54 protein-coding genes and 1 pseudogene (1 of these 55 cut by a window edge) are annotated in these 55,702 nt (G+C 68.3%); 28 read left to right on the forward strand and 27 right to left on the reverse strand.

Annotation, left to right across the window (positions count from 1 at the left end):
• From AC06FD_RS15070 to AC06FD_RS15085, 4 genes and pseudogenes are all read right to left on the reverse strand, one after another.
• Positions 1-779: pseudogene (locus tag AC06FD_RS15070) on the reverse strand (RHS repeat-associated core domain-containing protein); the annotation flags it as partial.
• Positions 780-919: 140 nt separating this feature from the next.
• Complete coding sequence (locus tag AC06FD_RS15075) at positions 920-1,453, reverse strand: hypothetical protein (protein WP_478078252.1); 534 nt, start codon at positions 1,451-1,453, stop codon at positions 920-922.
• A gap of 245 nt (positions 1,454-1,698) precedes the next feature.
• The gene (locus tag AC06FD_RS15080; protein ID WP_478078253.1) at positions 1,699-2,589 is read right to left on the reverse strand and encodes a DUF6531 domain-containing protein; all 891 of its coding nucleotides are present in this window, start codon (positions 2,587-2,589) and stop codon (positions 1,699-1,701) included.
• Positions 2,590-2,861: 272 nt separating this feature from the next.
• Entirely contained in the window at positions 2,862-5,171 is a 2,310-nt protein-coding gene (locus AC06FD_RS15085) for a DUF1631 domain-containing protein (protein WP_394164628.1), read from the reverse strand.
• A gap of 330 nt (positions 5,172-5,501) precedes the next feature.
• Here AC06FD_RS15085 and AC06FD_RS15090 point away from each other — a divergent pair, with 330 nt between their 5' ends.
• Genes AC06FD_RS15090 through AC06FD_RS15105 form a run of 4 tightly spaced genes read left to right on the forward strand, consistent with a single transcriptional unit; the run spans position 5,502 to position 8,382 of the window.
• Entirely contained in the window at positions 5,502-6,077 is a 576-nt protein-coding gene (locus AC06FD_RS15090) for a nitroreductase family protein (RefSeq protein WP_259209052.1), read from the forward strand.
• A gap of 1 nt (position 6,078) precedes the next feature.
• Entirely contained in the window at positions 6,079-7,032 is a 954-nt protein-coding gene (locus AC06FD_RS15095; RefSeq protein ID WP_259209054.1) for a 5'-3' exonuclease, read from the forward strand.
• On the forward strand, positions 7,029-7,580 hold the full coding sequence (locus AC06FD_RS15100; RefSeq protein WP_259209056.1) for an NUDIX hydrolase: 552 nt from the start codon (positions 7,029-7,031) through the stop codon (positions 7,578-7,580). The genes AC06FD_RS15095 and AC06FD_RS15100 overlap by 4 nt, the downstream gene beginning before the upstream one ends.
• Positions 7,573-8,382, forward strand: coding sequence for an N-formylglutamate amidohydrolase (locus AC06FD_RS15105; RefSeq protein WP_478078254.1), 810 nt, complete (start codon positions 7,573-7,575; stop codon positions 8,380-8,382). Before AC06FD_RS15100 ends, AC06FD_RS15105 begins: the two co-directional genes overlap by 8 nt.
• 53 nt (positions 8,383-8,435) lie before the next feature.
• Here the strand turns inward: AC06FD_RS15105 and AC06FD_RS15110 are convergent, their stop codons facing one another.
• Complete coding sequence (locus AC06FD_RS15110) at positions 8,436-9,098, reverse strand: DUF7716 domain-containing protein (protein WP_478078255.1); 663 nt, start codon at positions 9,096-9,098, stop codon at positions 8,436-8,438.
• A gap of 98 nt (positions 9,099-9,196) precedes the next feature.
• Positions 9,197-10,627 carry an MFS transporter gene (locus tag AC06FD_RS15115; RefSeq protein WP_394164623.1) on the reverse strand — a complete coding sequence of 477 codons (1,431 nt, stop codon included), beginning with the start codon at positions 10,625-10,627 and terminating at the stop codon, positions 9,197-9,199.
• 107 nt (positions 10,628-10,734) lie between these two features.
• Here AC06FD_RS15115 and AC06FD_RS15120 point away from each other — a divergent pair, with 107 nt between their 5' ends.
• A complete protein-coding gene (locus tag AC06FD_RS15120; protein WP_259209065.1) occupies positions 10,735-11,619 on the forward strand; it encodes a LysR family transcriptional regulator in 885 nt (294 codons plus the stop codon).
• A 28-nt stretch (positions 11,620-11,647) separates the two neighbouring features.
• On the opposite strand, the gene pip is transcribed toward AC06FD_RS15120, so the two are convergent.
• From pip to prmC, 3 genes are read right to left on the reverse strand one after another with little or no spacing between them, the layout of a single operon-like run.
• Positions 11,648-12,592, reverse strand: a complete 945-nt coding sequence (gene pip / locus AC06FD_RS15125; protein WP_394164622.1) for a prolyl aminopeptidase — start codon at positions 12,590-12,592, stop codon at positions 11,648-11,650.
• 41 nt (positions 12,593-12,633) lie between these two features.
• Positions 12,634-12,987 (reverse strand): DUF5713 family protein, encoded by a 354-nt coding sequence (locus AC06FD_RS15130; protein ID WP_449335362.1) that lies wholly within the window; start codon positions 12,985-12,987, stop codon positions 12,634-12,636.
• 54 nt (positions 12,988-13,041) lie between these two features.
• Positions 13,042-13,896: a peptide chain release factor N(5)-glutamine methyltransferase gene (gene prmC / locus AC06FD_RS15135; protein ID WP_478078256.1), complete on the reverse strand. Its 855-nt coding sequence runs from the start codon at positions 13,894-13,896 to the stop codon at positions 13,042-13,044.
• 428 nt (positions 13,897-14,324) lie between these two features.
• Here prmC and ahpC point away from each other — a divergent pair, with 428 nt between their 5' ends.
• The 5 genes from ahpC to AC06FD_RS15160 all read left to right on the forward strand — a co-directional run bounded on the left by ahpC (position 14,325) and on the right by AC06FD_RS15160 (position 19,238).
• Entirely contained in the window at positions 14,325-14,888 is a 564-nt protein-coding gene (gene ahpC, locus AC06FD_RS15140; RefSeq protein ID WP_038690387.1) for an alkyl hydroperoxide reductase subunit C, read from the forward strand.
• Positions 14,889-15,038: 150 nt separating this feature from the next.
• Entirely contained in the window at positions 15,039-16,631 is a 1,593-nt protein-coding gene (gene ahpF, locus AC06FD_RS15145) for an alkyl hydroperoxide reductase subunit F (RefSeq protein ID WP_394164619.1), read from the forward strand.
• 86 nt (positions 16,632-16,717) lie between these two features.
• A complete protein-coding gene (oxyR, locus tag AC06FD_RS15150; RefSeq protein ID WP_259209076.1) occupies positions 16,718-17,668 on the forward strand; it encodes a DNA-binding transcriptional regulator OxyR in 951 nt (316 codons plus the stop codon).
• A gap of 151 nt (positions 17,669-17,819) precedes the next feature.
• Positions 17,820-18,227 carry a nucleoside diphosphate kinase regulator gene (rnk, locus tag AC06FD_RS15155; protein ID WP_259209077.1) on the forward strand — a complete coding sequence of 136 codons (408 nt, stop codon included), beginning with the start codon at positions 17,820-17,822 and terminating at the stop codon, positions 18,225-18,227.
• 48 nt (positions 18,228-18,275) lie between these two features.
• Complete coding sequence (locus AC06FD_RS15160; RefSeq protein WP_259209079.1) at positions 18,276-19,238, forward strand: transaldolase; 963 nt, start codon at positions 18,276-18,278, stop codon at positions 19,236-19,238.
• A gap of 823 nt (positions 19,239-20,061) precedes the next feature.
• Here AC06FD_RS15160 and msrA read toward each other — a convergent pair.
• A complete protein-coding gene (gene msrA, locus AC06FD_RS15165) occupies positions 20,062-20,712 on the reverse strand; it encodes a peptide-methionine (S)-S-oxide reductase MsrA (RefSeq protein ID WP_259209307.1) in 651 nt (216 codons plus the stop codon).
• 30 nt (positions 20,713-20,742) lie between these two features.
• A complete protein-coding gene (locus AC06FD_RS15170) occupies positions 20,743-21,009 on the reverse strand; it encodes a putative signal transducing protein (protein WP_259209082.1) in 267 nt (88 codons plus the stop codon).
• A gap of 328 nt (positions 21,010-21,337) precedes the next feature.
• On the opposite strand from AC06FD_RS15170, the gene AC06FD_RS15175 reads away from it, so the two are divergent.
• From AC06FD_RS15175 to AC06FD_RS15190, 4 genes are all read left to right on the forward strand, one after another.
• On the forward strand, positions 21,338-23,086 hold the full coding sequence (locus AC06FD_RS15175; protein WP_259209084.1) for a glutamine--tRNA ligase/YqeY domain fusion protein: 1,749 nt from the start codon (positions 21,338-21,340) through the stop codon (positions 23,084-23,086).
• Positions 23,087-23,174: 88 nt separating this feature from the next.
• Positions 23,175-23,735, forward strand: coding sequence for a nucleoside deaminase (locus tag AC06FD_RS15180; RefSeq protein WP_478078257.1), 561 nt, complete (start codon positions 23,175-23,177; stop codon positions 23,733-23,735).
• Between the two features lie 24 nt (positions 23,736-23,759).
• Positions 23,760-24,806, forward strand: a complete 1,047-nt coding sequence (gene rlmM / locus AC06FD_RS15185) for a 23S rRNA (cytidine(2498)-2'-O)-methyltransferase RlmM (RefSeq protein WP_259209087.1) — start codon at positions 23,760-23,762, stop codon at positions 24,804-24,806.
• 67 nt (positions 24,807-24,873) lie between these two features.
• On the forward strand, positions 24,874-25,269 hold the full coding sequence (locus AC06FD_RS15190) for an EF-hand domain-containing protein (RefSeq protein ID WP_478078258.1): 396 nt from the start codon (positions 24,874-24,876) through the stop codon (positions 25,267-25,269).
• Between the two features lie 22 nt (positions 25,270-25,291).
• Here the strand turns inward: AC06FD_RS15190 and AC06FD_RS15195 are convergent, their stop codons facing one another.
• On the reverse strand, positions 25,292-26,467 hold the full coding sequence (locus tag AC06FD_RS15195; RefSeq protein WP_259209092.1) for a UbiH/UbiF family hydroxylase: 1,176 nt from the start codon (positions 26,465-26,467) through the stop codon (positions 25,292-25,294).
• Positions 26,464-27,669, reverse strand: a complete 1,206-nt coding sequence (ubiH, locus tag AC06FD_RS15200; RefSeq protein WP_478078259.1) for a 2-octaprenyl-6-methoxyphenyl hydroxylase — start codon at positions 27,667-27,669, stop codon at positions 26,464-26,466. Before ubiH ends, AC06FD_RS15195 begins: the two co-directional genes overlap by 4 nt.
• Before the next feature lie 95 nt (positions 27,670-27,764).
• Between ubiH and AC06FD_RS15205 the strand changes: the two genes are divergently transcribed.
• From AC06FD_RS15205 to AC06FD_RS15255, 11 genes are all read left to right on the forward strand, one after another.
• Entirely contained in the window at positions 27,765-28,349 is a 585-nt protein-coding gene (locus AC06FD_RS15205; RefSeq protein WP_478078333.1) for a hypothetical protein, read from the forward strand.
• 12 nt (positions 28,350-28,361) lie between these two features.
• Positions 28,362-28,916 (forward strand): cob(I)yrinic acid a,c-diamide adenosyltransferase, encoded by a 555-nt coding sequence (locus tag AC06FD_RS15210; protein WP_259209097.1) that lies wholly within the window; start codon positions 28,362-28,364, stop codon positions 28,914-28,916.
• A gap of 34 nt (positions 28,917-28,950) precedes the next feature.
• On the forward strand, positions 28,951-29,862 hold the full coding sequence (locus tag AC06FD_RS15215; RefSeq protein WP_394164610.1) for a histone deacetylase family protein: 912 nt from the start codon (positions 28,951-28,953) through the stop codon (positions 29,860-29,862).
• 120 nt (positions 29,863-29,982) lie between these two features.
• Positions 29,983-32,409, forward strand: a complete 2,427-nt coding sequence (gene lptD / locus AC06FD_RS15220; protein WP_259209101.1) for an LPS-assembly protein LptD — start codon at positions 29,983-29,985, stop codon at positions 32,407-32,409.
• Positions 32,406-33,761 carry a peptidylprolyl isomerase gene (locus tag AC06FD_RS15225; RefSeq protein WP_259209104.1) on the forward strand — a complete coding sequence of 452 codons (1,356 nt, stop codon included), beginning with the start codon at positions 32,406-32,408 and terminating at the stop codon, positions 33,759-33,761. Before lptD ends, AC06FD_RS15225 begins: the two co-directional genes overlap by 4 nt.
• Positions 33,762-33,771: 10 nt before the next feature.
• Complete coding sequence (gene pdxA / locus AC06FD_RS15230; protein ID WP_478078260.1) at positions 33,772-34,752, forward strand: 4-hydroxythreonine-4-phosphate dehydrogenase PdxA; 981 nt, start codon at positions 33,772-33,774, stop codon at positions 34,750-34,752.
• Positions 34,749-35,582, forward strand: coding sequence for a 16S rRNA (adenine(1518)-N(6)/adenine(1519)-N(6))-dimethyltransferase RsmA (rsmA, locus tag AC06FD_RS15235; RefSeq protein ID WP_259209108.1), 834 nt, complete (start codon positions 34,749-34,751; stop codon positions 35,580-35,582). Before pdxA ends, rsmA begins: the two co-directional genes overlap by 4 nt.
• A 122-nt stretch (positions 35,583-35,704) precedes the next feature.
• A complete protein-coding gene (apaG, locus tag AC06FD_RS15240) occupies positions 35,705-36,088 on the forward strand; it encodes a Co2+/Mg2+ efflux protein ApaG (protein WP_259209111.1) in 384 nt (127 codons plus the stop codon).
• A gap of 13 nt (positions 36,089-36,101) precedes the next feature.
• Positions 36,102-37,103, forward strand: coding sequence for a symmetrical bis(5'-nucleosyl)-tetraphosphatase (locus tag AC06FD_RS15245; protein ID WP_259209114.1), 1,002 nt, complete (start codon positions 36,102-36,104; stop codon positions 37,101-37,103).
• Positions 37,100-37,747, forward strand: a complete 648-nt coding sequence (locus tag AC06FD_RS15250; protein WP_478078262.1) for a DUF1287 domain-containing protein — start codon at positions 37,100-37,102, stop codon at positions 37,745-37,747. Before AC06FD_RS15245 ends, AC06FD_RS15250 begins: the two co-directional genes overlap by 4 nt.
• Before the next feature lie 14 nt (positions 37,748-37,761).
• Positions 37,762-38,346 carry a hypothetical protein gene (locus tag AC06FD_RS15255; RefSeq protein WP_478078263.1) on the forward strand — a complete coding sequence of 195 codons (585 nt, stop codon included), beginning with the start codon at positions 37,762-37,764 and terminating at the stop codon, positions 38,344-38,346.
• Between the two features lie 19 nt (positions 38,347-38,365).
• Here AC06FD_RS15255 and AC06FD_RS15260 read toward each other — a convergent pair whose 3' ends face one another.
• From AC06FD_RS15260 to AC06FD_RS15295, 8 genes are all read right to left on the reverse strand, one after another.
• Positions 38,366-38,857 (reverse strand): dihydrofolate reductase, encoded by a 492-nt coding sequence (locus AC06FD_RS15260; protein ID WP_259209309.1) that lies wholly within the window; start codon positions 38,855-38,857, stop codon positions 38,366-38,368.
• A 5-nt stretch (positions 38,858-38,862) separates the two neighbouring features.
• Positions 38,863-39,657, reverse strand: coding sequence for a thymidylate synthase (locus AC06FD_RS15265; RefSeq protein WP_259209122.1), 795 nt, complete (start codon positions 39,655-39,657; stop codon positions 38,863-38,865).
• Positions 39,654-40,544 (reverse strand): prolipoprotein diacylglyceryl transferase, encoded by an 891-nt coding sequence (gene lgt, locus AC06FD_RS15270; protein ID WP_259209123.1) that lies wholly within the window; start codon positions 40,542-40,544, stop codon positions 39,654-39,656. Before lgt ends, AC06FD_RS15265 begins: the two co-directional genes overlap by 4 nt.
• Before the next feature lie 41 nt (positions 40,545-40,585).
• Positions 40,586-41,074 carry a TPM domain-containing protein gene (locus AC06FD_RS15275; RefSeq protein WP_478078264.1) on the reverse strand — a complete coding sequence of 163 codons (489 nt, stop codon included), beginning with the start codon at positions 41,072-41,074 and terminating at the stop codon, positions 40,586-40,588.
• Complete coding sequence (locus AC06FD_RS15280; protein WP_394164603.1) at positions 41,074-41,961, reverse strand: TPM domain-containing protein; 888 nt, start codon at positions 41,959-41,961, stop codon at positions 41,074-41,076. The genes AC06FD_RS15275 and AC06FD_RS15280 overlap by 1 nt, the downstream gene beginning before the upstream one ends.
• A gap of 10 nt (positions 41,962-41,971) precedes the next feature.
• Positions 41,972-42,601 carry a LemA family protein gene (locus AC06FD_RS15285; protein WP_478047971.1) on the reverse strand — a complete coding sequence of 210 codons (630 nt, stop codon included), beginning with the start codon at positions 42,599-42,601 and terminating at the stop codon, positions 41,972-41,974.
• Positions 42,602-42,788: 187 nt separating this feature from the next.
• Positions 42,789-43,538 (reverse strand): TerC family protein, encoded by a 750-nt coding sequence (locus tag AC06FD_RS15290; RefSeq protein WP_259209130.1) that lies wholly within the window; start codon positions 43,536-43,538, stop codon positions 42,789-42,791.
• A 40-nt stretch (positions 43,539-43,578) separates the two neighbouring features.
• Positions 43,579-43,959 (reverse strand): diacylglycerol kinase, encoded by a 381-nt coding sequence (locus AC06FD_RS15295; protein ID WP_259209133.1) that lies wholly within the window; start codon positions 43,957-43,959, stop codon positions 43,579-43,581.
• Between the two features lie 276 nt (positions 43,960-44,235).
• Between AC06FD_RS15295 and AC06FD_RS15300 the strand changes: the two genes are divergently transcribed.
• On the forward strand, positions 44,236-44,940 hold the full coding sequence (locus AC06FD_RS15300; RefSeq protein WP_478078265.1) for an SGNH/GDSL hydrolase family protein: 705 nt from the start codon (positions 44,236-44,238) through the stop codon (positions 44,938-44,940).
• 94 nt (positions 44,941-45,034) lie between these two features.
• Here the strand turns inward: AC06FD_RS15300 and AC06FD_RS15305 are convergent, their stop codons facing one another.
• From AC06FD_RS15305 to AC06FD_RS15315, 3 genes are all read right to left on the reverse strand, one after another.
• Entirely contained in the window at positions 45,035-46,306 is a 1,272-nt protein-coding gene (locus tag AC06FD_RS15305; protein WP_259209137.1) for a sensor histidine kinase, read from the reverse strand.
• 153 nt (positions 46,307-46,459) lie between these two features.
• Positions 46,460-47,173 (reverse strand): response regulator transcription factor, encoded by a 714-nt coding sequence (locus AC06FD_RS15310; RefSeq protein ID WP_019182442.1) that lies wholly within the window; start codon positions 47,171-47,173, stop codon positions 46,460-46,462.
• 88 nt (positions 47,174-47,261) lie between these two features.
• Positions 47,262-47,912 (reverse strand): arylesterase, encoded by a 651-nt coding sequence (locus tag AC06FD_RS15315; protein WP_478078266.1) that lies wholly within the window; start codon positions 47,910-47,912, stop codon positions 47,262-47,264.
• A gap of 120 nt (positions 47,913-48,032) precedes the next feature.
• On the opposite strand from AC06FD_RS15315, the gene AC06FD_RS15320 reads away from it, so the two are divergent.
• Positions 48,033-48,635: an ABC transporter ATP-binding protein gene (locus AC06FD_RS15320; RefSeq protein ID WP_478078267.1), complete on the forward strand. Its 603-nt coding sequence runs from the start codon at positions 48,033-48,035 to the stop codon at positions 48,633-48,635.
• Positions 48,632-51,118 carry an ABC transporter permease gene (locus tag AC06FD_RS15325; protein ID WP_478078268.1) on the forward strand — a complete coding sequence of 829 codons (2,487 nt, stop codon included), beginning with the start codon at positions 48,632-48,634 and terminating at the stop codon, positions 51,116-51,118. The genes AC06FD_RS15320 and AC06FD_RS15325 overlap by 4 nt, the downstream gene beginning before the upstream one ends.
• 787 nt (positions 51,119-51,905) lie before the next feature.
• On the opposite strand, the gene AC06FD_RS15330 is transcribed toward AC06FD_RS15325, so the two are convergent.
• The 3 genes from AC06FD_RS15330 to AC06FD_RS15340 all read right to left on the reverse strand — a co-directional run.
• A complete protein-coding gene (locus tag AC06FD_RS15330; protein ID WP_478078269.1) occupies positions 51,906-52,847 on the reverse strand; it encodes a DUF6607 family protein in 942 nt (313 codons plus the stop codon).
• Positions 52,848-52,917: 70 nt separating this feature from the next.
• The gene (locus AC06FD_RS15335; RefSeq protein ID WP_449335379.1) at positions 52,918-53,514 is read right to left on the reverse strand and encodes a Hemin transport protein; all 597 of its coding nucleotides are present in this window, start codon (positions 53,512-53,514) and stop codon (positions 52,918-52,920) included.
• Positions 53,515-53,518: 4 nt separating this feature from the next.
• A protein-coding gene (locus tag AC06FD_RS15340) for a TonB-dependent hemoglobin/transferrin/lactoferrin family receptor (protein WP_478078270.1) crosses the window boundary here: on the reverse strand, positions 53,519-55,702 show its 3' portion. It continues 63 nt past the right edge of the window; only the last 2,184 of its 2,247 coding nucleotides appear in the window; the start codon falls outside the window, past its right edge; the stop codon is at positions 53,519-53,521.

The raw sequence follows: 55,702 nt of genomic DNA on the forward strand, positions 1-55,702 counted from the left end.
TATTGCCCTGCTTCGTCATACACCGTGACCTGTGCGTCAGCCGAGGCAGGCGCGCGCAACACACGCTCACCCCGATGGTTGTAGGTGTAGCTCTCGACGACAGCCCCTGCCTGCTTCACCGCGCTCATGCGGTTTGCATCGCTGTAGCTGAACGCCTTTCCGCCAATGCTGATGGTGTTGCCTGCCGCGTCGTGATCGCGCGCCTCGCCATCGACGGCGAGCAGGCGGTGGCTGTCCATCGGATAGGTGTAGCTGGCGGTGCCTGCCGCCGTAGTCAGCGCGGTGCGATTCCCGGTGGCGTCGTAGGCATAGGTCTCGATCGGCACGTCGGTGGCGCCGTCCTTGGTCTGGGTCAGTCGACCCAGCGTGTCGTAGCCGTGCTTGGCCAGGACACCGGTGCCTGCGCCGTTCCTCAGCTCGGTGATCGCACCGACCGGTCGTAGCCGTAGCTCAGCGAAAGTCCACCTGACGCCGGGTCATGCACGGCCTGCGTTTGATAGTCGAGATCGAGGGGGCGCTGCAGCTGGCGGCCATTGCCATAGGTCCTGGCCGGGGCGGGTCAGGCCGATCTGGCTGATGCGCCCCTAGGTATCGCGGACCTTGGTATAGGCCTAGCGTAGGAAGGTGCTCACACCGTTGACGGTCTGCACCTTGCGGCTAACCTGGCCGAAGCGGTCGTGGCAGTACGCGGTGCTGCCGCCCGCATGCAGGACCGTCCCCAGGCGCCCGTTGGCGAAACGCTCGTCTGCCGCGCACGCGGCCGGTGCGGTGTCGTAGGCGCGGCGACCGCCGGTGCCTTGCGCTTTGCATCCAGCGGCACAAGGTGTGCTTGGGGACGCCGATCTGCGTCGCCACGCCCTTCACTGTGAAGCCTCGCTCGACGCACAAGCTTCTCTACGCTGCCTCCGATTTCATGTCTTTATGATTGATCATCGATAAGCCAGTGCGGGCGATTCATCGCAATAACCCCCACTAATTGCTCAATGAAATCGACAGCGTAATAGTCCAACGTCCCCCCAGTGTTAAACTTCCACCACGCCTCTCTAAAAAATGGCCTGGAGTAGTGCACCTTGAATACCCACCCCCCATCCAGCCGAATGGAGAAGTCGTTGGAAAAGATTCCACGCCGAAAACTAATTTTAGGAACCAGCATTCCGTCCCCCATCAACTTTCCGTCGATCAGCAGAAGAAGGCTCTCTCCAAAGTTGGGAGTTCCGAGTTCACTTTCGAGCTGTTCGGAGAAAAACGCCATAGGGACAGCCTTCCCACCTCCTAGCGTCCACCACTCAAAGATGCCGGCAGCCGAAGCACCGGCGGGCCTTTGCTCTAGGCCAGAGACCTGAACACTCCCATCTCTAAGATGATCCAACCGCCAGAAAGTCTCCCGATTAGAATAGCCCAGCAAAATAAATGCTTTGTCCACAGTGGGCTTCATTGCACTAGTCGCATCCACACCGTCCTCCTGCATTCGCCGCACTATTGGCAGTCTTTGCCGCGCTACCGCCAACGATACCAGCCGTCCACTGATTGCTTGTTCTACCAGCTCCCTCAATAACGCGTGCGGCGTCTCCATTGTGACGTATCAACAGCTGCTCCGCAGTGGGGTTCGCAAATCTCCCGATCATTTTAGGCAACAGTGTATCCAGCGGCCTCCCCCGATAGTAAGCCTTCAAGGCATTGCGCGCCGCTACGGTCTGTTCAACCGTCAGCCCTGCCTTGGGCAATTGACCTACTTGTATTAAGGCCGACAGCCAGGCTTATGTTGTGAGAATGTGTCCAGTTCGCCCCGAACGGACTTCCGAACGTACTCGTAAGGGAGTGATAGTACCTATCAAGCCGCACCCAACCGAGATCGATATCAGCCTCTACCTGAAACTTGTCGCCCGTCGTTGGATCACAAGGGTTGCCAACGCCATGACATAACTTTGGCACTTGTGCGGTCTGATATGTCATGACGCGCCGACTGTTTCCGTCGTAGGAGTCAGATAGGAAACACGCTCCCAGATCATCTTTCCACTTCATCATTGTTCGGTTCGGACACTGTACGGTGCGGCTCCGGTCAACGATGCTTGCCACGGGGGCCCTACAGCTGCCGTCGAGATTGCGCCAGCTCACCGTCACGCCCTTTCGCCATGATTCCTCAGTGCTGTTTTCAGGTCGATTTCCCACGCCGTTTTCCCTGACCCACACGGGCTCTGGAGTGGCAACCGGACAGTAGGATTGATTGCCCGTCCTCATTGCCGTCAGCAGTGCTTCCTGGGACGGGTAATAAATGTCCATGTAGGAATAGGTCCAGTTCGATTTACTCAACGGTGCAGGCCTGATTCCGTACAGATGCACGGAAGCCTCCCGGGTAAATGCCTGACTACGGACCTCCCACTCGATGGGATCTTCCGGCTTGAAGGAGCTTATGAACCAGTTCTCGATCGCGATCTGGGCCGCCCGTTCTGTCGGGTAACCATCATTGGCAAAGACCGGGTTATGCCAGCGCGGAATGACTTCCTGGGCATGTGCAGCTCGCCCACCCAGGCCAAACAACGCAAGGCCCACAGACAACGCGCAGCCGAGCCGCGAAAAGTCGCACTTCATCCAGTAATCCTTCCATGGAAGCGTATAGATACGCAGAGTCCGCCAAAGCGATTCAGTCATCGCATTGGGCTTAGGCATAGTGCCCACTGAGTCTGGAGTCGGTCAAGCGGCTGTGCGCGGTATTCGTCGCACCCAAGCGAGTTTCAGATTTTTCCGACCCCCTGCCCTGCCTACTTCACCTCAACGTCCGTCAGGCAACGTCAACGACCGAAACGAAAACGCCGGACAATGCCCGGCGTTTTCATTCCAATCGGAGCGGTTGCTGCCAAATTTCAATGCACCGTAGCGTTCTTGTTGTCCAGCCGATCGATCACGCCCTGCATCGCACTGTCGAAGGCACCGTCGTCGATATGCGCGCGCAGGCGACCCAGCCGCACCATCACCGCCAGTTCTTCCGGCGAGGCCACGCAGAAGCGCACGCCCCGGCGATTGACGAACAGCAGGCGCGAGGAAATCGGGCTCACCCAGGACAGCTTGCCGGCCTGGACCTTGCCGTCCTTGTCGACGAAATCCAGCCAGCTGCCGATCTCCAGGCCGCGGAAACGGTCGGCATCGGCGTTGTCGAAATCGCTCACGTCCACCTTGCTGCCCAGCTCCACCGCAGCGCTTTCCTGCGTCGGCGGCGCGGGCAGGACCACCTGCGGCAATTCGGGCAGCGCGCGTTCCAGCTCCGGACGCGATTCGGCGATGGCCTGCAGGGTGTCGTGCAGGGCGTCGATCGCACCGGTGGCGGCGTCGGCGTGCACGCCCACGCTGGCAAATACCTTGCGCAGGGCCGGGTGCCACGCCTGCAGCCATGGTTTGCCAACGATCTGCCGGCGCGCTTCGGCCACTTCCTCCAGCATGCCGTCGGCCAGTGCCAGCGCTTCGCCCACCGAGGCACCGTCTTCGCCTTCGCGCAGCACGGTCAGGGTGAGGTGGTGCTGCCACGGCTGGCGCAGGAACTCGCCGATGGCCTGCGGCAGCGTGGCATCGGCGATGCGCCGGTCGAGCTCGGCGGCCGAACGGGTGCGGGCCATTTCCAGCTTTTCCTGGCCGCGCTGGGTCTCGGCCGCACGGCGCTCGGCGATTTCGATGCGGCGGCGGTGCTGGGTGAGGAAATCGCGGAATTCTTCTTCGAGGGTGAGGAAGATCGCCAGGTTCTCGTTGAATTCGGCGACCAGCCGCTCGATGATCTCCTCGACCTTGCCCATCAGCACGCGCTCGGCCTGGCTTTCGCCGGTGTTGCCTTCGCAGGCTTCGGCCAGCGAGTTGAGCAGCTTGCGCGCCGGGTGGGTCTTCTGCACGAACATGCGGCGGTCGAGCATGGCGACCTTGACGAAGGGCACCACCAGGCGGCCGATCAGCTCACGAGAGCGGCCTTCCAGGTCACGCTCGTCCAGCATCACGTCGAACAGCATGCCGACCAGGTCGATCGCATCTTCGTCCTGCGGGTCCAGCCGCGCCTGCGCCGGGTCCACGCCGAGGCGGGTGGCACCGGACAGTACTTCGCTCTTCAGCCGCTGCGCCAGCGACTCGCCGTCTTCGCCGATCGCCGCGCGCAGGGTCGCACTTGGGGTGGCCTGCAGCAGCGACAGCACCGACATCATCTCGCGCTGGCTCAAGGGGCGCTGCTGGCCGACCGCGACGCTGGCCGCGGAGGTCGCGTCCTCGCGCACGTGGCGGGTCTGCTGCAGCAGTTCGTGCAGGGCTTCCAGCAGCATGCCCTGGTTGTTGCTCATGCCGTCGGCGGCATCGGCTACCGCCTGGCCCTGCTGGGAGGACTGGATGCGCCCCCGGCTCTCGGCCCAGCGATCGGCGAAGCGCCGCGCCCAGGCCGGGGCGGCGGCATCGTCGGCACCGCCCAGCGATTCGGGATCCAGCGCGTCGACCAGGTCGTCCAGTTCATGGCGCGGGGACGGCGGGCGCGGCGCCGCGCGGCGCGGCGCGGCCATCTGCGGCATCACCCCGGCGGCGGCCAGCTGCTCGTCCAGGGCCTCGTACCGCTTGCCGATCGGGGCGTGCAGGTCGCGCTCGCACAGCTTGATCAACACCAGCCGCACTTCCGGGGCCAGTTCACAGTCGGCGAAGGCCTCATGGATGGCCACGCCGATGTGTTCGGGGCTGATCGGGTTGCTGTCGGCGTTGAGTTCCAGCCCGCCGGCGATCCAGCCCAGGCGTCGGTCCAGCCGCGACAGCACCGGCTTCCAGTCGCGCAGCAGCACCGTGGCGAAGTTGCGGACCGCCAAACGCGATTCCAGCACGTGCTCGGGCACCAGGCTCAGCCCGTCCTCGATCTGCCCGGCCAGGGTGGCCTCGGCCGAGGCCGGCTGGCCGCGCTCCAGCGCATCCCACGCCTCGAGCAGGTGGCCGCGGAAGCCGCGCACGATGTCCTCGCGGCGGCGGCGCAGTTCGCGCATGCCATCCAGGAACAGCAGCTGCGACGCGCCAGCGGTGCCGGCACGGTCGAACAGCACGTCATCGAAGCGCGCCAAGACCGTTGCAAACGACTCGGCAAGCGCCGGCAACGCGGCGTCGCGGGCCTGCCTCAACAGGGCCGGGTCGCGGCCTGGCTGCCCCGATGGAATGGGCGTGGCGATCATGCGAAAAGGCTCCCCAGCTTCGCAGGTACAGAATGCAACGTGGAATCGATGAACACCGGCACCCCCCAGGCACCCGCATCCGCATACCAGGCCAGCCGACCGGTCAGGGACAGCGAAACAGTCCGCACGTTGAACCTCATGACCGGGTGCCGGCAGGCCTTGTATCGTAAGGCCAGCGTCCTTGGGAAGCGAGTACAGCCACGTGAAGGAATGCCGTTGATTAAGTGATGTTCATCACGCTTTGTCGCAAATGACCCGGAGATGGCCCCGAGCCGCGTCACAAACTGCCGCGACTATACTTGTTCGACCGTGACATCTGATCGAGACCCCATGCCCGACTCCCCCGCGTTGCAAGCCCTGGACGCCCGCCGCTCCTTACCGTCCAGGCAATTGGGCGAGCCCGGGCCGGATCCGGACACCCTGTTGCGGATGCTCACCTCTGCGGTGCGCGTGCCCGACCACGGCAAGCTGGTGCCGTTCCGTTTCCTGCGGATCGCTGGCGATGCACGTCACAGTCTGGGCGAGTACCTGGTCCAGCGCAGCCGCGAACGCGATCCGAACGTGTCGGCCGCCCAGTTGGAAAAGGACCGGCTGCGTTTTTCGCATGCCCCGTTGGTCATCACCGTGGTGGCCCGGCCGCGCCCCAACCCCAAGGTGCCCGAAGAAGAACAGCTGATGACCGCCGGCTGCGTGTGCTTTGCGCTGCTGCAGGCGGCGCAGGCACTGGGCTTTGGCGCGCAGTGGCTGACCGCGTGGATGGCCTTCGACCCCGCCGTGCGCGCCCATCTCGGCCTGGCCGGGGACGAGCGGATCGCCGGCTTCATCCATATCGGCACCCCGCGCACCGAGGCCCCCGAGCGCGAGCGCCCGGACCCGGCGGCGCTGCTGCAGGACTGGGTGGGCTGAGGTGACTCTGCCTGCCGCACCCGGCGTCACGCCGCGCCCGCCGCTGTACCTGGTCGATGCCAGTCTGTACGTGTTCCGCGCCTGGCACTCGATGCCCGATGAGTTCCAGGACCAGCAGGGCTGGCCGACCAACGCGGTGCACGGCTTCGCCCGGTTCCTGCTGGACCTGCTGGAGCGCGAGCGCCCGCGGCACATCGCCATCGCGTTCGATGAGGCCTTGGACAGCTGCTTCCGCCACCGCCTGTATGCCGCCTACAAGGCCAACCGCGATCCGGCCCCGGACGCGCTGCGCCGCCAGTTCGCACACTGCAAGGCGCTGTGCCTCGCCCTGGGCCTGCCGGTGCTGGCCCACGCCGAATACGAAGCCGACGACCTGATCGGTAGCGCCCTGCATGCGCGCCGCGACGCCGGCATGCGCGGGGTGATCATCTCCGCCGACAAGGACCTGTCCCAACTGCTGTTCGAGCACGACGAGCAGTGGGACTACGCGCGCAACCAGCGCTGGGGCATGGCCGGGGTCAAGGCGCGGCATGGCGTGCATGCGCACCAGATCGCCGATTACCTGGCGCTGTGCGGCGATGCGGTGGACAACATTCCCGGCGTGACCGGCGTGGGCGCCAAGTCGGCAGCCGTGCTGCTGGCGCATTTCGGCAGCATGGACGTGCTGTTCGAGCGCCTGGACGAAGTGCCCTTCCTGCGCCTGCGCGGCGCCGCGCAGATGGCGGTACGGTTGCGCGAACAGCGCGAGCACGCGCTGCTGTGGCGGCAGTTGACCACCATCGCGCTGGATGCGCCGCTGGACGTGGCCGACGCCGATTTCAGCCGCGGCAGCGCCGACCCGCAGATGCTGCAGGGCCTGTGCGATGCGCTGCGGTTCGGTCCGTTGACCCGGCGCCGACTGTTCAGCGCGGCCGGCCTGCCCGATTCCCCTTCCGTTGCCAGCGAGTTCGCATGAGCCCCAACACCCAAGCCCCCAGGATCGTCTACGAAGGCAAGTACCAGCGCATGGTCGTGCGCGGCACGTGGGAGTACAGCGAACGCACCCACGCCGGTGGCCTGGCCGCGATCATCATCGCGGTCACCCCGGAGGACAACGTGCTGTTCGTGGAACAGTTCCGGGTGCCGCTGCAGGCCAATACCATCGAGATGCCGGCCGGCCTGGTCGGTGACATCGACGCCGGCGAGTCGATCGAGGTATCGGCGGTGCGCGAGCTGGAGGAGGAAACCGGCTGGACCGCCGCGCACGCCGAGGTACTGATGATCGGCCCGACCTCGTCGGGTGCGAGCAGCGAAAAGATCGCCTTCGTGCGCGCCACCGGCCTGCGCAAGGTGGGCGACGGCGGCGGCGATGCCAGCGAGAACATCACCGTGCACGAAGTCCCGCGCGCCCGCGCCGCTGCATGGCTGGTGGAGAAGATCGGCCAGGGCTACGAGCTGGACGCCAAGCTGTGGGCCGGGCTGTGGATGATCGAGCACCACCTGGACGGCACCCCGCGTGGCTGATTCGCTCGCCCACGCGACGGCCGCCGGCGCCCTGCTGGGGCCGTCCGACCCGGCGCCCTTCGTGGTGCACCAGCCACAGGGGCGTTCGTCGTACGTATTGATCGCCGACCACGCCGGCCAGCAGGTGCCGGTAGGGCTGGCCAGCCTGGGCCTGCCGCAGGCCGAACTGGACCGGCACATCGGCTGGGACATCGGCATCGCCGGCGTCACCGTTGCGCTGGCACGCCTGCTCGACGCATGGGCGATCACCCAGACCTACTCGCGGCTGGTGATCGACTGCAACCGGCCGCTGGCGTCGCCCACGCTGATGCCGGAGACCAGCGACCGCACGCTGGTGCCCGGCAACCAGGCGCTGTCACCGCTGCAGCGACAGCAACGCATCGACGCGATCCACGCGCCCTACCATGCCCGCATCGACGCCGAGCTGGATGCCCGCCAGGCGCAGGCCCGGCCGACGCTGCTGGTGATGATGCACAGCTTCACCCCGGTCATGAACGACGCCGCGCGGCCGTGGCATGCCGGCGTGCTGTATCACCGCGATACCCGCTTCGCGCGCGTGCTGCTGCAGGCGCTGCGCGATGAGGGCGACCTGGTGGTCGGCGACAACCAGCCCTATGCCGTCAGCAGTACCAGCGACTATGCCGTGCCGGTACATGGCGAAGGCCGCGGGCTGGTGCATGTGGAGCTGGAGATCCGCCAGGACCTCATCGCCGATGCGGCCGGCCAGCAGGCGTGGGCGCAACGACTAGCGCGGATATTCACCACGCTGCAGCCGCAGCTGGACGCATTCCCGCCCCCGTAATCCCGGCGCCCACCTACCCGGTCGTGCCGGCCGCTGGCCGGCAACCGCAGCCCCTACAGCGCAGGCGCCGCCATCCACGGAAATGCGCGGTAGCCGCGTACCTCCAGGCCGATACCCAGCGCCTGGAAGTCGGCAACGATGGCCGCGGCACGCGTGCGTTGCAGATCGCGCCCCAGTTCCAGTGGCAGTGCACGGCACAACGGCAGCGCCTGGCCCACCGCAACCTCCAGCACGCCAGCGACAAGGCGGGCCGCGTCCTTGACCCTCGTGTCCGGGCATTGCGCCAGCACCACGTCGAACGCGGCGAAGATGCCGCGCCCCACGCCCAGCGCGCGCGCCGCCTGCTGCTCCTCGGCCGGCGCCTCATCCAATGCTTCCTCGATGCCCGCCACCTGCGCGAAGGCGTCGTACTCGCTGTAGTACGCCAGCGCGTGCGCATACGCGTCCAGCGTGGACAGGGGACGCTGGCGCTTCTGTACCTCCAGCACATCGGCGAAGGTGGCCGCTTCCAGATACGGGCTCAGGCCATGCTCGGCGACAAAGGCCTGCACGGCGGGATCGTCATCCTCGACGTCGTGGCCGGACAGCCAGAACATCGCCTCCTGCTCATCGCCGTCGGTTGCGTAGACCCAGCCGTAGCGGTCCCACACATCGCGATCGTCGTTGCAGGCCGCGATGGCCTCAAGGGCCTGGCACAGGGTAAGAAGTTCAGCCATCGACGTCAGTGCCGCACCGGAAACCCCCATGGTAGGGCCGACCGTTGCTCGGCTGCACGCAGTCCTTCCTGGTGCGACCCGCGCCGTGTGCGATCGCCCTATCTTTCGCCAACCCCCACTGCCGCCAGCGCCGCATCGTCCTCCTGCGGCCGCAACCACAGCGCCACGCCCACCCCGAGCAGCGCGAACACCGCCGCCCCGTACTGCGCGTTGACCAGCCCCTGCAGCGCTTCGGGACTGCTGCCGGCCGCATGCACACCGCGCCCGGCATTGGCCAGCATCACCAGCACCGCCAGGCCCAGCGCACCGCCGATCTGCTGCGCGGTGGCGGCCATGCCCGAGGCCACGCCCTGCTGCGCCGCCGGCACGCCCTGCCCGGCCACGATCCACATCGCCGTCCAGGTCATGCCCTGGCCGATGCTCAGCACCACGATGCCCGGCAGCAGCGCCCAGTAGGTGGCGCCAAACGGCAGTGCCAGCGCGACCGCGGCGATGCCGACCGCGCCGGCTGCCATGCCCAGTGCCAGCACCTGGCGCGGCGAACGCCGGGCAAGCATGCGCTCGGTGATCCGGATGCCGAACGTGCACACCAGCGTCGGCGGCAGGAACGCCAGCCCGGCCTGCAGCGCGCTCCAGCCGTAGCCATCCTGGAAATACAGCGCCAGGAAGTAGTACTGCACGCCGAAGCTGCTCATGAACACCATGGTCAGCAGCATGGCCGCGCGCAGGCTGCGCAGGCGCAGCAGCGCGAACTGCATCAGCGGGTCGCGGCTGCGCTGCTCGATCTGCACGAAGGCGGCCAGCAGCAGCGCCGACACCACCAGGCAGCCCAGCGTGCGCGGCGCCAACCAGCCCCACTCCGGCCCCTGCACCAGCGTGGTGACCAGCAGGCTGCCGCCGAGGGTGACGGTGAGGCAGCCGGCCAGGTCGAACGAGCGCCCGGACTGGCGTGCCGGATCGCGCGGCAACCACCAGCCACCCAGCACCGCGCACGCACCGGCGAACGGCACGATCACCAGCAGCACCGAGGACCAGCCAAAGCTCTGGGTGAGCACGCCGCCCAGCAGCGTGCCCAGCGCCAGCCCGCCGGCGCTGGCCATCGACCAGATCGCCAGCGCGCGGTTGCGCGGCGCGCCTTCGGCATACAGCGTGTTGATCAGCGACAGCGTGGCCGGGAACAGCAACGCCGCGCCGATGCCCTGCACCGCGCGCGCGCCGATCAGCAGCCAGGCGCTGTTGCTGAAGCCGCCCACCAGCGAGGCCAGCGCGAACAGCGCCATGCCCAGCCGGTAGACCCGGCGGCGGCCGAGCAGGTCGGCCGCGCGCCCGCCCAGCAGCAGGCAACCGCCGAAGGCCACGGTGTAGCCGCTGACGATCCACTGCAGTTGCTGCGCGTTGATCTGCAGCTGCACGCCCATCTCATGCAGGGCGACGAAGATGATGGTGGCGTCCAGCGCGATGATCAGCTGGGCCATGGCCAGCAGGGTCAACGCCAGCCGGGGCGGGAAGGAATGCGGGGAGTGGGTCATGCCGATGCGGACGAGGGGAAGGCGGGCAGTCTCATTGATGACGCCATACAAATAAACCCGGATACTTCGATTTCTGTCATGCATTTCCGCATCAATCGGACGCCATCATGGATCTCAATGCCGTGCGCATGCTGGTGCAGGTCGCCGAAGCGCGCAGTTTCACCGTGGCCGCCGGGCAACTGGGCCTCAGCCAGTCCGGGCTGTCACGGGCGATCGGCCGGCTGGAGGCCGAGCTGGGCGTGCGCCTTCTCCATCGCAACACCCGCAACGTCAGCCTGACCCCGGACGGCCGCCAGTTCGTCGATCACTGCACGCCCCTGCTGTGCGGGTTGGAAGATGCCGAACGGCGACTGGGCGATCGCCCCTGCACGCCGTCGGGCGTGCTGAAGCTGACCGCGCCATCGATGTTCGGGCGCAAGGTGCTGGTGCCGCTGGCCGGGCAGTTGATGGCCGTGCACCCGCAGTTGCAGTTCGAGCTGGTGCTCAACGACCGCCTGGTCGATCTGGTCGAGGAAGGCTTCGACGCGGCCCTGCGCACCGGGCCGATCAGCGACGTGCGCATGGTGGCGCGGCCGCTGCGGCCGCTGCACTGGGTCACCGTGGCGTCGCCGGACTACATCGCCCGTCACGGCGCGCCGGCCACGGTCGATGCGCTGCAGGACCATACCTGCCTGGCGGTGCGCAACCTGCGCAGCGGACGGCTGGTGGACTGGCAGTTCCGCGACGGAGATGGGCTGCGCGACGTCACGCCCCCGGCACGGATGGTGTTCGACAGCGGCGACCCGCTGGTGGAAGGCGCGCTGGCCGGCGTCGGCATCGTGCAGGTGATGGATTTCGCGGTGGCCGACGCGCTCGCCGACGGCCGCCTGCAACGCGTGCTGCAGCCGTTTGAAGGCCGCAGCCGCGCGTTGTCGCTGGTGTATCCGCCTTCGCGCCAGGCCTCGCCGAAGCTGAAGGTGCTGGCCGACGCGTTGCTGGCCGGCCAGTGGTAGGTGCCGACCGAGGGTCGGCACGTTGGGATCAACCCGCGAAGCGATCCGTGGCTCGCACCAGTGCGTCCACGTTCTCGGCCTCGAACGCCGAGTGGCCCGAGGCCGGGCTGATCTCCAGCGTCGACGCCGGCCACGCCTTGTGCAGTTCCCACGCGCTCTGCAGCGGGCACACCACGTCGTAGCGGCCGTGCACGATCACGCCGGGGATGTCGGCGATGCGGTGCGCGTCGCGCAGCAGCTGTTCTTCCACCTCGAAGAACCCGCCGTTGACGAAGTAGTGGTTCTCGATGCGGGCGAACGCCAGCGCGAATTGCGGGTCCTGGTGGCTGTTGACGAAGTCGTCGTCCACATGCAGGAAACTGGTCGCCCCTTCCCACACGCTCCAGGCCTTGGCCGCGGCCAGGCGGGTGGCTTCGTCGTCACTGGTCAGGCGGCGGTGGAAGGCCGAGATCAGGTCGTGCCGCTCCACTGCCGGGATCGGCGCGAGGTAATGCTCCCACGCATCCGGGAACAGCCGGTTGGCGCCCTCCTGGTAGAACCACTCCAGCTCCCAGCGGCGCAGCATGAAGATGCCGCGCAGCACCAGCTCGGTCACGCGCTGCGGATGGGTCTGGGCGTACGCCAGCGCCAGGGTGGAGCCCCAGCTGCCACCGAACACCTGCCAGCGGTCCACCTTGAGGTGCTCGCGCAGTTTCTCGATGTCGGCGACCAGGTCCCAGGTCGTGTTGTCCACCAGGTCGGCATGCGGGGTGGAGCGCCCGGCGCCACGCTGGTCGAACAGGATGATGCGGTACTTGGCCGGGTCATGGAACTGGCGCATTTTCTCGCTGCAGCCACCGCCCGGGCCACCGTGCAGCAGCACCACCGGCTTGCCCTCGGGATTGCCGCACTGCTCGACATACAGCGTGTGGCGGCCATCCACCTTCAAGGTGCCGACGTCGTAGGGGGTGAGGGCGGGATACAGCGTACGCATGGCAGGAACTCCGTTGATGGGAACAGGTGCGGTGAACGGATTCACCACTCGCGCGGGCTGGTCAGCTCGTCCACGTCCACGTCGAAACCATAACTCTGCGCGATCAGCTCGAAATCAGCGCCGATGTTCTCGCGCGCGGCGGTTTCCAGCTCGCTGTCCTGCGCTTCGAACGCTTCGCCGAGCACGTTGAATTCCAGCGTGGCCGCATGGGTGAGCGCCATCAGCGCGGCAGCGTCGGCCGGGCGTTCGCGCTCGATGCGTTCGCACAGGCGCAGCAGGATCTGCTGGCCTTGGGCCACCAGCGCCGGCGGAAAATACGCGTCCTCGACCATGTCGGCCAGGAATTCATGGGACTGCAACTGCGCGTTGGATACAGAGGGGCTGGCAGGGGTCATGGCGCTTCCTTTCGAGTGGACCGCCATTCTACCCGCGCGATGTTTCAGGCAGCGTCAGCGCACGCCTGGCAGACAGCCGCGCGTCACCCGCTCGCGTTGTTCGAGGTCGCGTTCGGTGTGGACCTGCTCGAACCCGGCCTGTTCGAACAGCGCGCGGATCGCCGCGCCCTGGTCCCAGCCGTGTTCGATCAGCAGCCACCCCTGCGCCACCAGGTGACCCGGCGCCGCGGCAACAATGCAGCGGATGTCATCCAGCCCGTCCAGCCCCGACGCCAGAGCACCCGGGGGCTCATGGCGGAGGTCGCCCTGCTGCAGGTGGGGATCGTCGCTGGCGATATAGGGCGGGTTGCTGGCGATGAGGTCGAAGACCTCGCCCTGCAACGGCTCGAACCACGCACCCTGGCGGAAGCTGACATTGGCCACGTCGTTGCGCAGCGCATTGCCGCGCGCCACGCTCAGCGCGGCGCTGCTGACATCGGTGGCGATCAGCGTGGCGCGGGGCCGCTCACTGGCCAGGGCCAATGCGATCGCCCCGCTGCCGGTGCCCAGGTCGGCCACCGCCAGCGGGGTGTCCAGCGGCAGCCGCGCCAGCGCCAGCTCGACCAGCAGCTCGGTTTCCGGGCGCGGGATCAGCGTGGCGGGGTTGACCGCCAGGTCCAGGGTCCAGAAGCCGCGACCGCCCACCAGGTAGGCCACCGGTTCGCCCGCCACGCGCCGCGCCAGCAGACCGGCAAAGCGCGCCGCGTCGGCCTCGCCGACTGCATCGGTGGCATGGGCGAACAGCCAGCTGCGCTCCCGCCCCAGCACGTGCAGCAACAGCAGCTCGGCCTCGTGGCGACCTTCCACCCCGGGCAGGGCGGCGGCGGCATCGGCAAGCAGCTGGCGGACGTCACGGGGGGCAGCAGTCATGGTGGCGGGGCGGGAAACGGGCCGGGAAGTGTAGAGCACCGGGCCGCAGGGCCCGCTCGCCTGGTAATGGGCTGCCAACGACCGCCAGGCGATTGATGGGAGGAATTGCGCCGCTTAATGACCTGCATTGCCGCCTATCGCGATTCGGCCTGTGCCGAGGTGGTGGGGAGGACGTGGACAGGTTTCCGTTCAGCCAGTCGACCCGACGGATAAGCGGTGGCTATCACCCATTTGAGTCCCCAGGCCCGGAAATGCCTTGCGGCACAAGGGCTTCGCACGACTATTGGCAAGGTATTCATCCCTGCATCATCACCTTTTGATAGACTCCATCTATCGTATAGATGCAATCAATGGATTGTCCTTATGGGAATGGAGCCGCTAATCTGTATTGGTCGCTTCACCCACCCCCTTCACCAAGAGGAAAAACGATGTCGCTCATCAATACGCAGATCAAGCCGTTCGAAGCCAACGCCTACCAGAACGGCGAGTTCATCAAGGTTTCCGACAGCACTCTGAAGGGCCAGTGGTCCGTGCTGATCTTCATGCCGGCCGCGTTCACCTTCAACTGCCCGACCGAGATCGAAGACGCCGCCGACCATTACGCCGAGTTCCAGAAGGCCGGCGCCGAGGTCTACATCGTCACCACCGACACCCATTTCTCGCACAAGGTGTGGCACGAAACCTCGCCGGCCGTCGGCAAGGCCCAGTTCCCGCTGGTCGGCGACCCGACCCACCAGCTGACCCGCGCCTTCGGCGTGCACATTGAAGAAGAAGGCCTGGCCCTGCGCGGTACCTTCATCATCAACCCGGAAGGCGTGATCAAGACCCTGGAGATCCACTCCAACGAGATCGCCCGTGACGTGTCCGAGACCCTGCGCAAGCTGAAGGCTGCCCAGTTCACCGCCGCCAACCCGAACCAGGTCTGCCCGGCCAAGTGGAAGGAAGGCGAGAAGACCCTGACCCCGTCGCTGGACCTGGTCGGCAAGATCTAAGCCGTCCCCATCCCCACTCCCGTTTCGACGGGAGTGGGGGTGAACCCAAGCCGGTGCCTGCGCGCCGGCTTGGGTTCACCCCCACGCCGCGCAGATGTACCTTCGGGTGACGTCGACGCTGTCCCCTTGCCTGAATCAAGGAGTTTTTCGATGTTGGATGCCAACCTCCAGTCCCAGCTCAAGACCTATCTGGAACGCGTCACCCGTCCGATCCAGATCACGGCGCACGCGGATGACGGCGCCAAGTCGCAGGAGATGCTGGAGCTGCTGAACACGCTGGTGTCGCTGTCGGCGCAGATCCGCCTGGACGTGCGCCGCGACGGCGCCGAGCGCACCCCCTCGTTTGCGCTGACCACCCCGGGCCAGGACATCCACCTGGCGTTCGCCGGGCTGCCGATGGGCCACGAATTCACCTCGCTCGTGCTGGCGCTGCTGCAGGTGGGCGGGCACCCGTCCAAGGCGACCGCCGAGCTGATCGAGCAGGTGCAGGGCCTGGAGGGCGAGCTGAAGTTCGAAACGTACTTCTCGCTGTCCTGCCAGAACTGCCCGGACGTGGTCCAGGCGCTGAACCTGGCCGCGGTGCTCAACCCGCGCATCCAGCACGTGGCGATCGACGGCGGCCTGTTCCCGGCCGAAGTGGAAGCGCGCCAGATCATGTCGGTGCCCACCGTCTACCTCAACGGCGAGATGTTCGACCAGGGCCGCATGACCCTGGAGCAGATCGTGGCCAAGCTGGACACCGGCTCGGCCAAGCGCGACGCGGCCAGGATCGCGGCCAAGGCCCCGTTCGACGTGCTGGTGATCGGCGGCGGCCCGGCCGGCGCGGCAGCGGCGATCTACGCCGCGCGCAAGGGCATCCGCACCGGCGTGGCCGCCGAGCGGTTCGGCGGGCAGGTGCTGGACACCATGGCGATCGAGAACTTCATCTCGGTCAAGGAAACCGAAGGCCCCAAGCTCGCCACCGCGCTGGAACAGCACGTGCGCGAGTACGAGGTGGACATCATGAACCTGCAGCGTGCCAGCGCGCTGACCCCGGCCGGTGATGACGGCCTGGTCGGGATCACCCTGGAAAACGGGGCGGTGCTGAAGTCGCGCTCGGTGATCCTGTCCACCGGCGCGCGCTGGCGCCAGATGAACGTCCCCGGCGAAGAGCAGTACCGCAACAAGGGCGTGGCCTATTGCCCGCACTGCGATGGGCCGCTGTTCAAGGGCAAGCGGGTGGCGGTGATCGGCGGCGGCAACTCGGGCGTCGAGGCGGCGATCGACCTGGCCGGAATTGTGACGCATGTGACCCTTCTGGAATTTGATGACACACTCCGGGCCGATGAAGTGCTGCAGAAGAAGCTGCGCAGCCTGGGCAACGTCACCATCATCACCAGCGCCCTCACCCAGGAAGTGCTGGGCGATGGCCAGAAGGTGACGGGGCTGGTCTACCAGGACCGCGTCGGTGGCGATGCGCACCGGGTCGAGCTCGAAGGGATCTTCGTGCAGATCGGGTTGCTGCCCAATACCGAGTGGTTGAAGGGAGCGGTGGCGTTGTCGCCGCGTGGCGAGATCGTGATCGACGACCGCGGCCAGACCAATGTCCCGGGCGTGTTCGCGGCGGGCGATTGCACGACCGTTCCTTACAAGCAGATCATCATCGCGATGGGCGCCGGTTCGACCGCCGCACTGAGCGCTTTCGATCACCTGATCCGTACATCCGTTCCCAAGAGCAGCGGCGTTGTCGCCGAAGCTGCCTGAAACGTAAGGGTCCCGGTTCGCCGGGACCCACCTGCTGGGTAAGCCACGCCGTCACCCGGTCCATTACCGTGTAGAGGTCCAAGGAAATGAACCTACGTGATCTGAAATATCTGGTGGCGCTGGCCGACCACCGGCACTTCGGCCGCGCTGCGGCCGCATGCTTCGTCAGCCAGCCCACGCTGTCCACCCAGATCCGCAAGCTGGAGGACGAGCTTGGCCTGCCCCTGGTCGAGCGCGCGCCACGCAAAGTGATGCTGACCCCGGCCGGGGTCGAGGCGGCGGCGCGTGCGCGCACGATCGTGGCCGAAGTCGAGCAGATGAAAGAAGCTGCCCGACGCAGCCGCGACCCGGAAGCCGGGACGGTGCGGCTGGGGATCTTCCCCACGCTGGGGCCGTACCTGTTGCCGCATGTGATCCCCAACATCCGCGAGCGCTTCCCGCAGCTGGAGCTGTTGCTGGTGGAGGAGAAGAGCGACGAGCTGCTGGCGCGCCTGCGCGAGGGCAAGCTGGATGCGGCACTGCTGGCCCTGCCGCTGGAAGACGACCAGCTGCACGCCGAGTTCCTGTTCGAGGAGCCGTTCCTGCTGGCCGTCTCGGGGCAGCATCCGCTGGCCAGGCGCCATCATCTGGACGTGCAGGAGCTGTCCGCCCAGAAGCTGCTGCTGCTGGAGGATGGCCACTGCCTGCGTGACCAGGCGCTGGCGGTGTGCCGGCTGTTCGGTGCCAATGAGAAGTCCGAATTCCGTGCCACCAGCCTGGAAACGCTGCGCCAGATGGTGGCCGCGGACGTGGGCATCACCCTGCTGCCGACCCTGTCGGTGAAGCCGCCGGTGCCGCGTTCGGAGAACATCCGCCTGCTCGATTTCCAGGGCGATGACCGCCCCAGCCGACGCATCGCGATGGCGTGGCGGCGCAGTTCGGCGATGACCGGTTTCCTGCAGCAGTTGGCGCAGCAGTTCAAGCGCCTTCCGGAAGGGCTGTTCGCGCTGGAAAACAGCGATTCGGACGTCGGCCACGCGGCGCGCGGCGCCGCCTGATCGCCCCGTCGGTGTAGACACTGAACCGGCCGCATCGTGCGCGATGCGGCCCGGGTCGCATCCGCCTTCGATAGGCAGCACAATAGAACCCAGGCGGCGCCAGCAGGTGCCGCCTTTTGCATGGGCCATCATCAATCGCAAGGAGCTTTACATGTCCACTTCCAGCGGGCTGCCCCCGTCCATCATCGTTTCCAGCCACGACATGGATCGGCTGGACGCCATGCTCGACGCCCCGGCGGTCAGCCAGACCCCCGCGGCGCAGGCACTGGCCAAGGAACTGAATCGGGCCACCGTGGTGGCGCCGGACGAGATGCCCGACGGCATCGTCATGATGCATTCGCGGGTGGAATGCGAAGATGAGCTGCAGAACGAGAAGCACGTGCTGACGCTGGTCTACCCGCGCGAAGCCGATGTCGAGCAGGGCAAGGTGTCGATCCTTGCGCCGGTGGGCACCGCGCTGCTGGGCCTGGCCGTTGGCCAGACCATGGACTGGGATGCACCGGGTGGCCGCAAGCTGCGCCTGCGCGTGACGGCCGTCCACAACCAGCCCCACCCCTGATTCCCGCCTGCCACCGGGCAGGCTCCCCGTTTCGTACCAGGAGTCGCAATGAACACCGTTTCTCCGTCCAAGCTCACCCAGTTGCGCGACCTTTCCGTCGTGGTGGCCGATACCGGCGATTACGAGGCGATCAAGCGCCTGAAGCCGGTCGACTGCACGACCAATCCGACCCTGGTGAAGAAGGCGTTGGACCTGCCGGTGTATGCGGACCTGATCGAGAAGGAACTTGCGTGGGGCCGCGAGCAGTCCGGCGAGCGCGAGACGATCGTGCACGCGGTGGCCGATCGGCTGACGGTGGGCGTGGGGACGCTGCTGAGCACGCTGGTGCCGGGCCGGGTGTCGACGGAGGTGGATGCTGACCAGGCGCACGATACGGCGGCGACGGTGGCCAAGGCGCGCCAGTTCATCGCAATGTACGAGGCGGCCGGCGTGCCGCGCAGCAAGGTGCTGATCAAGATCGCGGCGACGTGGGAAGGCGTGGAGGCGGCGCGGGTGCTGCAGGCGGAGGGTATCGACTGCAATCTGACGTTGATCTTCAATCCGACGCAGGCGCTGGCCTGCAGTGAGGCGGGGGCGTTCCTGATTTCGCCGTTCGTGGGGCGGATCCTGGACTGGTACGTGGCCCATGGGCAGGCACCGGCCGATATCGATGCGGATCCGGGCGTGGTGTTCGTGCGCGGGGTCTATGCGGAGTTCAAGCGGCGCGGTTCGCCGACGGTGGTGATGGGCGCATCGTTCCGCTCCACCGCGCAGATCGAGGCGCTGGCCGGTTGCGATCGGCTGACCATTTCGCCGGACCTGCTGGAGAAGCTGGATGCCGACCACGGCGAGCTGCCGCGCAAGCTGGTGGCCGGTGCGGCTGAAGAGGTGGCGGTGACGCCGATCGATGCCGAGCGTTTCGCCAGCGATCTGGCGGCCGATGCGATGGCAACGGAGAAGCTGGCGACGGGGATCGATGCGTTCGCCAAGGATCTGGAAGCACTGCGCCAGACGATTCGCGAGCGGCTGTAAGCGGTTCGCGTGGTCTGGACAGTAAAAAGCCCCGCATTGCGGGGCTTTTTGTTTTTTCGGGCCGCTGCACGTTTGACTGCGACTGCGACTGCGACTGCGACTGCGACTGCAACTTCAACTGCGACTTCAACTGCGACGGCAACGGCAACGGCAACGGCAACCGCTCACTGTCGACGTGTTGGGGTCGGCGTGGGGGGGATGGCGGGACACGCCGTGAATCCGTCCGTGGAGGCTCGCATGCGCCATCCATGGCGCATGACGGTCCCGCCATCCCCCCCACACCGCCCCCTCGACAGTTGGCCGGGGCGTTTGGGAAAGCGGGAGTGCCAGGGCGTTTGGGTGGGCCGCTTGCATGGGGCGTCAACCGCCTGATCGGGACGTTTGGGTAAACCGCCTGGCTGGAGGTGCTTGGGTAAACCGCCTAGCTGGAGGTGCTTGGGTAAACCGCCTGGCTGGGGGCGTTTGGGTAAACCGCCTGACCGCGGCGATTGGGTAAACCGCTTGGCTGGGGGCGCTTGGGTAAACCGCCTGGCTGGGGCGCGGGGACGCGGCCACCCCATCTGCGTGCGCGCATCGAGACCTCTGGGCACCGCGGCCGACACCTCCCCGTCCGCGTGCATGACGGCCGCGCGTCTGGGTGAACCGCTCGGCTGGGGCGTTTGGCTAACCGCCTGACCGGGGCGTGTGGGTGAACCGCCTGGGGCCGTGGGTAACCGGTAGAGCCGAGCCATGCTCGGCTGGCCGGGCGCAGCCCGGCCGATGGGCAGGCGGTGCGTGGGTGGGGAAGCAGCCGTGCCTGGATCGGCGCTCCCCCGCCGGCGGTTCAGGCATCCACGCCGATCGGGCAGCTGACGCCGGTGCCGCCGATGCCGCAGTAGCCGTTGGGGTTTTTGGCCAGGTACTGCTGGTGGTAATCCTCGGCGTAGTAGTACTCGGGGGCCGGGAAGGCGATGTCGGTGGTGATGGTCCCGTGGCCGGCGTCGGTCAGGCGCTGCTGGTAGGCATCGCGGCTGGCGATGGCGGCATCGAACTGGGCCTGGCTGGTGGCGTGGATGGCCGAGCGGTACTGGGTGCCGGTGTCGTTGCCCTGGCGCATGCCCTGGGTGGGGTCGTGGTTTTCCCAGAACACCTGCAGGAGCGTGGCCAGGGAGACGACCGCCGGGTCGAACACCACCTCGACGATCTCGGTATGCCCGGTCAGGCCCGAGCAGACTTCTTCGTAGGTGGGGTTCGGGGTGACGCCACCGGCGTAGCCGACAGAAGTGGTGTAGACGCCCGGGAGGGTCCAGAACTTGCGTTCGGCGCCCCAGAAGCAGCCCATGGCGAAGCGGATGCGCTGCAGGCCGGCGAAGCCGTCCTTGAGCGGGTGGCTGTTGACGTAGTGCTGGTTATGCAGCGGCAGCGCGTGCGCGCGGCCCGGCAGCGCCTCGTCGGGGCGTGGCAGGCGTTGCTTGAAGGCGCCGATGCCCAACAAGCCCTTGGCGATTCCCAACATGGCGGTCTCCTAGGCCGGCAACAGGCCGGCGCTTTCATCTCCGTCGAATATGGGGTCGTCGGTGCCCCCGCCCAAGTCCAGCCCGGCGACGATGCCCTCGGCGTCTGGCCGGGCCAGGTCCGGCACGCAGACCCGCAACACCCCGAACAGCGGCAGCTCGCCCATCCCGCCCAGCAGCGACTCGCCGAACACGAACGCCGGGATCCCGGCATCCTCCAGCGCATGCTTGACCAGATGGGCGTCGAACAGGTTGTCGGCCTGGTAAATCACGTGCATGGGTGGGCTCCGGGAAGGCGTCGGCCCAGCATACGCCCGGGGGCTGAAGGCGTACCGACCCGGAGGACCGCCCCGCCGGGGCCGGGGGTTGGCCGGCCGCACGGACATCGCACCGTACCTGGAGGCGGCCAACCGCCGGCGCTACCGACAGGACCAGCGACCGCCCTGCCCCCGCAGCCCCGGGGTGGCGCCGGGGGCTCGGGGGTTTGGGGGTGAGGCGGCCCGCGATCCGCGCAGCAACGCGCAGGGCGACAGCGCGAATGCGATGACGCGCCCCCGACAGGCTAAACTGTTGGTCTTTCTGCCTTTTAGACTGCGACCGCGCATCATGTCCGAGCCTACCGCCGCCCCCACCGACGCCCTTCCGGAAACCCAGGAAAAACGGGACTTCATCCGTCAGATCGTCCGCGAGGACCTGGCCGCCGGCAAGCATGCCGCGATCAAGACGCGCTTCCCGCCCGAGCCCAACGGCTACCTGCACATCGGCCATGCCAAGTCGATCTGCCTGAACTTCGGCATCGCCGGGGAGTTCGGCGGGGTGTGCAACCTGCGCTTCGACGACACCAACCCGGCCAAGGAAGACCCCGAGTACGTCGCCGCGATCCAGGACGACGTGCGCTGGCTGGGCTTTGAATGGAACGAGCTGCGCCACGCCTCGGATTACTTCGATGCCTACTATCTGGCGGCGCAGAAGCTGATCGCCGATGGCAAGGCCTACGTGTGCGACCTGTCGGCCGAGGAAGTGCGCGCCTACCGCGGCACCCTGACCGAGCCGGGCCGCCCGTCGCCGTACCGCGATCGCAGCGTGGAAGAAAACCTGGACCTGTTCGCGCGCATGCGCGCCGGCGAGTTCCCCGACGGTGCGCGCACCGTGCGCGCGAAGATCGACATGGCCAGCGGCAACATCAACCTGCGCGACCCGGCGCTGTACCGGATCAAGCACGTCGAGCACCAGAACACCGGCAATGCGTGGCCGATCTACCCGATGTACGACTTCGCCCATGCCTTGGGCGATTCGCTGGAAGGCATCACCCACTCGCTGTGCACGCTGGAGTTCGAGGACCATCGCCCGCTGTACGACTGGTGCGTGGACAACGTCGATTTCGCCCACGACGACGCGCTGACCGCCCCGCTGGTCGAGCGCGGCCTGCCGCGTGAAGCGGCCAAGCCGCGCCAGATCGAATTCTCGCGGTTGAACATCAACTACACGGTGATGAGCAAGCGCAAGCTGATGGCGCTGGTCACCGAGCAGCTGGTGGATGGCTGGGAAGATCCGCGCATGCCGACCCTGCAGGGCCTGCGTCGGCGCGGCTACACCCCGGCGGCGATGCGCCTGTTTGCCGAACGCGTCGGCATCAGCAAGCAGAACTCACTGATCGATTTCAGCGTGCTCGAAGGCGCCCTGCGCGAGGACCTGGACAGTGCCGCCGCGCGTCGCATGGCGGTGGTCGATCCGATCAAGCTGGTGCTGACCAATCTGCCCGAGGGCCACGAAGAAACGCTGACGTTCTCCAACCATCCCAAGGACGAGGCGTTCGGGACCCGCGAGGTGCCGTTCGCCCGTGAACTGTGGATCGAACGCGAGGACTTCGCCGAGGTCCCGCCGAAGGGCTGGAAGCGCCTGGTCCCGGGCGGCGAAGTGCGCCTGCGCGGCGCCGGCATCATCCGCTGCGACGAGGTGGTCAAGGACGCCGATGGCACCATCATCGCGCTGCACGGCTGGCTGGACCCGGAATCGCGCCCGGGCATGGAAGGCGCCAACCGCAAGGTCAAGGGCACCATCCACTGGGTGAGTGCGGTGCATGCGGTGCCGGCCGAGATCCGCCTGTATGACCGCCTGTTCTCGGTGCCCAACCCGGATGATGAGTCCGAGGGCAAGACCTACCGCGATTACCTCAACCCCGCGTCGCGCCGCACCGTCACCGGCTATGTCGAGCCGGCCGCGGCCAGCGCGGCACCGGAGCAGTCGTTCCAGTTCGAACGCACCGGCTATTTCGTCGCCGACCGCCGCGACCACACCGCCGCCACGCCGGTGTTCAACCGCAGCGTTACCCTGCGCGATACCTGGTCGGCGTAAGCCGGCCGGGTTTCACCAGGCCGGCAACAGCGTCCACGCCTTGCGTGGACGTGCGGCCTGTACCCTTTTTGAAGAGGTTTACGCCCCGATGCTGTACGCGCAAGTCCATCTCACCCTGCCCGCCTGGATCCACGACCATGTCGACCTCGGCCGTGCCTATCCCGGTGATGCCGACAAGGTCGCGCTGGCGATCGAGCTGTCGCGCCTGAATGTCGAGGCGCAGACCGGCGGCCCGTTCGGCGCGGTGGTGTTCGGCCCGGACGACCGCATCATCGCCGTCGGCGTCAACCGGGTGGTCCCGCACACCACGTCGCTGGCGCATGCCGAAAACATGGCCTACATGCTGGCCCAGCAGCGCCTGCAGACCCCGCGCCTGAACGATGTGCTGAGCCCGATCACCCTGGCCACGTCCTCCCAGCCCTGCTGCCAGTGCTATGGCGCCACCATCTGGGCCGGCATCGACCGCCTGCTGATCGGGGCCAGTGCACAGGACGTGGAAGAACTCACGCCGTTCGACGAAGGCCCGCTGCCGACCGACTGGATTGGTGAACTCAACGCGCGCGGCATCGAGGTCGTGCGCGATATCGAGCGCGATGCAGCGCGCGCGGTGCTGCGCCAGTACGGGGAGACCAACGGTGCGCATTACTGACCGCCGCGCCTCGGGCGCACGCGCATGACCGGCCTGCTATGTCTCTGCCGCCAGGGCTTCGAGCCGGAACTGGCCGGTGAGCTGACCGAGCGTGCCGCCTATGCCGGCATCGCCGGTTACGCACGCACCCAGCGCAACGATGGCTACGTGCTGTTCGCCACCGAGGAAGGCGCCGCGCTGTCCAAGGCGCTGCCGTGGCGTTCGTTGATCTTCGCCCGCCAGAAGATGGTGGTACTGGCCGAACTGCCGCAGCTGGATGCGGCCGACCGGATCACCCCGATCGTCGCCGCGCTGCAGGGCCAGCAACGCTTCGGTGACATGTGGGTGGAGCACCCCGATTCGGACGAAGGCAAGCCACTGGCCGGCCTGGCCCGCGCGTTCGGCAATGCGCTGCGCCCGGCGCTGCGCAAGGCCGGGCTGCTCACCGACAAGCCCAACACCGCGCTGCCGCGCCTGCACATCGTGTTCGTCGGTGGCCGCCACGCCTTCGTCTGCGTGGCCGATACCCGCGACAGCGCGCCCTGGGCCCTGGGCATTCCGCGCCTGAAGCTGCTGCCCGACGCGCCGTCGCGCTCGGCGTTGAAGCTGGATGAGGCCCTGCTGACCCTGCTGACCCCGGACGAGCGCGAACTGCTGGTCAAGCCCGGCATGCGCGCGGCCGACCTTGGCGCCGCCCCCGGCGGCTGGACCTGGGTGTTGACCCGACAGCACCTGCGGGTGATCAGCGTGGACAACGGCCCGCTGCGCGAGCACGTGCTGGAGACGGGACTGGTCGAGCACCTGCGTGCCGATGGCTTCCATTGGCAGCCGGAGACGCCGCTGGACTGGATGGTCTGCGACATGGTCGAACAGCCGCGTCGCGTGGCCGAGCGCATGGCCACCTGGTTCCGCGAGGGCTGGTGCAAGCATGCGATCTTCAATCTCAAACTGCCGATGAAGAAGCGCTGGGACGAAACCCGCCTGTGCCTGGACCTGTTCCAGGAACAGGCCGGCAAGCCGCTGGTGCTGCGTGCCAAGCAGCTGTACCACGACCGCGAAGAAATCACGGTGCTGGCCTCGCCGCTGCGCTGATCCACGCACCACACCGGCAGCGCCGGGCCATGCCCGGCGCTCCCCCACGTCAAAGAACGGAGTGTCCATGCGACGTCGCCCTGCCCGGGTCCTGCTGCTGTCCCTGCTACCGGTCTTCGCCGCGGCACAGGTTCACACGCCCTCGCCAGCGATCAGCGAACCGCTCCGCGAGGTTCCGGCCAGCGTGCGCACGCAGGCGCTGTCGGAAGGGCGCGTCACCGACCAGGTGACCCTGCCCGCCGCCGCGGGCGAAGCGCAGGTGACGGTGCGCTCGGTGCAGCCGGTAAGCGTGGTCGGGCAATACCGGTTTGCGTTCAGTGCGCTGGACGTGGACGGCGATGGCGTCATCAGCCGCGCCGAGGCCCAGGCCAACCCGGCGCTGGCCGATGAGTTCACCGCGCTGGACGTGAAGCGGCGCGGCAGGCTGGATCGGGCCGACCTGGCCGGTTGGCTGGTGGATTGAAGCCGCCGGGCACCGCCCGGCACTACACGCCGGCGGCGCGCTTCCAGAACATCGATACCAGCGGCGGCAGCTTGCCCGCGCAGCCCAGCACGCGGCCACGGGCCAGGGTCAGGTGCATCTCGTCGTTGGAGAAGACCGTGTTGATCGCATCGAAGCTGTACGCGGCCACGGTGTTTTCGCTGCGGCGCTCGCGGGCCCAGCGCTGCAGCCGATGCGGCGACATCCAGTCCTGCCGGCGCTGCTGCGCGGCCAGCACCATCGTCCGTAGCGCCGCGACATCGCGCAGGCCGAGGTTGACCCCCTGCCCGGCCAACGGGTGCACCACGTGGGCGGCATCGCCCAGCGCCAGCACACGGCCGGCCACGTAGCCGCTGGCCAGCTGCCGACGCAGGGGAAAGGCCGCGCGCCTGGATGCCAGGGTCATCGCGCCCAGGCGACCGGCAAAGGCGAGGGTCAGCTCGCGACCGAAGGCAGCCTCGTCCAATGCCAGCACGCGCTCGGCTTCGGCATCGGGCAGGGTCCACACGATCGAGCTGCGGCGCGGCCCGATCGGCAGCACCGCCAGCGGCCCGGTCACCAGGAACCGCTGCCATGCCGTGGCTTCGTTGTCTTTCTCGCTGTCCACGTAGGCGACCACGCCACGCTGGCCGTAGTCCTGGCGCGTGACGGCCAGGCCAGCCAACTGGCGCAGGGTGGACTCGGCGCCATCGGCAGCGATCGCCAGCCCAGCCTCCAGCCGCCGGCCATCGTCCAGGCGCAGGCGCACGCCATCGGCGTCCTGCTCCAGCGCCTCGACCCGCGCCGGACAGCACAGGTGCACGCCGGCCGCCGGCAACGCGGCCCACAGCCGGTCCACCAGCAGGTCGTTCTCCACGATCCAGCCCAGCTGCTCGCGGCCCAGGGTATCGGCGTCGAAGCGCAGCTCCTCGCCGCCTGCCGCATCCCACACGCGCATGCGCCGGTAGGCGCAGGCCCGCGCGGCGGTGACCGCCGGCCACACCCCGAGCGCGGCCAGCAACTGCGCGTTGTCCGGGGCGAATGCGTAGACGCGCAGGTCGGCTTGTTGGGGTTGCCACGGCGTCGGTTCGCGCCCCTCGACGAGGGTGACATCCAGCCCCGCATCGGCCAGTGCCAGCGCGCAGGCCGCACCGACCACGCCGCCACCGACCACGATCACATCGCGCGCGCGCCGGCTCATGCGCCGGCTCCACGGCACAGCGCGGGCACCTGCCCACGGAAGCCCATCGCGCCGCCGACCAGCATCGATTGCATCGGCGTGGCCTGCGCGGCCAGCAGGCCGAGGCTGCGCAGCGGCCGCATCAGCGGCGCCGGGTTGCTGGTCAGCCGGGCCAGGCCGCCGGAGAAGGCAATGGTCTGCTCGCGGTCTTCGCTACGGCGCTCCACGTGGGCCTGCAGCAGCGCGTCGCTGCCCGGGTCCTGCGCGGCGGCCACCAGCTCGGCCAGGGTCAGCGCATCGCGCAGGCCCAGGTTGAAGCCCTGTGCACCCAGGGGGTGGATGGTCTGCGCGGCATTGCCGAGCAGCACCGCGCGCTCGCCGACCAGCGCCTGGGCGAGCACCTGCACCAGCGGATAGGCACTGCGCGGTCCGCTGTCCAGCAAACGCCCGGCACGCCAGCCGATCGCGTCCTGCAGGCGCTGCAGCCATGCCGCCTCGTCCAGCGCCTGCACCGCATCGGCCTCGTCGCGGGCCACGCCATGGACCACGCCATAGTGGCGGTCGCCACGCGGCAGCAGCGCCGTCGGGCCGGTATCGGTGAAACGCTCGTAGGCGGTGCCATCCGGCGCGCGCGCACTGCGCACGCGGGCCACGAACAGGGTCTGCAGGAAGTCGTGCTCGTCCACCGCGATGCCCAGCGCATCGCGCACGCCGCTGCGGGTGCCGTCGGCGCCCACCACCAGGCGCGCCAGCAGGCAACGCTCGCCGTGTTCATCGGCGATGACCACCTGGCGGAAGCCGTCGATCGTATCGCCCAGGCGCACGAACCGCGCCGGACGGTAGCGGGTCAGCCCGGCCAGCGCCTGCAGGCGGGTTTCCAGCGCGTTGCCGAAGTCGCGCGCCACCACCACCTGGCCGAACCACGGCCGCTGGTACTGCGCGGCGTCCATCTGCACGCGGCCGAAATCGCCGGCGCGGCTGACATGGATGCGGTGGATCGCACCGGGGGCCGTGGCCAGCAGCTGCATCACGCCCAAGGCGGTCAGTGCGTTGACCGTGGCCGCGGCGAAGCTGAGGTTGCGCTGGTCGAACACCGCCGGCAGCGTGCCCGCCGGGGTGGCTTCCACCAACCCGACGTCGCGCCCGGCGCGGTCCAGCGCGATGGCCAGGCTGGCCCCGACCAACCCGCCGCCCACGATCACTACATCATGTCGTTCACTCATGCCGCCCATGATAAGCGGTTGGCCGTGGCGGGCGGGTGCGGCGGCCTGCCGCAGCAGGCGCTAGAATGAACGCTGAACCCCTTCCCGTGGCAACCATGACCACCACCGCCCACCGCGCCTTCGTCCTGTCCGTGCTCGTGCTGCTGATGGCTGCGACCCGCGTCAACCATTTCATGGCGATCCCGGATGCGTCCTGGGCCGTGTTCTTCATCGGCGGCTTCTACCTGCGCAGCTGGACCCGCTGGGCGTTTCCGCTGCTGATGGTGCTGGCGATCGTGGTCGACGTGCTGGTGATCCGCAGCAGCGGGCAGCAGTACCTGCAGCATTACTGTGTCTCGGCCGGCACCTGGATGCTGCTGCCGGCGTATTTCTCGCTGTGGGCCGGCGGCATGCTGCTGGGCCAGGGCTATCACGGCGCGAGCTGGGGCACCCTGGGCAAGGGCGTGCTGCTGCTGGTCGCGGCGGTGGCGGTGTGCCACCTGTTCGCGCAGGGCGGCTTCTACTGGAGCAGCGACAGCGTCGCCGAGCCGAGCGTCGCCGGCTGGCTGAAGAACTACAGCGACTGGTTCGTGCCCTATCTGCGTACCGCGGCGATGTATGTCGGCCTGGCCGCGGCGATGCAACTGGCCACCGAGCAGGTGGGCAAGTTGCTGCAGGCCCGCCACGACGCACTGCACTGAGTCCGCACGGCCATGGGCAACCGGCTTTCGCGCATCTATACCCGCACCGGCGATGACGGCAGCACCGGCCTGGGCGATGGCAGCCGGGTGCCCAAGGATGCGGCCCGGGTCAACGCGTACGGCACCGTGGACGAGGCCAACTCGGCGCTTGGCGTGCTGCTGGCGGTCACCCTGCCCGAGGACGTGCGCGCCCTGCTCACCACCGTGCAGCACCAGCTGTTTGACCTCGGCGGCGAGCTCTGCATTCCCGGCCATGCCGCCATCCAGGCCGCCGACGTGACGGCTCTGGAACGCCAGCTGGACCAGTACAACGCCGATCTGCCCGTGCTCAAGGAGTTCATCCTGCCCGCCGGCGGCGAGGCGGCCGCCCGCTGCCACCTGGCCCGCACCATCGTCCGCCGCGCCGAGCGCGAGACGGTGACGCTGGCGCGGCTGGAGCCGGTCCGCGCCGAGGCGATCGGTTACCTCAACCGGCTCTCGGACCTGCTGTTCGTCCTGGCCCGCGTCCTGGCCCGGGCCGATGGCCACGGCGAGGTGCTGTGGCGGCACGAACGCCGCCACGCCTGAGCGGTCCTGCCACCCCACCGGAACCCCTGCCCGCATGCTGGTTTTCACCCACCCTGCCTGTCTGCAACACGATCCCGGCCGTGGCCACCCTGAATCCCCGCAGCGCCTGCAGGTGGTGCTCGATGCGCTGCAGGCCGCCTTCCCCGACCTGCTGGACTGGCGCCAGGCGCCGGCGGCCAAGCTCGGCGAGCTGGCCCGGGTCCACGACAGCGAACTGATCGACCTGGTGCTCAAGCCGCAGACCGATGCGCTGCGCCTGATCGACATGGACACCCTGACCTCGCCCGGCTCGGCCAGTGCCGCCCTGCATGCCGCCGGCGCCGGCGTGGCCGCCGTGGATGCGGTGATGCTGGGTGACGACCCGGTGGCGTTCTGCGCGGTGCGACCGCCCGGCCACCACGCCACGGCCAGCACCGCGATGGGCTTCTGCCTGTTCAACAACATCGCCGTGGCCGCCGCCTATGCGCGCGACCGCTATGGCCTGGAGCGCATTGCCATCGTCGATTTCGACGTGCACCACGGCAACGGCACCCAGGACATCTTCATGGCCGACCCCGGCGTGGCGTACTACAGCACCCACCAGGCCGGGCTGTTCCCCAACTCGGGCCTGCGCCGCGACCGCGGCGCGGGCAACCTGATGAACATCCTGCTGCCGCCCGGCAGCGGCGGCTTCCGCTTCCGCAACACCTGGGCCGACGAGATGCTGCCGGCCATCGACGACTTCCGCCCGCAGCTGCTGCTGATCTCGGCCGGGTTCGACGCACATCTGCGCGATCCGCAGGCCGACCTGATGCTGGAGACCGAGGATTTCGCCTGGATCACCGCCGAGCTGCGGGGCCTCGCGCGCCGGCATGGCGGCGGCCGGGTGGTGTCGATGCTGGAGGGCGGTTACGACCTGCAGGCGCTGGCCGAATGCGCGGTGGCCCACGTCGGCCAACTGCGCTGAGCCACGGCGCGGTGGGTGGCCGCGCATGAACCTGAACCTCTTCCCGGGCAAGGCCTTCATTGCCCCTATGCAAGGGATGGGGCAAGCTACGATCCGTTTTCGCCCGAATCCGACTACCGCGTGCGCCGAGCCCTCCGCCTGCTGCCTCTCCCCCTGAGCATCGCCATCTGCCTGCCGGCCCTGGCCGACGACAAACCGGTGAACTGGGGCCTGTGCCCAGCCACCGACGTCCTGCCAGTCTTTGACGATGCGCCCAAAGCCGACAAGGCTGCTGCCGCCACCCGCGACCAGCAGGACACCGACATCGAGGGGGACCAGCTGTTCGGCACCACCACGGTGCCGCAGTACCAGGGCAATGTCGCGATCAAACGCGGCGACCAGTTCCTGGGCACCGACCACCTGAGCTTCGACACCGAGAGCGGCAACTACATCGCCGAGGGCAATGTCCGCTACCAGGACTCCTCGATCCGGATGGTGGCCAAGCGCGCCGAAGGCAACCAGGACGCGGACACCCACAAGATCAGCGACATCCAGTACCAGCTGGTGTCCCGCCGCGGCAACGGCGTGGCCGAATCGGTCGACCTGCAGGGCGCGGTGGGGCAGATGCACCGCTCCACCTACACCACCTGCGACCCGTCGCAGCCGGTCTGGAAGCTGACCGCGCCGCAGATCGAAGTGGACAACGACGAAGGCTTCGGTACCGCGCGCAACGCGGTGCTGCGGATCGGCAACGTGCCGGTGCTGTGGGCGCCGTACTTCAAGTTCCCGATCGACGACCGTCGCCAGACCGGCCTGCTCTACCCGCAGATCGGCCTGTCCGGCCGCAACGGCTTCGACTATGCCCAGCCGATCTACTTCAACCTGGCACCGAACTACGACGACACCCTGACCCCGCGCTACATGAGCAAGCGCGGCCTGATGTTGACCAACGAGTTCCGCTATCTGTACGACGGTGGCCGCGGCGAGCTGGAAACCAGCTACCTGCCCAACGACAAGCTGCGCGATCGCGATCGTGGCCAGTTCGAGTTCGGCGGCTACCACAACCTCAATTCGCACTGGCAGGCCCGCGCCAACCTGGCCTGGGTCAGTGACGAGCGCTACACCGAAGACTTCGCCAACCGCCTGCTCGGGGTGACCGCGTCCAACCTGCAGAGCCAGGTGGGCATCTACGGCACCGGGGAAAACTGGACCGGCGGCCTGATGGCCGACTACTGGCAGCTGACCGACTACACCCTGACCGAAGCCGCGCTGCCCTACGCGCGCCAGCCGCGCGCCTTCTTCACCTGGGACAAGCCGGTCCTGCCGTGGCTGGAGACCGGCGTGTACGCCGAGGCCGTGCGCTTCACCCACAAGGACATCAACGGCAAGATCGTCGATGCCGACGGCGAGTACGTGCGCGACGGGACCCGCACCGAGATGTTCGGTGGCTCGCGACTGGACATCAAGCCGTATGTGTCCATGCCCTTCAGTGGCGCGGCCTGGTATGTGACCCCGACCTTGGCCTACCGCTACACCGGCTATGAACTGGACCGTGGGCTGGCTGACCAGATCCGCCTGCAGAACATGACTGCCGAGGAAATCGCCAACGCCACCCCGGAGCAGCTGCGCGGCAACACCTCGCCCAGCCGCAGCATGCCGATCGCCAGCCTGGACGCGGGCATGTTCTTCGACCGCGAAACCACCATCGGCGGCAAGTCGTTCCTGCATACGCTGGAGCCGCGCCTGTTCTACCTGCGCACGCCCTACCGCGACCAGAGCGACCTGCCGATCTTCGATACCCGCGACTTCACCTTCAGCTGGGGCCAGCTGTTCCGCGATTCGCGCTATACCGGCGCGGACCGCCAGAACGATGCCAACCAGCTGACCATGGCGCTGAGCACCCGCTTCATCGACCAGACCACCGGCAAGGAGCGTTTCTCGGGCAGCATCGGCCAGATCCTGTACTTCGACGACTCGCGGGTGACCATCAACAACGCGCAGTCGCCGGTGGAACAGGGCAAGTCGGCCTGGATCGCTGATGCCAATTACGCCATCAACGACCGCTGGAACCTGGGCGCCACCTACCAGTGGGACCCCAAGTACAAGCGCGAGGACCTGGCCAGCGTGCGCGCGCGCTACCTGATGTCCAACGACGGCATCGTCAACATCACCTACCGCCACCGCCTCAACCCCGATGGCACCGACCTGCTCAAGCAGGCCGACCTGTCCTTCCTGTACCCGCTGAGCCCGCGCTGGAGCCTGGTGGGGCGCTACTACTACTCCATCGAAGACAAGAAGCCGCTGGAAATCATCGGTGGCGTGCAGTGGGACAGCTGCTGCCTGGCCGTCCGCGCGATTGCCCGCCGCTACGTGCGCAACCGCGAGGGAGACCTGAACAATTCCTTCCAGATCGAGTTCGTGCTCAAGGGCCTGAGCTCCATCGGCCAGAACACGGACCGCACCTTGCGCCGTGCTATTCTCGGCTACTACCGAGACGACCTCTATCTCGTGCCGCCCAGCAATACCGGGGCTGACCGCGACGACTACGATCCGAACCTGATCCCATGACCAAGACCCTTCCCGTTCTACTCGCTTCCCTGCTGGCGGTGTCCACCGTCTCCGCACCGCTGCAGGTGCTGGCGCAGCAGAGCCAGCCGCTGGATCGCATTGCCGCCATCGTCGATGAGGACGTCGTGCTGCAGAGCGAGCTGGACCGCGCGATCCAGAACATCAAGGCGCAGTACGCCGGCCGCGAGAACCAGCTGCCGCCGGATGAGGTACTCAGCCGCCAGGTGCTCGAGCGCCTGGTGCTGGTCAAGCTGCAGGTGGCCCGCGCCGAGAGCAGCGGGATCAAGGTCGGTGACCAGGAGCTCAACCAGGCCCTGAACACGATCGCCCAGCAGAACGGGTCCAACCTGGACGCCCTGCGCCAGCGGCTGGCGCGCGACGGCATCGATTTCAACGATTTCCGTGCCTCGGTGCGCGATGAAATCACCGTGCAGCGCCTGCGCCAGAGCTTCGCGCAGAGCCGCATCAGCGTCAGCGAGGGCGAAGTGGATGCCGCGCTGAAGCAGCAGGCCACCGTGGGCAACCAGTACCACCTGGCGCACATCCTGATCGCCCTGCCCGAAGGCGCCACCGCTGACCAGATCAGCACCGGCCAGAAGAAGGCCGATGGCGTCAAGGCACTGCTGGACAAGAACGAGCTGGACTTCAACGCTGCCGCGGTGCGCTACTCCGACAGCCCCAACGCGCTGGAAGGCGGCGACCTGGGCTGGCGTTCGCTGGATGAAATCCCCAACGCGTTCGCGCAGATGATGACCAAGATGAAGGCCGGCGACGTGGTCGGCCCGATCCGCGGCCCGAGTGGCTTCCAGCTGCTCAAGCTGGTGGAAGTGCGCGATGCCAGCGCCGCCGCCGGTGGCCAGAGCATCACCGAGTACCACGGCCGCCATATCCTGGTGCGCGTCACCGACCAGCAGGACAACGCCGCGGCCAAGGCCAAGATCGACACCCTGCGTGCCCGCATCGCCGGCGGCGCCGACTTCCAGGAAGTGGCCAAGGAATCCTCCGAGGACACCAACAGCAAGGGCCAGGGCGGCGATCTGGGCTGGTTCCCGGCCGACGCGTTCGGTCCGGACTTCGGCAAGCAGGTCAGCGGCGTGGCCGACGGCGGCGTCAGCCAGCCGTTCCGCACCGATGCCGGCTGGCACATCGTGCAGCGCGTTGCCACGCGCCAGACCGATGCCACCACCGACAACCAGCGCGCCCAGATCCGCGAGACCATCGGTCGTCGCAAGCTGGAAGAAGAGTACAACCGCTTCCTGCAGGAACTGCGCGGCGAAGCCTATGTGAATCTGCGCACCGGCGCCGACAACGCCGACGGCGCTACCTCCACCACCCCGCCGCCGCAGTCCTGAGGTCTGGCCGATGATCCCGCAGCTCGCTCTGGTACCGGGCGAGCCCGCCGGGATCGGCCCTGAACTCTGCGTCCGCCTGGCCCAGCAGCCGCGCACCGATTGCCGGCTGCTCGCTTTCGCCGACCCCGATACCCTGCACGCCGCCGCCGCGGCGCTGTCGCTGCCCCTGCAGCTCCTGCCTGAAGATGCCATCGCCCGCCAGCCGGGCGATCTGCGGTTGCGCGCGGTGCCCAATGCCCGCCCCTCCCGGTTCGGCGAAGCGGACCCGGCCAACGCCGGCGCCGTGATCGGCGCGCTGTTGCAGGCCGGCCAGGCCTGCCTGTCCGGCGAGCTGGACGGGGTGGTGACCGGGCCGGTGCACAAGGCCGTCATCAACCAGGGCGGGATCGCCTACAGCGGCACCACCGAACTGCTGGCCGACCAGGCCGGGGTGGCGGTGGTGATGATGCTGGCCAACGACATCGTGCGGGTGGCCCTGGCCACCACCCACCTGCCGTTGCGCGCCGTCGCCGACGCGATCACCGCCGAGGGCCTGGCGCACACCCTGGAGACCGTGCACAGCGCCATGCAGCGCCAGTTCGGCATCGCCGCCCCGCGCATCGCCGTGCTCGGGCTCAATCCCCATGCCGGCGAAGACGGCCACCTGGGCCGCGAAGAACTGGACCTGATCATTCCGCTGCTGGACCGCCTGCGCGGGCAAGGCATGGACCTGGTCGGGCCGCTGCCGGCCGATACCGCCTTCCTGCCGGCCAGGCTGGCCGGCGTTGACGCGGTGGTGGCCATGTACCACGACCAGGGCCTGCCGGTGCTCAAGTACAGCGGGTTCGAGCAGGCGGTCAACATCACCCTGGGCCTGCCCTACCCGCGCGTGGCGGTCGACCATGGTACCGCGCTGGACCTGGCCGGCCGCGGCGTCGCCGACCCGTCCAGCCTCTTCGCTGCCACCGGCCTGTGTGCCCGGCTGGCGCGGCAACGTACACTGGTGCCATGACTTCACCGTATTCTTCTTCTGCCGCCGGGTTCACCGGACCGGCCAAAAAGCAGCTCGGCCAGCACTTCCTGGCCGACCGCACCTATATCGACAGGATCGTGCTGGCGGTCAACCCGAAGGACGACGACCGCCTGGTCGAGATCGGCCCGGGCCAGGGTGCCATCACCCTGCCGCTGCTGCGCCGCCATCCGCGCCTGACCGTGATCGAGTTCGACCGCGACCTGGTCGGCCCGCTGGCCGCCGCCGCCGAGCCGCTGGGCGAGATGACCATCATCCACCGCGACGTGCTGCAGGTGGACTTCACCGAACTTGCCGCCGGCGGCCGGATCCGGCTGGTCGGCAACCTGCCCTACAACATCTCCTCGCCGATCCTGTTCCACGCGCTGGACCACGCCTCGGTGATCACCGACATGCACTTCATGCTGCAGAAGGAAGTCGTCGACCGCATGGCCGCCGATCCGGGCAGCAAGGTCTATGGCCGGCTGAGCGTGATGCTGCAGGCGTTCTGCAAGGTCACCGCGCTGTTCGTGGTGCCGCCGGGCGCCTTCCGGCCGCCGCCGAAGGTCGATTCGGCCGTGGTGCGGTTGATCCCGCGCGACCCGGCCACGGTCGGCATCGTGGACCGCAGGCGTTTCGCCGACGTGGTCCGGGCCGCCTTCGGCCAGCGCCGCAAGACCCTGCGCAATGCCTTGAACGGGGTGTGCACGCCCGAGCAGTTCGAGGCCGCCGGCGTGCGCAGCGATGCGCGTGCCGAGCAGTTGGAGGTGGCGCAGTTCATCGCACTGGCCAACGTGCCCCGCCTCGACGGCGACGCGCCGGCGCAGGGATGAACGCCGCGCCACGTGGCCTTGACCGGCCGCTGGCACGCAGAACTGCCTGAATTCCCAGCCGTGGGCGCGTCATCGATGGGCGCGCTCACCTCAAACTGCACGACATTCTCTAAACTGCCTGCATGAACGACGCTGCACACTACGCGATCTCGGTCGAGGTCGCTCCGCGTTTCCTCGACGACCAGTCCACGCCGGAGGACGGGCGCTATGCGTTCGCCTACACGATCCGCATCCACAATGGCGGCCGTGTCGCTGCACGCCTGGTGGCGCGCCACTGGCGCATCACCGATGCCAATGGACGCACGGAACATGTGGACGGTGACGGGGTGATCGGCGAGCAGCCGCGACTGCGCCCGGGTGAAGACTTCCGTTACACCTCCGGTGTCATGCTGGAAACCGAACACGGCACGATGCAGGGGCACTACGACATGGTGGCCGACGATGGCACCGAGTTCGCCGCACCGATCGCGCCGTTCGTGTTGACCGTTCCACGCACACTGCACTGATGGAGGCGCGCGCATGAGTGTCTGGGCCATCGGCGACCTGCAGGGCTGCTACGACGTCACCCAGCGGTTGCTGGAAAAAATCCGCTTCGACCCGGCGGCGGACACGCTGTGGTTCTGCGGCGACCTGGTCAACCGCGGTGGCCAGTCCCTGGAAACCCTGCGCCTGGTCCATTCGTTGCGCGAGAGCAGCGTGGTGGTGCTGGGCAACCATGACCTGAGCCTGCTGGCCGTCGGTGCGCGCACCGAGGAAGAGCAGCGCAAGGTCAACCCGGACCTGCTGCGCATCGTGCAGGCCGAGGACCGCGACGAGCTGCTGGAGTGGCTGCGCCTGCAGAAGCTGCTGCATATCGACCGCGACCTGGGCTGGATGATGATCCACGCCGGCCTGGCGCCCAAGTGGACCACCCAGCTCGCCGAGAAGCATGCCCGCGAGGTGGAGGTGCAGTTGCACGGCAGCGGCTATCGCAAGCTGTTCCGCAACATGTACGGCGACAAGCCGAGCTGGTCGCCGGGGCTGTCCGGCTACGACCGCTCGCGCGCGATCATCAACCTGTTCACGCGCATGCGTTACTGCACCCCGCGTGGCCGGATCGGCATCGAGGACAAGGGCACACCGGGCACCCAGGAACAGGGGCTGTACCCGTGGTTCGAAGTGCCCGGCCGCGCCGAGCGCGACCTGAAGATCGTGTGCGGCCACTGGTCCGCGTTGGGGCTGACCATCACCCAGGGCGTGCACGCCATCGACACCGGCGCGGTCTGGGGCGGCAAGCTGACCGCGCTGCAGCTGGATACCGAGGAACTGCGCGTGGTGCAGGTGCCCGGCCGTGACGTGCCCCGGCCGGTCACGCCGCCGCGCCCGCCGGCGCGACGCCCCGCCACCGAGGGCGAGGGCAGCGCCCGGCCGCCGCGCCAGGGCCAAGGCCAGCGCCGCGACCGTGGACCGCGCAACCCGCAGCCGCGCCGTGCCCCCGAGCCGGCCGGCGACAACGGCGGAAGCACCCCCACGCCCGCATGACGGCGACGGCGCGCTGGCTGCTGGTGGCGCTTGTGGCCAGCATGGGCATCGCCTGCCAACGCGCGCCGGACCCGGCGGTGGCCACCGGCCCCGCTGCGGCACGGCCAGTGGCGCGCGCCGCCGCCCTTCCCTCGCCCCCGCTGGTGGCCGCCGCGCGCAGCCAGGTCGGGCAGACCCTGCGCTACGACCCGGCGTATACCGTGCTGGCCTACCCCGGGGGTGATGTCGCGCTCGACCGCGGCGTGTGCACCGACGTGATCGTGCGCGCCCTGCGCAGCCAGGGCCTGGACCTGCAACAGCGCATCCACGAAGACATGCGTGGGCATTTCAATGCTTACCCGGCGCTATGGGGCCTGTCGCGGCCGGACCGCAACATCGACCATCGTCGCGTCCCCAACCTGATGCGCTGGTTCGAGCGGCAGGGCTGGCAGCAACCGGCCTCCGCGCACCCGGCCGACTTCGCCGCCGGCGATATCGTGGCCTGGAAACTCACCGGCAGCGGCCTGCTGCACGTGGGCATCGTCTCCGACCGCCGGCGCGGCGACGGCACCCCGCTGATCCTGCACAACATCGCCCGCGGCACGCAGGAAGAAGACCTGCTGTTCGCCCACCCCATCATCGGCCACTACCGGCCGCCCGCCTGAGCGCCGGCAACCGCATGCCCGAACTGGCTTCCCTTGGCGACGTCAACGCGGCGCTGGCACGCGCCCACGCCGGCGTGGATGCGCTGCTGGCGCCCGCCGGCTTCGAGCGCACCCGCAAGACGCTCTGGGTGCAGCGCCGTGCCGATACCGCCGCGTTCGTCTTCGTACAGCGCGACGGCGCGGGCCGCGCACGCATCCGCAACACGGTCGAGATCCAGCTCCAGGCCGGCATCCGGGTGCTGGACAGCGACTTCCCCGCGCTGGCCCTGAACGGTCCGGACACCCGCGATGCGCTGCTGGTGCTGCGTGATGCACGCTTCCACCTGCGCTTCAACGTGGCCTCCGGAGACGGCGAGGCGCGATGCCATGCCGACCTGGCGCGCTACGTGACGACCATCCTGTTGCCGTGGTTCGAGCGCTTTGCCGAACCGTCGGCCCTGCTGCAGGCGCCCGCGCGTGACCCGACCGCCGGGCTGCAGCAACACGCCGCGCTGAGCGCGCAGGACCAGGCCTGCCTGCGCCAGGCGCTGCAACAGGGCGCCGATCCGACCCGGGTGGCCGCCTCGCTTGCCCTGCTGGCGATCAAACCGCGGGGTTGAGCACGCACCGCCATCGCACTCAGCGCCGGCGGTAATCCACGAAGTCGAAGGCCAGCGCATGCCGCGCATCGGCGGGGTGGTGTTCGCGTGCGACCTCGATCCACTGCTCCATTGCCACCGGCGGGAAGTGGGTGTCGGCCTGCACGGTGGTATCCACCCAGGTCAGGTGCAGGTCGGTGGCCTGCGCCATCGCCAGCCGGTAGATCTCGCCCCCGCCGATCACGCACAACTCGTCCGCGCCGGCCTCGCGGGCATACTGCAGCGCCTGTTCGATCGACGCCACCGCCTGCATGCCCGCGAACGGCACCTGCCCGCTGCGGGTCAGCACCAGGTTGGGCCGTCCGGGCAGCGCGCGGCCGAGCGACTCGGCCGTCCTGCGTCCCATCAGGATCGGCTTGCCCAGGGTCAGCGCCTTGAAGCGCTTGAGGTCGTCCGGCAGCTGCCACGGCAGCTGGTTGTCATGGCCGATGCCATGGTCGTGGTCGAGCGCGGCGATCAGCGACAGCTTCATCGCGCTCACACCGCCACCGGCGCCTTGATCGCCGGATGCGGATCGTAGCCGTCGATGCGGATGTCATCGAACTGGAACCCGAACAGATCGGTCACGTCCGGGTTCAACCACAGGGTGGGCAGCGCGCGCGGTTCACGGGCCAGCTGCTCGCGGGCCTGCTCGACATGATTCGAGTACAGGTGCGCATCGCCGAGGGTATGCACGAAATCGCCCACGCCCAGCCCGGTGGCCTGCGCCACCATGTGGGTGAGCAGCGCGTAGCTGGCGATGTTGAACGGCACGCCGAGGAAGATGTCGCCGCTGCGCTGGTAGAGCTGGCAGCTGAGCTTGCCGTCGACCACGTAGAACTGGAACAGGTTGTGGCACGGCATCAACGCCATCTGCGACAGCTCGCCCACGTTCCAGGCACTGACCACCAGCCGCCGCGAGTCCGGGTTGCGCTTGATCTCCTCCACCAGCCACTGCATCTGGTCGATGCTGCCGCCGTCGGCAGTGGCCCAGCTGCGCCACTGCTTGCCGTAGATCGGGCCGAGGTCGCCGTTGGCATCGGCCCACTCGTCCCAGATCCGCACCTGGTGGTCCTTGAGGTAGCCGATGTTGGTATCGCCCTTCAGGAACCACAGCAGCTCATGGATGATCGAGCGCAGGTGCAGCTTCTTGGTGGTGACCAGCGGGAAGCCGTCACCGAGGTTGAAGCGCATCTGCCAGCCGAACACGCTGCGGGTGCCGGTACCGGTACGGTCGGATTTATCCGTGCCGTGGTCCAGCACGTGCTGCAGCAGGTCCAGGTAGGGTTTCATGCGCGGGCTCCGGCGGGCTGCGCCGGCAGCACCGGCTGCAGCACCGGGGCACGGCGCGACAACGCCAGCAGCACCAGGCCGAAGGCGATCAGCGGCAGGCTCAGCAGCTGGCCCTTGGTCAGCCAGCCGAAGGCGACGTAGAGGCCGTTGTCGGGCATGCGCACGAACTCCACCGCGAAGCGGAACGCGCCGTACATCAACGCGAACAGGCCGGCGATGACATAGCGGTGGCGCGGCTTGGCCGACACCGTCCACAGCACCACGAACATGACCAGGCCTTCCAGCAGCGCTTCATACAGCTGCGAGGGATGGCGGGCGTATTCGTTGAGCGCGCCGGTGGCGAACTGCGCCCGCAGCATGGTCATGTCCAGCTGGGTGAGCGGCTCCGGCAGGCCGCTGGGAAACACCACGCCCCAGGTGCCGTCGGTGTACTTGCCCCACAGTTCGGCGCCGATGAAGTTGCCGATGCGGCCGAACCCCAGCCCCAGCGGCACCAGCGGGGCCATGAAATCGATGGTGTCGAACAGGTGCAGGCGGTGCTTGCGCGACCAGTACCACGAGGCGAACAGCACGCCGAGCAGGCCGCCGTGGAAGCTCATGCCGCCATCCCAGACCTTGAACAGGATCAGCGGGTTGTGCAGGAAGTCCGACAGCGCATAGAACAGCATGTAGCCCACGCGACCGCCCACGACCACGCCGAGCATGGCGTAGAACAGCAGGTCGGAGAAACCGTTGGCATCCACCCCCGGCAGGCGCCCGGCGGCGATCCGCTTGCGCCCCAGCCACCAGGCGGCGGTGAAGCCGAGCAGATACATGATGCCGTACCAATGCACCTTGATCGGCCCGAGCGAAAGGGCGATAGGGTCGATGTCGTGGAGATAGATCATGGGCGATGCCTTGCAGGTCAGCGGGTATTCTAAGCCCGGCCTCAACCCAGCAGTTGGGGCGTATCGGGCAGGTCATCGGCCTTGGACCCCGGGACGGGCGGATAGTGCCCGGCCAGCAGGTCGGAGACTTCCTCGATGGCCAGCAGCACCGCGTCCTGCAACGCACCGTCGTGCAGCCGCTGCTGCATGTGGGCGCAGATGTCCGCCCACTGCGCCTCCCCCACCTTGCCGCGCAGGCCGCGGTCGGCGATCAGCTCGATGGCGTGGTCGGCCAGCAGCAGGTAGACCAGCACCCCGTTGTTGCGCTCGGTGTCCCAGGTGCGCAGCTGGGCGAAGGCATGTTCGGCGCGCTGGCGGGGGCTGACCCGCTGCCACAGCGCGGCCAGCGGCAGGTCCGCTTCCACCGCGAACATCACCTGGCCGCCGTGGCGACGCTCGCCGGCAGTGATGGCCTCGGTGATGGCCTGGAGCCGTGCCGGCGGGAAGGTGCGGCGGACCGACGGTGAGAAGAGATGGCGCCACCAACGCATCACCAGCCTCCCGAGGCGCCACCGCCTCCCGAACGTCCACCCCCACCGCCCCAGCCACCTCCGCCGCCGAAACCTCCGCCTCCGCCGCCACCCCAACCGCCACCGCCCCACCCACCGCCGCCCCAACCGCCACTTCGGGCGAACGCGCCGCCGCGGCCGGCTGACGTCAGCCCTACCAGCAGGCCCACCACGGCAGCCGCGCCACTGGCGACCACCAGCGAGGTGAACAGGAATGCAGCCAGGCCCGCACCGGCACCGCTCAACAGTGCCCGCAGCGGGCGCGGCAGCCAGCCCAGCACGCCGCGCAGGAACATGCCGGCGAACAGCCCGATGCCCAGCGCCATCGTCCAGTTGCCGCCCGCCGGGGCGGCGTCGCGATGCGTGCTGACCGGCGCAGGCAGCGCCTCGCCATCGATCAGCTTGACCAGCGCGGCGCTGGCATCGGCCAGGCCACCGGCGTAATCGTTGGCGCGGAAGCGCGGCGCCAGGTATTCCTGGATGACCCGGTTGGCGATCGCATCGGGGATGGCGCCTTCCAGGCCGTAGCCCGGCTCGATGCGAACCCGCCGGTCGTCCTTGGCGACCACCAGCAGGACACCGTCATCGACACCCTTGCGTCCGATCTGCCACTGCTCGAACACCCGCTGGGTGTACTGCTCGATCGTCTCCGGCGCGGTGCTGGGCACCATCAGAATCTGCAGCTGGCTGCCCTTGCGCTGCTGCAACGCCAGCGCCTGGGCCTCCAATGCCTGGCGCTGCGCCGCGTCCAGGGTGCCGGTGGTATCGACCACCGGCGAGGTCAGCGCGGGGATCGCCGCGTCGGTCTGCGCCCAGGCCGGCATCGCCAGGCACAGGCACAGCAGCAGCACGGAACGCAGCAGGTGCATGTTCACCGGGTCACTGCGCCGGGGCGGGCTGCGGCTGCGGCTGCGGCGCCGGTGCCTGCGACCCGAACTTCACCGCCGGCGGCTGCGAAATCTGCGCTTCGTTCTCGACGGTGAAGTTCGGCTTGACCGCATAGCCGAAGATCTTCGCGGTCACCAGCGTCGGGAAGGAACGGATGTAGGTGTTGTAGTCCTGCACCATCTGGATGTAGCGGCCACGCGCGACGGTGATGCGGTTCTCGGTGCCTTCCAGCTGTGCCTGCAGGTCGCGGAAGCCTTGGTCGGACTTCAGGTTCGGGTAGTTCTCGGTGACCACCAGCAACCGCGACAGCGCCCCGCTCAGTTCGCCCTGGGCCTGCTGGAACTGCTTGAGCGATTCGGCGTCATCGGCGTTGACGTTGATCTGGCCGACCCGCGAACGCGCGTTGGTCACGTCGGTGAGCACCTGGCGTTCCTGGTTGGCATAGCCTTCCACGGTCTGCACCAGGTTGGGGATGAGGTCGGCGCGGCGCTTGTACTGGTTGAGCACCTCGGCCCAACCGGCCTTGACCTGCTCATCCTTCTGCTGGATGGCGTTGTAGCCGCAACCGGACAGCAGGGAGGCCAGCACGGCCAGCAGCAACAAACGGGAGAACGATCGCATGGCCGGCTCCGGATCTCGATGGACGGGACCCGGAGCATGCCACGTTTGCGGTAAAGCCCGCGTAACCACCTGGGCCCCCTGGGCAAGGGGGCTGCCGCGACGCGGCGGGGGCCTGGGTGATGCTGAAAGGGGCCTGTGGTGTGCGCAGCAACGCGGGGCGACAGCGTGTCTGCGATGCCGCTTCCGCTTACCAGTTGCCGGCACCCGGCACGTGGTGTTCGACGGCGCGGCGGCGCATCAGCAGGTTCAGCCATTCCACCAGCACCGAGAAGCCCATCGCGGCGTAGATGTAGGGCTTGGGCACGTGCACGCCCAGGCCGTCCAGGATCAGCACCGCGCCGATCAGCAGGATGAAGGCCAGGGCCAGCATCTTCACGGTGGGGTTGGCATCGATGAAGCGGCCCAGCGGGTTGGCCGCCAGCAGCATGACCGCGACCGACAGCAGGATCGCGGCGACCATGACCGGCACGTGGTCGGCGATGCCGACGGCGGTGATCACCGAATCCAGCGAGAACACGATGTCGATCACCGCGATCTGCGCGATCACCATGCCGAACACCGCCGAGGCCTTGGTGGTGGTGGGGTCTTCGTCTTCGCCGCCGGTGATCAGCTCGCGGATTTCCATGCTGCCCTTGATGATCAGGAACAGGCCGCCAAGGATCAGCACCAGGTCGCGGATGGAGATGCCGATGCCGGCCACGGTGAACAGGTTGGCTTCCATGTGCGCCAGGTAGGCCAGCGACACCAGCAGGGCGATGCGGGTGATGCAGGCCACCGCGATGCCGAGCTTGCGCGCGAACGGACGGCGCGCTTCGGGCAGCTTGCTCACGGCGATGGAAATGAAGACCAGGTTGTCGATGCCGAGCACGATTTCCAGGGCGCTCAGCGTGAACAGGGTCAACCAGACATTCGGGTCGGACAGCAACTCAAGGGACATGGACGGGGATCCTTACAAGGGGAAATGAGCCGGGGGCAGCTCAGAAAAGGCGTGGCAGCAGGACCAGGGCCCAGCACAGCAGGACATTCATCATCAGCACGAACACCGCCGCCGAGCCCATGTCCTTGGCGCGACCAGCCATCTCGTGGAACTCGCTGCCATAGCGTTCGATCACCGCTTCGATGGCCGAGTTGGCCAGTTCCATGGCCAGCACCAGCAGCATCGAGCCGATCATCAGCGCGCGCTCGACCGGGGTCTGGCCCAGCCACAGCGCCAGCGGGGCCAGCACCACCAGCAGGTAGACCTCCAGGCGGAACGAGGATTCATGCAGCCAGGCCGCCCGCAGGCCCTGCCAGGACCACACCGCGGCCTTGAAGATGCGCTTGGGGCCGCGCGGCATGTGCCCGATTTCATCAGCCACGGACGCACGCTCCGTGCTGCGGCGCGGGCCGGGACGAGGGGAACAGCGCGCGACGAGGGGTCATGGGCATGGCTGAATGGGCAGGCAATCCGTCATTTTGCCACAAGCCCGCCGGGGGATCGTCGAAGGCGCCGGGCGGGCGGGCGTGGTAATGGGCCCGGTGGGCAGCGCCGGGCGCCCGCCACGGCGGGTAAAGCAGGCGGCGGTGGCAGCTTCTATGATGGGGCGTCACCCCATCCGGGCGCCGCACATGGCGCCAAGCCGAGGAGCCTGCCGATGCGTTACCGCTGCACCCGCCCCCTGTTGCTGGCCCTGGCGCTGGGCGCCACCCTGCCGGCCGCCGCCCTGTCCCCGCCCCCCGCACCGCACGTGCCGGCCCAGGTATCCAACGTGGCCTGGGCGCAGGACATGGCGGCCTTCGCCAAGGCCGACGCGGACAGCCCGCCACCGCGCGGCGGCATCGAGTTCATCGGCAGTTCGTCGATCCGGATGTGGGACACGCTGGCCACCGACTTCCCCGGCCAGCCGGTGTTCAACCGCGGCTTCGGCGGTTCGGAGGTGCGTGACAGCACCTGGTATGCGGGCCAGATCGTGGTGCCGTACGCGCCGTGCAAGGTGTTTTTCTACGCAGGCGACAACGATCTCAACAGCGGCCGCAGCGCGGTGCAGGTGCGCGACGATGTGCTGGCGTTCGTGCAGCGGGTGCACCGCGACCTGCCGAAGACGACGGTGGAGTACATCTCGATCAAGCCCAGTCCGTCGCGCGCGAACCTGCTGCCGGCGATCAACGAGGCCAACGCGATGATCAAGGCCGCGCTGGCCACGCTGCCGAACACGGGCTACACGGATATCTACACGCCGATGCTGGGCGGCGATGCGCAGCCGCGCGCGGCGCTGTTCCGCGAGGACATGCTGCACATGACGCCAGAGGGGTATGCGATCTGGCGGAAGGCGTTGGCGCCGAAGGTGACGTGCGATTGAGGCAACGGCGGACGCTGGTTTGCCGAGGGGTGGCCGGGGTGGGTGAGGCCGCGGCCCCCGGCCAGAACCCTCCGCCGTGGCCCTGACGCTCTCCCTACCGGTACAACACAGCCGCCTGCGTGCCCTGCCCCAGCGCGCTGTCCAGACTTACCTTCCAGCCGAACCGGTCGCACAACCGCCGCACGATCGACAGCCCCAGCCCCGTGCCCTGCGGCCGCGTCGGCTCGGCCCGGTAGAACGGCTCGAACGCCCGGCTCAACGCCTCGGCCGACATGCCGATCCCCGTATCGCGCACCACCACGCGGTCCTCCAGCACATCCACGTCGATGCGCCCCTCGTCGGTGTAGCTGCAGGCATTGCGCAGCAGATTGCTCACCACCACCTGCAGCACCCGCGGCGGCGCATGCAACTGCACCGGGCCCACGCTGTGCAGGAAAATCTCCACCGGCCGCCCCGCCATCAGCTCGCGTGCGTTGTCCACCTCGTAGCGCACGATCTCGTTGACGTCGAACAGCTCGACCTGCGGCTCCACGTCCGCCTCGCGCGCCAGGATCAGGAACGCATCGATCACCGCTTCCATGTCCCGGCCCGCGCGCTGGATGCGGTTGAGGCTGCGCTGCAACCGCGGCGACAACTCGTGATCGCCCAGCGCCATGTCGCTGGCCACCCGGATCACCGTCAGCGGCGTGCGCAGTTCGTGGCTCGCATCGCGGGTGAAGTTGCGCTCGCGCGCCACGTGCGCGGTCACCCGGGTGGCCAGCGAATGCAGCGCCGCCGCCAACTGCCGGGTCTCGCCCTGCATGTCCGCCGGCAGCTTGTCCGGGGCCAGGTCGGACGCCTCCGGATGCCCCGGGTTCCAGCGCGACACCCGCCGCGCCAGCCAGTTCACCGGCGACACCAACCGCTTCGACGCCCGGTAAGTGATCCACGTGACCCCGTACACCGCCAGCAAGGTCAGCAGCACCGGCACGATGCCGAACCAGAACGCCAGCATCTCTGCGCGCGAGCGCAGGAACACCAGGTACAAGCGGCCCTCCGGGCGTGCATCCACCAGCACCAGCTGATCGTCGGCCTTCAGTTCATGGAAGCCCGGCGGCAGCGCGCGCAGGTTGGCCGGCAGGTTCAACGGCGAGCGCCCGGTCTCCAGCAGGTAGCCGCGGATGTTCTGCGTGTTCGGCGGCGGCTGCATCGGCGAGGCATCGTAAAGCTGCCAGTAGTACGCCGCCTCTTCCTTCAGCGCGCTGCTGACCAGGCTGTGCTTGATCACCAGCGACACCAGCCAGGCGCCCAGCAGGATGCCCAGGCTGGCCAGCACGGCTTGGAGGATGAAGACGATGCGTATCTTGCGCGGCAGACCGTGCGGCATTACGGGATCCAGAGCGGTTCGCGGCGATTATAGGAAAGCGCGCCGTGATTCCATCGTGCAAAAAACGACAACGACCCGGCAGGGGCCGGGCCGTCGTCTCGATCGGGGCCCCGCAGGACCCCTCCGCTCATGCGCCCGCCACGAGGATCCGCGTCAGCTCATCGGCTGGGCGATATCGGCAATGCGGTAGCCGGCGCTCTGCACGGTGTGCAGCAGCGGACGGTCGAACGGCTTGTCGATGATCTTGCGCAGGTTGTACAGATGGCTGCGCAGGGTGTCCGAATCCGGCAACCCGTTGCCCCAGATCTCGCGCTCGATTTCCTGGCGGGTCACCACGCGCGGCGATTCGCGCATCAGGATCGTCAACAGGCGCAGGCCGATCGGCGACAGCTGCAGCTCGGTGCCGGCGCGGGTGGCCCGCATGCTCACCGGGTCGAGCACCAGGTCGGCGACCTTGAGCACTTCCGACCCGACCTGGCGACGCTCGCGGCGGATCAGGGCACGCAGGCGTGCCTCCAGCTCCTGGATCGCGAACGGCTTGGTCAGGTAATCGTCGGCGCCGAAGCCCAGGCCGGTCAGCTTGTCGTCCAGCGTGTCGCGCGCGGTCAGCATCAGCACCGGGGTCGACTTGCGGGCGTCATTGCGCAGCCGGCGGCAGACTTCGATGCCGTCCAGTCGCGGCAGCATCAGGTCCAGCACCACCACGTCATAACTGTTCTCCGCCGCCAGCCGATAGCCGTCCAGCCCGTCCTGGGCGTAATCGACCTCGAACCCGCGGCCTTCCAGATACTCGCCGATCATCTCGGAGATATTGCGGTTGTCCTCGACCACCAGCACGAGGCCGGAGGTCTCCTTTGTCTGACGCATGGGATTCCCTCTTTCTTCAGCTTTGTGAAACATGCCGTATCGGCGGTGGAGGCGGTGTGAAGTAGCTCACATGGAATCGAATCGCGGATCAGAGCAGGGGCTTGAGGTGCGGCCAGACGTTGTCCAGCACCTTCGGCTGGGCCGCCGCGGTGGGGTGCAGGCCGTCGGACTGCATCAGCGCCGGCTGCAATGCCACCCCGTCCAGCAGGAACGGCAGCAGCGCCACCTTGTGTTGGCTGGCCAGCCCGGCATACACCTCCTTCAGGCGCTGGCGATAGGCCGGGCCGTAGTTCGGCGGCACGTCGATGCCCAGCAGCAGGACCTTGGCCCCGGCCTTCTGGCTGGCCACGATCATCTTTTCCAGGTTGCCGCGCAACTGCGCCGGGTTGAGCCCGCGCAGCGCATCGTTGCCCCCCAGTTCGATCACCACCACCGAGGGCTGGTGCCTGGCCAGCAGCGCCGGCAGGCGGGTCAGCGCCCCGGCGCTGGTCTCGCCGCTGATGCTGGCGTTGACGATGGTCGGCACCGGCTTGACCTGTTGCTTAACCCGCTGCTGAAGCAGGTTCACCCAGCCCGATTCGGCCGGGATATTGTGGGCGGCACTGAGGCTGTCCCCCACCACCAGCACCGCCGCGCGCGTGTCGGCACCTTTGGCACAGGCCAGCACCGGCGCCAGCAGCAACCATGCCAGCAGCCACACCATCGCGGCCGCGCGTCCCTTCCCTATCGTTGCGTACATTGGAGAATCCTCATCGACAGCCTGTCCCCCCGCAGCGCTCCCGTCGCCATCGCCGCCCTGGATGTGGGCAAATCCGCGCGTGGCCCGGAGGGTGAAGTCCACATACTGGACAACATCGGCATGACCGTCCATGAAGGAGAGAGCATTGCCATCGTCGGTGCCTCCGGGTCGGGCAAGACCACCCTGCTCGGCCTGCTGGCCGGACTGGACCTGCCTAGCCGCGGGCAGGTCTCCCTGGCCGGGGCCGACCTCAACACGCTCGACGAGGAAGCGCGCGCCCAGCTGCGCGCGCGCGAGGTGGGCTTCGTGTTCCAGAGCTTCCACCTGCTGCCGGCGCTGACCGCCGAAGAAAACATCGCCCTGCCGCTGGAACTGGCCGGGCGCGAGGACCCGGCGCGGGTGCGCGAGGTGCTGGAGCAGGTCGGGCTGACCCACCGGGCACGCCACTACCCGCGCCAGTTGTCCGGCGGCGAACAGCAGCGCGTGGCCCTGGCGCGGGCGTTCGTGGCGCGGCCGCGGATCCTGTTCGCCGATGAGCCCACCGGGAGCCTGGACCAGGCCACCGGCCAGCAGATCAGCGACCTGCTGTTCGCGCTCAACGCCACCAGCGATACCACCCTGGTGCTGGTGACCCACGACCTGCGCCTGGCGCAGCGCTGCGAGCGCGTCTATCGCCTCGACGGCGGCCGGCTGGTCGACAGCACGTCCGGCGTGCCCGCATGAATGTCGTCAAGCATGCCGCGCGGGCGCTGCGCCGCGAGTTCCTGGCCGGTGACCTGCTGACCGTCTTCGCCGCGCTGGTGCTCGGCGTGGCGGTGATGACCGCGGTCGGCACGCTGGTCAACCGGGTCACCCTGGCCTTGACCGGCAGCGCCGCGGAGATGCTCGGCGGCGACCTGGGGCTCAACGCGCGCGACGACATCCCGGCCGCCTTCGCCGAGGCCGCGCGCGAACGCGGGCTGGCCAACACGCGCATGGTCAGCTTCCCCAGCGTGCTGTTCCATGGCGATGCCAGCCAGATGGCCAACATCAAGGCGGTCAGCGCAGGCTACCCGTTGCGTGGCCAGCTGCTGGTGAGCCGCAGCCTGCAGGGGGGAGCCAACGAGGCTGCGACCACGCCGCCCGCCGGCCAGGCCTATGCCGATCCCCGGCTGATGCAGGCGCTGGGCCTGAAGGTGGGCGATGCGCTGGAGTTCGGTGCCGGCCGCCTCACCATCACCCGGGTGCTGCAGGCCGAGCCGGATACCTCCGGCGAGCTGATGCAGTTGTCGCCGCCGCTGCTGGTCAACCGCGCCGACGTCGACGCGGCCGGCCTGCTCGGGCCTGGCAGCCGCGCCTCCTACCGGATGATGTTCGCCGGCCCACCGGCCGCGATCGCCGACTTCCGCGCGTGGCTGGCACCGCAGGCCAAGGGCTACCGCATTGTCGGCATCGCCGACACCCAGCGTGGGGTGCGCGGTGCGTTCGACCTGGCCGGGCGCTTCCTGTCGCTGGCGGCGCTGCTGGCGGTGCTGCTGGCCGGCGTGGCCACCGCGCTGGCCGCCAACCGCTTCGCCCTGCGCCGGATCGACCAGGTGGCCATCCTGCGCTGCCTGGGCGCACGCCAGCGCGACATCCTCAGTGCGATGGTCCTGCAACTGGTGATGCTGGCGGTGCCGGCCTGCCTGGTCGGGATCGGGCTGGGCATGGCTGCCCAGGCCGGGCTGGTGCAGGCACTGGGCGGGTTGATCCCCAACCGGCTGCCGCTACCGCAGGCTACCCCGGCCCTGACCGGCGCCGGGATCGGCCTGGTCCTGCTGCTGGGCTTCGGCCTGCCGCCCCTGCTGCGCCTGCGCCGGGTACCGCCGATGCGCGTGCTCAACCGCAGTTTCGCGGCGATGCCGCCCAGCTCGCTGCTGGTCTACCTGGCCGCATTGGCCGCCACGGTGGCGCTGACCGTGCAGGCCACCGGCGACGTCAAGCTGGCGGCCTGGGTGCTGGGCGGGCTGGCCGCGCTGGCGGCCCTGGCCGGGGCATTGGGCGCGCTGCTGCTGTGGCTGCTGCGCGGCCTGCAACCGCGCCTGCGCGGGCGCTGGAAGCTGGGCCTGGCCGCGCTTACGCGCCGCCGTGGGCTGGCGGTGATGCAGCTGGTGGGCCTGTCGCTGTCGCTGTGCGCGCTGTTGCTGCTGTCGGTGATCGGACCGGGCCTGCTCGCGCAGTGGCGCGACCGCTTGCCGGTGGACACGCCCAACTACTTCCTGATGAACATCCAGCCCGAGCAGCGCGAGACGGTGCTGAACACCCTGCAGGGGCTGGGGGTGGTGGCCCCGGGCATCGAGCCGTTCAGCACCGGGCGCCTGCTCGCGGTCAACGACCGTCCGCCGCAACGCCAGCAACGCGAAGACAACAGCAACGATGACGATGACGCCAACCGCCCCGTCAATTTCTCCTGGCGGCATGACTTCCCACCGGCCAATACGCTGTTGAGCGGTCGCTACTGGACGCGCGACAGCACCGCGGCGGAGGCCTCGATCGAACAGGGTTGGGCCGAGCGCTACGGCATGACGCTGGGCGATACGGTGACCCTGCAGATGGGCGACCAGCAACGCAGCTTCACCGTGACCAGCATCCGCAAGGCCGACTGGGATTCGTTCCGGGTCAACTTCTTCCTGCTGCTCAACGAAGGCGCGGTGGGTGATGCGCCGTACAACCTGATCACCGCCTTCCACCTGCCGCGCGCGCAGGCACCGCAGCTGGCGGCGCTGACCCGCGACCAGCCCAACATCTCGCTGCTGGATATCGACGGCATCCTGCAGCGGGTGCGCGAGGTGGTCGACCGGGTGACCCAGGCGGTGCAGCTGGTGATGGGCTTCAGCCTGCTGGCCGGCGTGCTGGTGCTGTTGGCCGCGCTGCAGGCCACCGCCGGCGAGCGCCGTTACGACAGCGCGGTGCTGCGCACGCTGGGCGCCACGCGCACCCAGCTGCGCGGGGCGGTGCTGGTGGAGTTCGGTGCGCTGGGACTGCTGTCGGCCTTGCTGGCGGTGGGCACCGCGGCGCTGTTGGGCAGCGTGGTGGCCCGGCAGGTGTTCGAGCTGACGCTGAGCCCACCGTGGGCGCCGTTGCTGGCCGGCGGCGCGATCGGGATTGCATTGAGCATGCTGGCCGGCTGGTGGGGCACGCGGCGCATCCTGCATACGCCGCCGGCGTTGGCACTGCGCGAGGTGTGAGGGCGATGCGCGCCGGGGCGGTCAGCATCGGTAGTGCCGAGCCATGCTCGGCAGCAACGTTCCTCTGTCGCCGGATGCTACGGCGGTGATCGAGGAAGAGCAGCCGAGCATGGCTCGGCTCTACCCGGCCTGCAGATTCGGTAGGGCCGAGCCACGCGAAGGGGCGCGGGTGCATCGGATGCGGTAGTGCCGAGCCATGCTCGGCAGCAACATTCCTCTTTCGTCGGACGCTACGGCGGTGATCGAGTAAGAGCAGCCGAGCATGGCTCGGCTCTACCCGACCTGCAGATTCCGTCGGGCCGACCCACGCGGTGGGCGCGGGTGCATCGGATGCGGTGGTGCCGAGCCACGCGGTGGGTCGCGGGTGCATCGGATGCGGTAGTGCCGAGCCATGCTCGGCAGACGCGTTCCTCTATCCTCAGGCGCTGCGGCAATGATCGAGGAAGAGCAGCCGAGCGTGGCTCGGCTCTACCCGGCCTGCAGATTCTGTCGGGCCGACCCACCCGGTGGGTCGCGGGTGCATCGGATGCGGTGGTGCCAAGCCACGCGGTGGGTCGCGGGTGCATCGGATGCGGTAGTGCCGAGCCATGCTCGGCAGACGCGTTCCTCTATTCTCAGGCGCTACGGCGGTGATCGAGGAAGAGCAGCCGAGCATGGCTCGGCTCTACCCGGCCTGCAGCTTTGATAGCCGAGCATGGCTCGGCTCTACCCGGCCCGCAGCTTTGATAGCCGAGCATGGCTCGGCTCTACCGGGCCTGCAGCTTTGGTAGCCGAGCGTGGCTCGGCTCTACCGGGTGGGGGCGGCGGGCGCCTTCTCCACCCACTGTTTGAACACCGCGTCGATCTTCGCGTCCTTGACCTGCTTGCCGTCCTGGATGTCCTGGGCCTGGGTGAACAACGGGATGATCATCGCCATGCCGTCCAGCTTGGTCTTCAGGTGTACGCCCGGGGCCTGGCCGAGGAAACCGTCCCAGCGCTGGCGCACTTTGGCCCAGTAGCCCGACGTTGCCGCCCAGTAGTCGTAGGCGGGTTTGAAGTCGACCTCGGTGGTTGTGTTGTAATCGTTGAAGCCGAACTCGCGGGCGATTTCCTGCTGGCTGCCGTCGGCATTGCGCAGGATCTTGGTGTTGAACTGCTCGTGGGTCCAGCCGTTGGGCGTGAGGGTGTGCCGGTTGATCACCGCCAGCGCGTTGTAGTCGCTGCGCCGGGTGTACTCGCGACGCGGCAGCGGGCGCCAGCTCAGGTCGCTGGTCCAGGTGGCGACGCCATGGTCGTAGGCCCATTTTCCGGTGCCGCAGTAGCGCGGCGCGTCGCTCACTTCATACACGCACTGGGTCCACGCGCCGGCATTGACCGCGGCCGGGATGGCGCGCACCTGCCAGATCTGGTCGGCGCTGAACTCGAAGCGGCTCGGTGCCTGGTAGACCCAGTCCTGTCGCCAATGCTTGGTGACGTGGCCGCTCTTGGCATCCACCAGCAGGTGCTGCAGCACCACGCGCGTGGGCGTGTCCTCGACCACGATCACCACCTCGTTGCCACCGCTGCGCACGGCCGGCGCACGCTCGTAACCCGGCTTGAGCAGGACGGTTTCGTCGAAGGCGAAATCGACCACGTATTCCCCCTTCATCGCCAGGATGCTGTCGTGGTCGCGCTGCAGCGTGGAGGGCTGGGCGTAGGCGGCCGCACTGCTGGCAAGCAGGATCGCTACGCTGGCGGTCTGGAATCTCATCTGGTTTCCTTCAGGAGTGGCGTGCAGAACGTTCTGGCCATCGCTGGCCGATCAAGAATCCCGGGGCCGATCACAACCGCACCCACGGCGCCTCGGTGGGATCACGCCGCGGCGGTGCAAGGCGTGCCGCCGAGGCGCAGCAGCAGTCGTCGATCCACAGCTCGCCGTCGGCGCCCTCGACGTGGGCGATGCGGCGCGCGGCACTGGCCCCCAGCGAGGACAACGCGGCGAGGCTGGCCGACAACCCCTGGCCATCGCCTGCGTGCAGCCGCAAGGCGCACATCCGCCACGGTTCGGCGCCCAGGCGCGTGGCCAGGCGGCGCCACAGGCGTTCGGCCACGCCGCCGTCGTTGACCGGTTCCGGCCGCGCGGGGAAGGCCGAGACCAGGCGGTCCCAGGCCAGGAAATCGCTGTCGGGCAGCAGGTACAGCCGCCAGCAGCAACGGCCGCGCGCGTCGGCGAAGCACAGGCTCTCGCGGATGCCTTCGCTGTCCATGCCCTGGCAGGCGTGCGCGGAGACGGCGTGTTTCCAGCCGCCCAGTTCGCTGCTGTCCGGGCGGTACAGGCACAGCACGGTGCCCAGGGACGCCAGCTGCCGCGCGGTGGGAAGGCGACCGGGAAATACTGCCGGATCGGTCGATCGCAATGCGGACAGGGCGCGGCTCATAGGGCTACCAGCTCACGGAGAGATTGGCCGACACGGTGCGGCCGGGGTTGGTGAAGCGGTCGATCACGGTGCTGTTGGTGGCCAGCGCCGTGGTGATCGCCGAGTAATCGATGTAGGTGCGGTCGCCGAGGTTGAATACGCCCACGTTGAGCTTCGCGCCCGGGGCGAATTCCCAGTGCGCCATCAGGTCCAGCACGCCGTAACCGGCCGGGGCGAACGGTGCGCTGGCACCGACGGCCGGCGGCAGGCGGTCCTTGCGCCTGGCGAAGGTGCCGGCCAGTTCCACGCCCCAGGTGTCGCGATCGAAGGCGATGCCGACGGTGGCGCGCAGCGGGTCGATCGACTCCAGCGGCACGTCCTCGGTCTTGTTCTGGCCCCGCGACCAGGCCACCGCGCTGTTCAACGACCAGCCTTCCAGCGCGTTGCTCAGCTGGCCGACATCCACGCCGGCCTTCAGCTCTGCACCGTAGATCTCCGCATCGGCCACGTTCTGCGACTGGAACACGATCAGGCCCTGGCTGTTGATGCCGACCTGGCGCTGGGACTCGATGAAGTCCTTGTAGTCGTTGTAGTAGCCGCTCACGCTGACGTAGGCGGCCGGGCTGCTGAAGCGCACGCCCAGTTCCAGGCCGTCGCTGGTTTCCGGCTTGAGGTCCGGGTTGGGGATGGCGGTGTAGCCGAACATCACGTTGGTGAAACCCAGGTTGACGTCGTTGTACGGCGGCGACCGGAACCCGTGTGCGTACCCGGCGAACAGCGACCACTGGTCGGCGAAGCGCCACACCATGCCCAGCTTCGGCGACACGCTGGTCTTGGTCAGGTCGGACACGGCCACGCCGGGATTGTCGGTGCCGAAGATCCCGTCCACGTCCGGGCGCAGCTCGTAGTGGTCCACGCGCACGCCCGGCACCAGCGACACGCGGCCGTCGGCGAAGCGCATTTCATCCTGCACGTACAGGCCCAGCTCGGTGGTCTTGCTGATCGGGAAATCGCGGACCGGGAAGGTGTCGGGCAGGATCGTCCTGCTGACCGTGCCGTTGGCCGATACCTGGTAACCGTCGCGCTTCTGCCGGGTGTCGGTCCAGGTGCCTTCGACGCCGTAGGTCAGGTCATGCTCGACCGTGCCGGTCTGCAGGCCCTTGTGCAGCACGGCCTGCAGGCCGTACACGCGCTGGTCGAAGTTGAACGTGCGATCGCGCAGGCTGGCGGTCGCGCCGCGGCCACGATCTTCGACGGTGCGCTGGGTGGTCTCGCTGTCCTGGCGATAGATCTGCCAGGACAGGTCATCGGCGAAGGCCTGGCCGAGGTTGTCCATCTGGTGAGCAAACGACACGCGGGCGCGGGTCTGGTGGTCGTGCGCCTTCATCGCGGTGGTGGTCGTGGCCGACGGCGGCGCCGCGGTGGTCGGCGCGACCGAGGACAACACGTTGGTGTCCAGGCTGTCTTCGTTGCCTTCCACGGTCAGCTTGAAGCGCTGGTCCTCGCTGGGCGCGAAGACCAGCTTGCCGAGCAGGCTGCGGCCATCGCGGTCCTGCGGGTTGGCGGCGGTGCGGGTGCTGTTGGTGCTGCGCACGTCACCGTTGCTCTCGGTTTCCTGGCCCTGGCGGTGGTTGATGTTGACCATGCCGCTCCAGCGTTCGCCGCCGAAGGCGGTGGTGGCGCCGCCGTACAGGCCCTTCCACTGGCCGTCGTAACCGAATTTCAGGCCGACGTAGCTGTCCTTGCCGTCCTTGAGGTAATCGGCCGGGTCCTTGGTGACGAAGGCGACCACGCCCCCGAGCGCGTCCGAGCCGTACAGGGCGCTGGCCGGGCCACGCACGATCTCGACCCGCTTGAGCGTCTCCAGGTCGGTGAAGTTGCGGTTGGCATCGGAAAAGCTGCCGATCGCGAAGGCCTTCGGCATGGCGATGCCGTCGGTCTGGATCAGCACGCGGTTGGCGTCCAGGCCACGGATGCGGAAGCCGCCCAGACCGAAGCGGGCCGGGCTGCTGGTGACCGAAATGCCCGGCTCATAGCGGACCAGGTCCTTGATGTCGCGCACCAGGTGATCGTCGAGCTGCTCGCGGTCGATCACATCGACGGTGGCGGCCACGTCGCTGAGCGCGCGCTCGGTGCGGGTGGCGGTGACCTGCACGCGGTCGAACTCGCGCGCGTCGGGCGCGGCATCGGGCGCGGCGGAGGCAGCGGC

The organism is Stenotrophomonas sp. Steno-Z1 (genome assembly GCF_056393175.1).

Excerpts from the sequence above, each read along its gene's own strand:
- AC06FD_RS15335 (WP_449335379.1), bottom strand. The coding sequence starts at position 53,514 with ATGAGCCGCGCCCTGTCCGCATTGCGATCGACCGATCCGGCAGTATTT.
- rsmA (WP_259209108.1), top strand. The coding sequence starts at position 34,749 with ATGACTTCACCGTATTCTTCTTCTGCCGCCGGGTTCACCGGACCGGCC.
- AC06FD_RS15330 (WP_478078269.1), bottom strand. The coding sequence starts at position 52,847 with ATGAGATTCCAGACCGCCAGCGTAGCGATCCTGCTTGCCAGCAGTGCG.
- AC06FD_RS15300 (WP_478078265.1), top strand. The coding sequence starts at position 44,236 with ATGCGTTACCGCTGCACCCGCCCCCTGTTGCTGGCCCTGGCGCTGGGC.
- AC06FD_RS15100 (WP_259209056.1), top strand. The coding sequence starts at position 7,029 with ATGAGCCCCAACACCCAAGCCCCCAGGATCGTCTACGAAGGCAAGTAC.
- AC06FD_RS15080 (WP_478078253.1), bottom strand. The coding sequence starts at position 2,589 with ATGAAGTGCGACTTTTCGCGGCTCGGCTGCGCGTTGTCTGTGGGCCTT.
- AC06FD_RS15190 (WP_478078258.1), top strand. The coding sequence starts at position 24,874 with ATGCGACGTCGCCCTGCCCGGGTCCTGCTGCTGTCCCTGCTACCGGTC.
- AC06FD_RS15325 (WP_478078268.1), top strand. The coding sequence starts at position 48,632 with ATGAATGTCGTCAAGCATGCCGCGCGGGCGCTGCGCCGCGAGTTCCTG.
- AC06FD_RS15275 (WP_478078264.1), bottom strand. The coding sequence starts at position 41,074 with ATGCGTTGGTGGCGCCATCTCTTCTCACCGTCGGTCCGCCGCACCTTC.
- AC06FD_RS15210 (WP_259209097.1), top strand. The coding sequence starts at position 28,362 with ATGGGCAACCGGCTTTCGCGCATCTATACCCGCACCGGCGATGACGGC.
- AC06FD_RS15085 (WP_394164628.1), bottom strand. The coding sequence starts at position 5,171 with ATGATCGCCACGCCCATTCCATCGGGGCAGCCAGGCCGCGACCCGGCC.
- AC06FD_RS15130 (WP_449335362.1), bottom strand. The coding sequence starts at position 12,987 with ATGACCCCTGCCAGCCCCTCTGTATCCAACGCGCAGTTGCAGTCCCAT.
- AC06FD_RS15225 (WP_259209104.1), top strand. The coding sequence starts at position 32,406 with ATGACCAAGACCCTTCCCGTTCTACTCGCTTCCCTGCTGGCGGTGTCC.
- AC06FD_RS15115 (WP_394164623.1), bottom strand. The coding sequence starts at position 10,627 with ATGACCCACTCCCCGCATTCCTTCCCGCCCCGGCTGGCGTTGACCCTG.
- AC06FD_RS15170 (WP_259209082.1), bottom strand. The coding sequence starts at position 21,009 with ATGCACGTGATTTACCAGGCCGACAACCTGTTCGACGCCCATCTGGTC.
- AC06FD_RS15250 (WP_478078262.1), top strand. The coding sequence starts at position 37,100 with ATGACGGCGACGGCGCGCTGGCTGCTGGTGGCGCTTGTGGCCAGCATG.
- AC06FD_RS15280 (WP_394164603.1), bottom strand. The coding sequence starts at position 41,961 with ATGCACCTGCTGCGTTCCGTGCTGCTGCTGTGCCTGTGCCTGGCGATG.
- AC06FD_RS15110 (WP_478078255.1), bottom strand. The coding sequence starts at position 9,098 with ATGGCTGAACTTCTTACCCTGTGCCAGGCCCTTGAGGCCATCGCGGCC.
- AC06FD_RS15120 (WP_259209065.1), top strand. The coding sequence starts at position 10,735 with ATGGATCTCAATGCCGTGCGCATGCTGGTGCAGGTCGCCGAAGCGCGC.
- AC06FD_RS15160 (WP_259209079.1), top strand. The coding sequence starts at position 18,276 with ATGAACACCGTTTCTCCGTCCAAGCTCACCCAGTTGCGCGACCTTTCC.
- AC06FD_RS15090 (WP_259209052.1), top strand. The coding sequence starts at position 5,502 with ATGCCCGACTCCCCCGCGTTGCAAGCCCTGGACGCCCGCCGCTCCTTA.
- AC06FD_RS15180 (WP_478078257.1), top strand. The coding sequence starts at position 23,175 with ATGCTGTACGCGCAAGTCCATCTCACCCTGCCCGCCTGGATCCACGAC.
- ahpC (WP_038690387.1), top strand. The coding sequence starts at position 14,325 with ATGTCGCTCATCAATACGCAGATCAAGCCGTTCGAAGCCAACGCCTAC.
- prmC (WP_478078256.1), bottom strand. The coding sequence starts at position 13,896 with ATGACTGCTGCCCCCCGTGACGTCCGCCAGCTGCTTGCCGATGCCGCC.
- AC06FD_RS15265 (WP_259209122.1), bottom strand. The coding sequence starts at position 39,657 with ATGAAACCCTACCTGGACCTGCTGCAGCACGTGCTGGACCACGGCACG.
- AC06FD_RS15205 (WP_478078333.1), top strand. The coding sequence starts at position 27,765 with ATGACCACCACCGCCCACCGCGCCTTCGTCCTGTCCGTGCTCGTGCTG.
- ubiH (WP_478078259.1), bottom strand. The coding sequence starts at position 27,669 with ATGAGTGAACGACATGATGTAGTGATCGTGGGCGGCGGGTTGGTCGGG.
- AC06FD_RS15215 (WP_394164610.1), top strand. The coding sequence starts at position 28,951 with ATGCTGGTTTTCACCCACCCTGCCTGTCTGCAACACGATCCCGGCCGT.
- apaG (WP_259209111.1), top strand. The coding sequence starts at position 35,705 with ATGAACGACGCTGCACACTACGCGATCTCGGTCGAGGTCGCTCCGCGT.
- AC06FD_RS15245 (WP_259209114.1), top strand. The coding sequence starts at position 36,102 with ATGAGTGTCTGGGCCATCGGCGACCTGCAGGGCTGCTACGACGTCACC.
- lgt (WP_259209123.1), bottom strand. The coding sequence starts at position 40,544 with ATGATCTATCTCCACGACATCGACCCTATCGCCCTTTCGCTCGGGCCG.
- AC06FD_RS15305 (WP_259209137.1), bottom strand. The coding sequence starts at position 46,306 with ATGCCGCACGGTCTGCCGCGCAAGATACGCATCGTCTTCATCCTCCAA.
- pip (WP_394164622.1), bottom strand. The coding sequence starts at position 12,592 with ATGCGTACGCTGTATCCCGCCCTCACCCCCTACGACGTCGGCACCTTG.
- AC06FD_RS15310 (WP_019182442.1), bottom strand. The coding sequence starts at position 47,173 with ATGCGTCAGACAAAGGAGACCTCCGGCCTCGTGCTGGTGGTCGAGGAC.
- rnk (WP_259209077.1), top strand. The coding sequence starts at position 17,820 with ATGTCCACTTCCAGCGGGCTGCCCCCGTCCATCATCGTTTCCAGCCAC.
- AC06FD_RS15195 (WP_259209092.1), bottom strand. The coding sequence starts at position 26,467 with ATGAGCCGGCGCGCGCGCGATGTGATCGTGGTCGGTGGCGGCGTGGTC.
- oxyR (WP_259209076.1), top strand. The coding sequence starts at position 16,718 with ATGAACCTACGTGATCTGAAATATCTGGTGGCGCTGGCCGACCACCGG.
- ahpF (WP_394164619.1), top strand. The coding sequence starts at position 15,039 with ATGTTGGATGCCAACCTCCAGTCCCAGCTCAAGACCTATCTGGAACGC.
- AC06FD_RS15315 (WP_478078266.1), bottom strand. The coding sequence starts at position 47,912 with ATGTACGCAACGATAGGGAAGGGACGCGCGGCCGCGATGGTGTGGCTG.
- AC06FD_RS15260 (WP_259209309.1), bottom strand. The coding sequence starts at position 38,857 with ATGAAGCTGTCGCTGATCGCCGCGCTCGACCACGACCATGGCATCGGC.
- AC06FD_RS15255 (WP_478078263.1), top strand. The coding sequence starts at position 37,762 with ATGCCCGAACTGGCTTCCCTTGGCGACGTCAACGCGGCGCTGGCACGC.
- pdxA (WP_478078260.1), top strand. The coding sequence starts at position 33,772 with ATGATCCCGCAGCTCGCTCTGGTACCGGGCGAGCCCGCCGGGATCGGC.
- AC06FD_RS15290 (WP_259209130.1), bottom strand. The coding sequence starts at position 43,538 with ATGTCCCTTGAGTTGCTGTCCGACCCGAATGTCTGGTTGACCCTGTTC.
- AC06FD_RS15320 (WP_478078267.1), top strand. The coding sequence starts at position 48,033 with ATGACCGTCCATGAAGGAGAGAGCATTGCCATCGTCGGTGCCTCCGGG.
- AC06FD_RS15285 (WP_478047971.1), bottom strand. The coding sequence starts at position 42,601 with ATGCGATCGTTCTCCCGTTTGTTGCTGCTGGCCGTGCTGGCCTCCCTG.
- rlmM (WP_259209087.1), top strand. The coding sequence starts at position 23,760 with ATGACCGGCCTGCTATGTCTCTGCCGCCAGGGCTTCGAGCCGGAACTG.
- AC06FD_RS15175 (WP_259209084.1), top strand. The coding sequence starts at position 21,338 with ATGTCCGAGCCTACCGCCGCCCCCACCGACGCCCTTCCGGAAACCCAG.